Origin of the sequence: Hydrogenophaga defluvii, from assembly GCF_042665235.1 — a bacterium.
GTDB classification, from domain to species: domain Bacteria; phylum Pseudomonadota; class Gammaproteobacteria; order Burkholderiales; family Burkholderiaceae_C; genus Hydrogenophaga; species Hydrogenophaga defluvii_A.
On the sequence record NZ_JBHTBZ010000020.1, the window covers coordinates 55838 to 112495 of the forward strand.

The window sequence follows — 56658 nt, forward strand, 5'->3', positions numbered from 1 at the left end:
CTGGCGGGCGTCCCAGGGCTGCGCACGGCCCGCGTTCTCGTCCATCAGCTGGGCGAGCAAATCCTGGTCGAGGCTGCCCCAGTTGACGCCAATGCGCACCGGTTTGTTGTGCGCCAGCGCCACGTCGATCATCTGGCCAAACTGGCGGTCGCGTTTGTCGCCACGGCCCACGTTGCCGGGGTTGATGCGGTATTTGGAGAGCGCCTGGGCACAGTCCGGGTGGTCGGTGAGCAACTTGTGGCCGTTGTAGTGGAAGTCGCCAATCAAGGGCACGTGGATGCCCATGCGGTCAAGCTGTTCGCGGATGTAAGGCACCGCACGGGCCGCTTCGTCGTTGTTGACGGTGATGCGGACCAACTCGGAGCCCGCCAGCGCCAGCTCTTTGACCTGGATGGCTGTGCCCACGGCATCGGCGGTGTCGGTGTTTGTCATCGACTGGACGCGCACGGGCGCATCCCCACCGACCGTGACGACATGATCACCCCAGACCACGCGGCCCTGGCGCGAGCGCCGCGCGGCGGCCAGGCCCAGCGGAATGGGTTGGGTCACGGTGTCCATGCTCATTTCACCTCGAAACGGGCCACGTTGTTGCGCGCCACAGCCGCCAGATCGAACGGTTTGCCATGCACCAGCACCTCCGTCGCATCGGCGCGCCCAATCACCACCGACAACGGGGTGGGATCGGCCAGCGCGACCGAATCCCCTGCTTTGATGAGGCGCTGCACCAGAACCTTGCCGCCGCTGGACACCTCGATCCAACTGTCGGCCTGCGCCCGGATGACCAGCACCTCGCTCGCGGGCACGATCGGGGCCGCCGGGGCCGGGGCGGGCTGGGCTGTTGTGGGCGCAGCAGCAGGCACGCCCTCCGCTCCCGTCGGCGTTGGGGCGGCAGGGGTGTTGGCTGACACAGCGGCCGCCGGCGCATCAGAAGGCGGCGCAGCCGTTTCCTCCGCCACGTTGGCACCAGCGCCCATGGACGTGGCACCTTCGGTCGGCGCAACCGGCAACAACGGCTCGGCCGGCAGCGCCAGCGGGGTGTCGTCCGACACGGGCGGCACCCACCACCACACGGCCGCCGCCGACAGCAGAATGACCAGGGCGATCCAAACCGCCTTGGGCACACCCTGTGGCGCCCGTGTGGACCCGGCGGGATCGCGCGGGGTGCGGAAGGGGGTGTTGAGCACCGGGTCTTCGCCCAGCCGGCTGCCGCCCGCCTGGGGCAACTGCGCCAACACATCGGTCGGATCGATTTTCAACTGCCGGCACACGCTGGCCGCGAGGGCGCGGGCAAAGGTCGCGTCAGGCAGGTCACCGGTGCGCCCGGCCTCCAGCGCCTCCAGCTTTTTCACCGGCACCTTGAGCGCAGCAGCCAGCGCCACCACATGCAAACCCGCGGCTTCGCGCGCCTGCTTGAGGCGTTGGCCGGCAGCCACCGCATCACGCGGCAGCACGGTGTCGGTTGCGTCGCCACCCTGAGGCGCCTGCACGTCACTCATCAAAAGCCCCTCGCAAATACCTGGCCCATTCGGGCGAATTGGGAAAACGCTGGCGCAGTTGGTCGGCCAGTTGCCGCACGCCGTCCGGGTTGCCCAAGCGGCGCTCCACGCGCAGCCCCAGCCAGAGCGATTCGGCGTTGACCAGATCCGGCGACGCATTGAGGCGCCGTGCGTAGAACTGGGCCCGCAAAGCCTCGCCCCGCTGCAACAGCAGCCGGGCCAGGTTGTACATGGTGATGGGGTTGCTCGCGTCGAGTTCGAACGCGCGCGTCAGGCTTTTTTCGGCCTCGGTGTTCAAACCAGCGCGCACCTGGCAGACCCCCTGCGCCATCCAGGTGCGGGCCGTGTTTGCATAGCCGGTCACTGCCAGCGCACGACCAAACTGCTCCAGCGAGGGCGCCAGGCGCCCTTGCTGGCACCACATCCAGCCCAGGTTGTGCATGGCATCCGCGTCGCGCGGGTTGAGCTGGATGGCGCGGTTGAAACTGGCTTCGGCCAGGGCCGGCTCGCTCATCTGCATGTAGACAAGGCCGCGCAGGTTGTAGGCCGGCGCGTAGTTGGGGTCGGCTGCCAGCGCCTGCTTGATCTCATCCAGGGCCACCGTGGTCTGGCCCTGCTCAAAATAGCCAGAAGCCAGCTCGATGCGAATGCGGGCGCGCTTGCGGTTTTCCGGCTCGTCGAACTCCGTCACCGGTTCGGCTGGGGTGCCTGCCCCGCCCGGCTGCCCGGCGCCACCGGCGCATGCGCCCAGCAACGTGGCCAACAACACCAAACAAAGCGTGGATAAAAAACGTGTCATGCCTGTGGACCCGTGGTTGCGTCAGCCATTGCGGCGCACCACGTGCACCGGCCGGGTGTCGGTGGTTCGCCGCTGCGCCATGCGTTGCGCGGCGTTGGTGCGATCCAGCACATCCCCCGCCAGTTGACCACAAGCGGCGTCGATGTCATCACCCCGGGTCTTGCGCACCGTGGTCACGATGCCGGCGGCATTGAGCGTTTCGGCAAAAGCAAGCACCGTCGGACGGGCCGAGCAGCGCAGGCCCGAATCGGGGAAAGGATTGAACGGAATCAGGTTGATCTTGCAGGGCACGGCCGGGCCACTGTAGTAGGGACTTTGCCCGCGGATCAACGCCAGCAGTTGTTGCGCGTGCTCGGGCTGGTCGTTCACGCCATCGAGCATGCAGTACTCGAAGGTGATGAAGTCGCGCGGCGCGGCCGGCAGGTAACGTCCACACGCGGCCATCAGCTCGGCCAGCGGGTACTTGCGGTTCAGTGGCACCAGGTTGTCGCGCAAGGCATCGTTGGGGGCGTGCAGCGACACCGCCAGTGCCACCGGCACGTCTTGCGCCAGACGGTCCATCATGGGTACCACACCCGAGGTGGACACCGTCACGCGGCGGCGCGACAGGCCGTAGCCGTGATCGTCCAGCATGACCTTGAGGGCGGGCACCAGCGCGCTGTAGTTCTGCAGAGGCTCGCCCATGCCCATCATCACCACGTTGGAGATGACACGTTCGCTGGTCTTGAGGTGCTTGCGCAGAAAGTGTTCGGCAAACCAGAGCTGGGCCACAATTTCGCCCGTGCTCAGGTTGCGCGAAAAACCCTGGTGGCCGGTGGAGCAAAAGCGGCAACCCACGGCGCAGCCGGCCTGGGACGACACACACAGGGTGCCTCTGTCGTCTTCGGGAATGAACACCGCTTCGACCGCATTGCCATCGCCCACATCAAACAGCCATTTGATGGTGCCGTCGGTGGACTCCTGCTGGGCCATCACCTTGAGCGGGCGAATTTCGCAGACGGCGGGGAGTTTTTCCCGCAGGCTGCGCGCCAGATCCGTCATGTCGTCAAAGCGCGAAGCGCCTTTCTGGTGGATCCAGCGGAAAAGCTGAACGGCCCGGAAACGCTTTTCTCCGAGCCGCTCACAAAAGGCGGCCAAGCCCGCGAGATCGAAATCGAGAAGGTTGGCCGTTGTCATCAAATGGAATTACGCGCCGCGCTTCAGCGGCCGTAAACGTTCATGCCGGCGAAGAAGAAGCCCACTTCAACGGCGGCGGTTTCAGGTGCGTCGGAGCCGTGCACGGCGTTGGCGTCGATGCTGTCGGCGAAGTCGGCGCGGATGGTGCCGGGAGCGGCCTTCTTGGGGTCGGTGGCACCCATCAGGTCGCGGTTCTTGGCGATGGCGCCTTCGCCTTCCAGCACCTGGATCATCACGGGGCCGGAGATCATGAAGTCCACCAGGTCCTTGAAGAAAGGACGCTCTTTGTGCACGGCGTAAAACGCTTCGGCTTCGCCACGCGACAGGTGGGCCATGCGGGCAGCGATGACCTTCAGGCCAGCGGCTTCAAAGCGGGCGTAGATCTGGCCGATGACGTTCTTGGCGACGGCGTCGGGCTTGATGATGGACAGGGTGCGTTCGATGGCCATGGTGGTCCTTGAAAGAGTGTTTTTAAGACAAAAGGGCTCTGGAATCCAGAAAACCCAGCATTTTAGCCTGAGCGTGTGGCAAACATGGGGCGCTGTGGTCAGCGGCCACCGCCACGGCGCGGTCCGCCGTTGCCACCCCGGCCTCGGGGTGCGCCACTTGCTCGGCCGCCGCTTCCGCCGCCACCGCCCACGCCACCCTGGCCACCGCGGCGTGGTCCGCCAGCGCTGTTGTCGCGCTTGCGCTGCAGGGAGTCGGCACCGATGTAGCCAAAGCTCGTTTTCATCGGATCGGGCTGCCCACCCGCAGCGGGGCCACCACCGCCACCGGGACCCCGCTCAGGCCGGCCCTGACCCCGACCACGGCCGCCGTAGCTGGGCGCCTCGTGCGAGACGTTGGCCGGCACGGTGTCGTTGCGGTCGGCCCGTTCATCGCGGTCATCGCGGTTGCGGGGCCCGGCATCGGGACGCGAAGGCCGGGGGCCACCACCCTTTTTGTTGCGCCGCGATGCGGGGTGTCGGTTGGTGCGCGCCGGGCCATCGGCATTCGGGCCACGCCGCGCCGGCGCACCCTCCGAACGTTCGGTTCGCACCATGCCGGCGGCGGCACCCAGGCGGTCGATGTCGCGCTGGTCCAGTTCAAGCCAAAAGCCGCGCTTCAAGCCACGCGGCAGCAACATGGCGCCGTAGCGGATGCGGATCAGGCGGCTGACAGCGTGCCCCACCGACTCCATCATGCGGCGCACCTCGCGGTTGCGGCCTTCACCGATGGTGACGCGGTACCAGCAGTTGGCGCCCTCGCCGCCGCCGTCTTCGATGCTGCTGAACTGGGCCACGCCATCGTCCAGCTGCACGCCATCCAGCAGTTTTTTCTTCTCTTCGTTGGACAAGGCGCCCAGCACCCGCACCGCGTATTCGCGCTCCAGGCCAAAACGCGGGTGCATCAGCTTGTTGGCCAGCTCACCCGAGTTGGTGAACAGCAGCAGGCCTTCGGTGTTGAGGTCCAAGCGGCCCACCGACTGCCATTTGCCCTGAAGCAGTTTGGGCAGGCGACGGAACACGGTCGGGCGGTTTTGCGGATCGTCATGGGTGACCACCTCACCGGCGGGCTTGTGATAAGCCAGCACACGCGGGGGCTGCGGCGTCATGCGCACACGGATGGGTTTGCCGTTGACCTTGATGACGTCGCCAAACTGGATACGCTGGCCGATGTGGGCCGGCTCGCCGTTGACAGAAATGCGCCCTTCCAGGATCAGTTGCTCCATCTCCAGACGCGAACCCAGGCCGGCCTGGGCCAGCACCTTGTGCAGTTTGGGCGACTCGACCTGCGGTGCGAGCACGCGCTTGCCAGGCACTTCGGGCACCTCCTGCTCGGCATCGAACTCACCGCTCACCACATCTTCGAAACGCAATGCGTCCGGTGCGGGCGCGCGGGCCTCCCGCCCGCCTTGTCCGGCGGGACGGGTTGCACCACCGGGCGCCCCCGTGTCCGTGACCAGCGCGGGATCAGCAGACGGGATCGGCTGGGTCGGCTCGGTGTTGGCTTCAGACATGGTCGGGTTCCTCGGGGTGGGGCTGCGTGGGATGTTGGGCAGCGGGCGCTTGGGGTTCATCCAGCGGCAATTCGGGCTCGGCGGGGTCACTGTCAAATGGCAGTGCATCCAGGCCCTGAGCGATGGCCGACGGGTGTTCGATGGGGGGCAACTGGTCCAGCGAGGCCAGGCCCAGATCGTCCAGAAACTGGCGGGTGGTGGCGAACAAGGCGGGGCGTCCCACCGTCTCGCGGTGACCGATCACTTCGATCCAGCCCCGGTCCTCCAACTGTTTGATGGTCAGGGAATTGACGGTGACACCCCGGATGTCTTCGATGTCGCCCCGCGTGACGGGCTGACGGTAGGCGATGATGGCCAGCGTCTCCATGGTGGCGCGGGTGTACTTGGGCGGTTTTTCGGGGTGCAATTTGTCCAGGAACGGGCGCAGCTCGGGCCGGCTCTGGAAACGCCAGCCTGAGGCCACCTGCACCAGCTCGACGCCACGCTGCGACCACTCCTGCTGGAGGTCGCCCAGCATGAGCTTGAGGCTGTCGGGAGAAACCGCGCCGTCGAACAGCACAGCCAGCTCGCGCAAGGGCAAGGGCTGCTGCGCACAGATCAATGCGGTTTCAAGGACGCGTCGGGCATCCGCCGTATTCATGGGTGTCTACCTGAAAAGCGAGGGGGTGGCGGCTGGGTGCCACCCGGGGCAACGCGCTGCGGCGCTGCCAAGAAGACTGGGAAGGGTCAGGACGCCAGGGCCTGCCACCAAGTGGCGCCATTGTATTGCAGGTCGGCCGCAGCGATGGCCGCGAGCAGATCGGCCGGTGGTGGGCAGTCGAAACACAGTGTGTCACCCGTGACGGGATGGGCCAGCGACAGGCGGTGCGCATGCAGCGCCTGCCGCGACAAACCCAGGTCCGGGCGGCCGCCATACAGCACATCGGCCACCAGCGGCTGCCCCAGCCAGGCGGCATGCACGCGGATCTGGTGGGTGCGCCCGGTGTGCAGCTTGCACGCCAGCAACACGTGGCGGGCTGTCTCGTCGAGCACCAGAAAGCGGGTTTGCGCAGGCTTGCCCGCACCCTCTCCACGCACCACCGCCATGCGCAGTCGGTTGCGGCTGTCACGCGCCATGGGCTGGTCCACCAACAGGCCGCCGCCGTGGCGCCAGGGGCCGTGGGCCAGCGCGAGGTACAGGCGCTGCACTTCACGCGCCGCGATCATGCGGCCCAGCGCATCCACCGCGCGCTGGCTTTTGCCCACCAGCATCAGGCCCGAGGTGTCTTTGTCCAGCCGGTGCACGATGCCTGCGCGCGGCAGGCGCGCGGCCCCCGCATGGTGGGCGAGCAGGCCGTTGAGCAAGGTGCCGCTCCAATTCCCTGCCGCCGGGTGCACCACCAGCCCAGCGGGTTTGTTGACAACCATCAGATCGGCGTCCTCGAAGACCACGTCCAGCGCCATGGCCTCGGGCACAAAGGCCTGCGCTTGTGCGGTGGGGCGCAACTCGATGTCAATGACATCACCCGCGCGCAGCTTGGTGGCGGGCTTGAGGACCACACGCTGGTTGAGCTGAACGTTGCCATCGGAGACATGCTGCTGCAGGTAGGCGCGAGAAAACTCGGGCAACAACAGCGCCAGCACCCGGTCCAAACGCTCGCCGTGGTGGACGGCGTCGGCCCGCAGCGTGCGGCGTTCCGATGCCTGCTCGATGTCGTCCACGGCGCACAAGGACCCGGTCGATATAATTTCTTCGGCCACGTCCTGTACGTCCTCTTGTTCCTGTCTGAAGGGTCTGCTCACCATGTCCAAGTCTCCATTATCCCTGCTGTCCCTGTTCGGGGCCGTGGTGTTGGCGACGCTGCTGGGCGCTTGTTCGTCCACCCCGCCCAAGGACGAGACCGTGGGCTGGAGTCCTAACAAGCTGTTCTCCGAAGCCATCGACGAGCGCAATGCGCGCAACTACGACAAGGCGGTGAGCCACTTCGAAAAGCTTGAAGGCCGTGCTGCGGGCACGCTGCTGTCGCAGCAGGCACAGCTTGAAAAGGCCTACACCCACCACCTGGCCGAAGAAAAAGCCCAGGCCATCGTGACCCTGGACCGCTTCGTCAAGCTGCACCCCACCAGCCCAGCGCTGGACTACGCGCTCTACCTCAAAGGTGTGGTCAATTTCAACGACAACCTGGGTCTGTTCGGCTCGGTCGCCAAACAGGACTTGTCAGAACGGGACCAAAAAGCCGCCCGCACCGCCTTTGAAGCGTTTGGTGAACTGGTCAGCCGCTTTCCCGACTCGCGCTACACCACCGACGCGCGCCAGCGCATGGTCTACATCGTCAATGCGTTGGCCCAGCACGAGGTCCACGTGGCCCGCTATTACTACTCCCGTGGCGCCTACGTGGCGGCGGTGAACCGCGCCCAGGCCGCACTGACGGATTTCCGCGATGCGCCCGCGCTGGAAGAGGCGCTCTACATCATGGTCAAGTCCTACGATGCCCTGGGCATGACCCAGCTGCGCGACGATGCGGCGCGGGTCATGGAAAAGAACTACCCACAAAGCGACTACCTCAGCCGCGGCTTCAAACAGGTGGATGAGCCGTGGTGGAAGTTGTGGTGACCAAGGCGTCCAACTCGCCCCACATCGCTTCGTCGCTCTCCACCGAGCGCATGGCCGGCAGGCCGGCCAGCAGCTTGCGGCCATAACCCATGCGGCGCAGCCGCACATCACACACCACCAGCACGCCCCGGTCGTGTTCGCTGCGGATCAGGCGCCCCGCGCCTTGCTTGAGCGCCACCGCCGCTTCGGGCAAAAAGTAGCGGGTGAAGGCGCTCCCGCCCTCGTGTTCGATCTGGCGCGTGCGCGCCTCCACCAACGGGTCATCGGGCGGCGGAAACGGCAGCTTGTCGATCACCACGAGCTGCAGCACATCGCCGGGCAAGTCAACCCCCTCCCAGAACGAGGCCGAGGCCACCAACACCGCACCGCGCGCCCCCGGCAGGCCCGCGCGTTCGAACTGACGCAGCAGCTCACGTTTGGGCGCCTGCCCCTGCACCAGCACCTCCAGCACCGACGTGCCTGGCACCTGTGCCTCGGCCCAACCCGTCATGGCATCGGCAATGCGCTTGACCGCACGCAAGGTGGTCGTCAACACCAGCGTGCGCCCCCCGATGCGCCCGGCCCAGCCCCAGGCCGCGTGTGCCACCGCATCGGTGTGGCCGGGGTCAGAAGGCGCGGGCATGTGGGGTGGCACATACAAAGCCGCTTGGGCCGCGTAGTCAAAAGGGCTGGCCACCCGCAGGGTGCGCGCGTCCTTCAGGCCCACGAGCTCGGTGAACCAGGACAACGCGTCGTCGTGGCCCAGCGTGGCCGAGGTGAACACCCAGGTGGTGGATGGCGCACCGTCGCGCGCCAGCACCTTGGTTTGAAACGCCTCGGCGATGTCCAGCGGGGTGAGGACCAGCCGCAACCCCGCACCCAGCTCGACCCAACGGGCCACCCGGGCATCCACCTCCGGCTCGCGTATGGCCTGCAGGCGCTGGGCGAGTTCGTGGGCTCGTTGCGCCACGCGGGCCAGATCGGGAGAGTGCTCCTCAACACCATGCAGGCCATCACACAGGTGATCCAATGCATCCGCCAGAGCGTCGAGGGCGGCGGCCCATTCGGCCGCATCAACGCCCTCAGGCGCCGCGTTGTGCCACCGCCGTTTGCCCGTGCTGCGCCGGTCGGCGCCGATGGCCAGGCGCAAATCCTGCGCCGCACGCTCCAGCCCTGCGGCCAGCGCGCTCCAATCACGCAAACCGCGCGCTGCCTGCAGGCCGTGCGCGAGTGTGTCGCGCGCCAGATCGAGCAGGTGGCCACTGGACACCTGCACCCCCAGGAACTGCACGCCAATTTCGTTGAGCTGGTGGGCCTCGTCAAAGACCACCAGTTCCACCGCCGGCAACAATTCGGCCACTCCCGACTCACGCACGGCCACATCGGCAAAAAACAAGTGGTGGTTGACCACCACGATGTCTGCGGCCATGGCCTCGCGTCGCGCCTGGTTGACGTGGCACGCGCGAAACTGGGGGCACTGGCTGCCCAGGCAATTTTCGCGCGTGGACGTGACCAGCGGCAGGATGGCCGCGCGCTCGTCCAAGCCGGGCACTTCGGCCATGTCACCGCTTTGCGTTTGCCGCGACCAGGCCTCAATGCGGTCCAGCCACTGGTGCAGGTAGCGCTCGTGGGGTTCCAGCAGGTAGCGCGCCTGCTCCATGCGATGCAAGCAGAGGTAGCTGGAACGGCCCTTGAGCAACGCGGTGCGCGCAGGCAGCCCCAGGGCACGGCACACGGCGGGCAGATCGCGCCCGAACAGCTGGTCTTGCAAGGCTTTGGTGGCGGTGGAAATCAAGGTGCGTCCACCGCTGAGCAATGCGGGCGCCAGGTAAGCGTAGGTCTTGCCCACACCGGTGCCGGCCTCCACCACCAGGGCCTCGCGGCGGTCTATGGCCTGGGCCACCGCCAAGGCCATGTCCAGCTGACCTTGCCGCTGGGCAAAGCGCTGGGTGCCGCGCGCCAGTGGGCCGGCGGCATCAAAAAACGCCGCGACATCGTTTTCAAGTGGGCTCAAAGAAGGGTTCCTTTGCTCCGATAATACGGGCGAACAAAATTGGTCAGACGCGCAGCGTCGGCCCGGGGAGTCCGTCCGCGAAACTGGAAACCCATGTCCAACGGCTATCGAATCTCTGCATCCACCGGTCTTGATCGCGGCGACCGGGAGCACCAACAAGACCAACTTTGCCTGTTGACACACCCTCGGGTGCCAGGCTGCCTGCTGGGCGTGGTGGCCGACGGCATGGGCGGGCGCAGTGGCGGGCGCAAAGCCTCGGACCAGGTGATGCTGTCGGCACACCAGCTGTTTGAACGCTACAGCCCCGACAGCGACCCACCCGCCGAACTGCTGCAACAGCTGCTGAACGAAGCGCACCTGGTCATCAAACTCACCGCCGCCGCATCAGAAGAAGAACCCCACAGCACCCTGGCCGCTTTTTTGCTGAGTCCCGACGGTGCCTGCGATTGGCTTCACTCTGGCGACTCCCGCATCTACCATTTCAGGCGCGGCAAGCCGGTCTTTCGCACACTCGACCATTCGCTGGTGCAACAAATGGTGGACCGGCATGAGATCACGGCAGAACAAGCCCAGAGCCACCCGAATGCGAACGTGTTGCTGGGTTGCCTCGGCACAGAGCGCGACCCGCCCTCCAGCACCCACCACATCGACAGGCTGGATGTGGGTGATGCCCTACTCGCCTGCTCGGATGGCCTGTGGCACTACTTCAGCAGCGAGGAAATGGCCCGTGCGGTGGACATGCTGTCGGCCCGCGAGGCCTGCGAGTTCCTGGTGCAAAAAGCCCGCACCCGGGCCAAAGGCACGGGCGACAACCTGTCGCTGATCATCGTCAAGCTGGAGCCGCTCAGCACCACCTGAAACGGCAGGGTCGCCTCAGGTCAACGAGGTGTCTACCAGGCGGCGTTCCAGCGCGAGAAACTCCACAGACTGCATCTCATGCAGGCGCGAGACGGTGCGCGGGAATTCGTGGGCCAGCGGGCCCTCGGTGTAGAGCTGCTCGGCCGGCACGGCAGCCGAAAGAATGAGCTTGACGCGGCGGTCGTAAAGCACGTCCACCAGCCAGGTGAAACGCCGCGCCTGCGAGGCCATGTTGACCGGCATGTGGGGCACGTTGCTCAACATCACGGTGTGGAACTGGCTGGCCAGTTCCAGGTAGTCGTTCTGCGAACGCGGGCCGCCACACAGGGTGCGGAAGTCGAACCACACCACACCACCGGCCTTGCGGATGGCGCGGATCTCGCGCGACTCGATGTGCAGCACCGGATCCTCGTCGTGCGCTTCGGCCAGGCGGTTGAAGGTGTCCTCCATCTGCGCTTCGGCGTCGGCGCCCAGCGGCGTGTGGTAGAGCTTGACCTGCTCCAGCGTGCGGCGCCGGTAGTCGGTGCCGTTGTCGACGTTGATGACCTCCATGGTCCGCTTGAGCAACTCGATGGCGGGCAGGATGCGGTCGCGGTGCAGGCCGTCGGGGTAAAGCCCGTCGGGCACGAAGTTGCTGGTGGTCACCATGCCCACGCCGTTGCGCTCCATCGCATCCAGCAAGCGGTGCAGGATCATGGCGTCGGTCACATCGGCCACGTGAAACTCGTCGAAGCAGACCAGCTTGTAGCGCTTGGCCAGGCGTGCGCCCAGCTCGTCCAGCGGGTTGACCGTGCCCTGCAGGTCGGCCAGTTCGCGGTGCACCTCACGCATGAACTCGTGGAAGTGCAACCGCGTTTTGCGTTTGAGCGGGACGGCGTTGTAGAAGCAGTCCATCAGGAAGCTCTTGCCCCGCCCCACCCCGCCGTACATGTAAACCCCTTTGGGGATGTCCGGCCGGTTGATGAGCTTCTTGAGCGCGTTGGAGCGCTTGGCCTTGTAGTGCGACCACTCGGCCGCGCAACGCTCCAGCGCGGCCACCGCCCGCAGTTGGGCGGGGTCGCTCTGGTAGCCGCGCGCCTTGAGTTCGGCCTCGTAGGCCGCACGCACCGGGCCCGTCATCAGAAGTTCAGCGTGCGCTTGTCCACCGCCAAAGCGGCTTCTTTCGTGGCTTCCGACAGCGATGGGTGTGCGTGGCAGATGCGGGCGATGTCTTCCGCGCTGGCGCGGAACTCCATGGCCACCACGGCTTCGCTGATCAGCTCGGAGGCCATGGGGCCCACGATGTGCACGCCCAGGATCTCGTCGGTCTTGGCATCGGCCAGGAACTTGACCATGCCGGTTGTGTCGCCCAGCGCGCGCGCGCGGCCGTTGGCCAGGAAGGGGAAGGTGCCGGCTTTGTACGCCACGCCATCGGCCTTGAGCTGCTGCTCGGTGCGGCCCACCCACGCGATCTCGGGGCTGGTGTAGATGACCCAGGGAATGGTGTTGAAGTTGACGTGCCCGTGCTGGCCGGCAATGCGCTCGGCCACGGCGACACCTTCTTCTTCCGCCTTGTGCGCCAGCATGGGGCCACGCACCACGTCGCCCACCGCCCAGACGTTGGGCAGGTTGGTCTTGCAGTCGCCGTCCACCACGATGGCGCCGCGCTCGTCCAGCGCCAGGCCCACGGCTTCTGCATTCAGGCCGATGGTGTTCGGCACGCGGCCGATGGAGACGATCAGCTTGTCGGCGTCCAGCGTCTGGGCTTCACCCTTGGCGTTGGTGTAAGCGATGCTCACGCCCTTCTTGGACGTCTTGACCTCGCCGACCTTCACGCCCAGCTCGATCTTCAGGCCCTGCTTGTCGAAGGCCTTCTTGGCTTCTTTGGCAATCTGCTCGTCCACCGCGCCCAGGAAAGTCGGCAGACCTTCGAGGATGGTGACGTCGGCGCCCAGGCGGCGCCAGACCGAACCCATTTCCAGGCCGATCACGCCCGAGCCGATCAGGGCCAGCTTCTTGGGCGTGGCGCCGATGCGCAGGGCACCGTCGTTGGAGAGGATGGTCTCTTCGTCGAAGGCCACGCCGGGCAGCGCGCGAGCGTTGGAGCCGGTCGCCAGGATGACGTGTTTACCTACCAGCGTCTCTTCAGCGGCACCGGCCACCTTGATTTCGTAGCCGCCATCAGCCGCCTTCACAAAGGAACCCCGACCGTGGAAGAAGCTTACCTTGTTCTTCTTGAACAGGTAGAGGATGCCGTCGTTGTTCTGCTTCACGACCGCGTCCTTGCGCCCCACCATCTTGGCCACGTCGATCTTCACATCGCTGGCGGTGATGCCGTGCTCGGCGAAGTGCTTGTTGGCGTGCTCGAAGTGTTCCGACGACTGCAGCAGTGCCTTGGACGGGATACAACCGACGTTGGTGCAGGTGCCGCCCGGGGCCGGGCCGCCCTTGTCGTTTTTCCACTCGTCCACGCAGGCCACGTTAAAGCCCAACTGGGCCGCGCGGATGGCGGCGATGTAGCCACCGGGGCCGCCCCCAATGACAACGAGGTCAAATGATTTAGACATTAACAGCTCCAAATTTAAAGTATCTGATACATATCACGACCTAATATTCGCAACAATGCATTTTTCACAAAATCAACATCCTTAGGGGTCAACTGCATCTCCCAACCAGGATGAAAAGTACTCAACCCTAATTCAACCTGCTGAGATGGACGACCCAACTGATGAACAATTGCATTTCTGAGTACAAAAGCAGACCGACATACTGACCACTCCGGCGACGTTGAATGCAATATATTTATGTTCGAATCAGGATGGGAGCAGGATTGGATAAAAGACTCAAAAAATACCTCTGCACGGCTCTTCTCATCATCAGGACGCGCATCATTCCACGCATCTTTTAGCTCTCGTACCACCCGCGAGAATTGCGGCCCTGGCACAAAGACTTGATCATCCAAGCCACCCCGCTTAGAACTTGCAAGTTTACAAACTAAAGCAACGTTTTTTAAGCAGGCTTCGAAAGCCGAGCAGTAGCTGACCAGCATTTCCTGCAAAATCGGTTGACCGTTTTGTAAACGAGCCCACTCTACGTACTCGGCGGCCTCTATTGAAGATCTTTGAACAACATTTTTCAGAACGAGTTCATCGTCAGTCAAGCTTAACTCGTTCCGTCGCTTGTCGACCAGATGCAACTTTCCCTTCGTCGAAAAATAATGTTGCTGCAGGTCATCTGCATCTCGAAAAGAAGCCCACAAAACGAACCTTGCATTTGCCGAATGAAGCGATTGAGAAAACTGCTCATAGGCATTCTCAAGCAGGCGCCGCAAAGGCACCTGCTCCATCGCTGACTGACTCACACCCACCCGATATCAATCAGATGTTGAAGAGAAGGCGTGCCGGATCTTCCAGCGCTTCCTTCATGGCCACCAGGCCCAGCACGGCTTCGCGGCCGTCGATGATGCGGTGGTCGTAGGACATGGCGAAGTAGTTCATCGGACGCACCACGACCTGGCCGTTCTCGACCACGGCGCGGTCCTTGGTGGCGTGCACGCCCAGGATGGCCGACTGCGGCGGGTTGATGATGGGCGTGGACAGCATGGAGCCGAAGGTGCCGCCGTTGGAGATGGAGAAGGTGCCACCGGTCATCTCTTCGATGCCCAGCTTGCCGTCACGGGCCTTCTGGCCGAATTCGGCGATCTTCTTCTCGATGTCGGCAAAGCTCATCTGGTCGGCGTTGCGCAGGATGGGCACCACCAGGCCACGGGGCGAGCCCACGGCGATGCCGATGTCGAAGTAGCCGTGGTAGACGATGTCGTTGCCATCGACCGAGGCGTTGAGCACCGGGAACTTCTTGAGGGCGTGCACGGCCGCCTTGACGAAGAAGCTCATGAAGCCCAGCTTCACGCCATGTTCCTTCTCGAAACGCTCTTGCATGCGCTTGCGCATGTCCATGACCGGGGCCATGTTGATTTCGTTGAAGGTGGTCAGGATGGCGTTGGTGGACTGCGATTGCAGCAGGCGCTCGGCCACACGGGCACGCAGGCGGCTCATGGGCACGCGCTGCTCGGGGCGGTCGCCCAGGTTGGGCTGGGCCACAGGGGCGGCCACCTGCGGCAACACCTTGGTGGGCGCGCCGGTGGGAATGGCCACCGGTGCGGCGGCGGCAGGCTTGGCACCACCGGCCACGGCACCCAGCACGTCACCCTTGGTCACGCGGCCATCCTTGCCGGTGCCGGCCACGGAGCCGGCGGCCAGGCCGTTGTCGGCCATCAGCTTGGCGGCAGCGGGCATGGCCACGCCGGCCATGGAAGCGCCGGCCGGCGCAGCGGCAGCGGCCACGGGGGCAGCGGCAGGCGCGGCAGCAGCGGCCGGGGCGGCGGCAGCGGCAGCGCCGGCCTTGCCTTCGGTGTCGATCTGGGCGATGAGCTGGTCAGACACCACAGTGCCACCGTCGGCCACCACGTGGGCGGCCAGCACACCGGCGGCCGGGGCGGGCACTTCCAGCACGACCTTGTCGGTCTCGATTTCGATCAGGATCTCATCCATGGCCACGGCTTCGCCGGGCTTCTTCTTCCACTGCAGCAGGGTGGCCTCGGCCACGGATTCGGAGAGCTGCGGAACTTTGACTTCTACGATTGCCATTTTGTTTTCTGCCTAATGTTTCGGTGTTCGCAAGGTGCCGCTGCGCGGCACGACCCGGCCGCATGGCGGCCAGGTCATCGCGTCATTCACTTGGTGAGGATGAAACCCTTGAGCTTGGCGAAGGCCGCTTCGATCAGCGCCTTCTGCTGGTCCTGGTGCAAGTGGGCGTAACCCACCGCAGGCGAGGCGGAGGCGGCACGCCCTGCGTAGCCCAGCTTCTGACCATCGAGCATGTTCTCGTGGATGTAGTGCTGCACGAAGAACCAGGCGCCCTGGTTTTGCGGCTCGTCCTGGCACCACACGATGTCGGTGGCGTTGGGGAAGCGCTTGAGCTCGGCACCAAAAGCCTTGTGCGGGAAGGGGTAGAGCTGCTCGACGCGGATGATGGCCACGTCGTCGGCGCCCTTGGCTTCGCGTTGCTTGACCAGATCGTAGTAGACCTTGCCCGAGCAGGCGATCACGCGCTTGACCTTGTCGGCCTTCTTCACCACCTCGGCGTTTTGCTCGGGGATGACGGTCTGGAAACTGCCCTTGGTGAACTCGGACAGCGGCGAGGTCGCGTCCTTGTTGCGCAGCAGGCTCTTGGGGGTCATGATGACCAGCGGCTTGCGCAGGTTGCGCACCATCTGGCGACGCAGCACGTGGAAGATCTGGCTGGCCGTGGTGGGCTGCACGATCTGCATGTTGGTGTCGGCAGCCAGCTGCATGAAGCGCTCCAGGCGGGCCGAGCTGTGCTCGGGACCCTGGCCTTCGTAGCCATGCGGCAGCATCAGGGTGATGCCGTTGACACGGCCCCACTTCACCTCACCGGAGGCGATGAACTGGTCGATCACGACCTGGGCGCCGTTGGCGAAATCGCCGAACTGGGCTTCCCAGATGACCAGCGTGTTGGGGTCGTTGGAGGCGTAGCCGTACTCGTAGGCCAGCACGGCCTCTTCGGACAGGATGGAGTCGATGACCACAAACGGTGCCTGGTTCTCGGCCACGTTCTGCAGGGGGATGTAGGTGCCCTCGTCGAACTTTTCGCGCTTCTGGTCGTGGATGACGGCGTGGCGGTGGGTGAAGGTGCCACGGCCGCAGTCTTCGCCCGACAGGCGCACGGGATAACCCGACGCGACCAGCGAGGCGAATGCCATGTGTTCGCCCATACCCCAGTCCACGTTGACGTCGCCCCGGCCCATGGCAGCGCGGTCGTCGTAGACCTTCTTGACCAGCTGGTGCGGGGTGACGGTGGCGGGGATGGTGGTGATCTTCTCGGCCAGACGCTTCCACTCGGTCAGCGGGATGGCGGTGTCGCCCGCATCGGTCCACTTCTTGCCCAGGTAGGGCGACCAGTCCACCGCGTACTTGCTCTTGAAGTTGGTCAGCACCGGGTCCACCGTGTGCTTGCCGGCGTCCAGTGCGGCGCGGTAGGCCTTGGCCATCTCGTCGCCCAGAGTCTCGCCCAGGCCTTGCACGGCCAGCTTGTCGGCGTAGAGCTTGCGGGTGCCGGGGTGGGCCGCGATCTTCTTGTACATCAGCGGCTGGGTCAGGCTGGGTGTGTCCTGCTCGTTGTGGCCCAGCTTGCGGAAGCAGGTGATGTCCACCACCACGTCCTGGCGGAATTCCATGCGGTATTCCAGCGCCAGCTGGGTGGCCAGCACCACGGCTTCGGGGTCATCGCCGTTGACGTGCAACACCGGCGCCTCGACCATCTTGACGATGTCGGTGCAGAAGGCCGACGAGCGCATGTCGCGCGGGTCGGAGGTGGTGAAACCGATCTGGTTGTTGATGATGATGTGCACCGTGCCACCCGTGGTGTAGCCACGGGTCTGGGCCAGCGCCAGGGTTTCCTGGTTCACGCCCTGGCCACCAAAAGCGGCGTCACCGTGCACCAGCACCGGCAGCACCTGGCTGCCCGTGGGGTCATTGCGGCGGTCCATGCGGGCGCGCACCGAACCCTCCACCACGGGGTTCACAATTTCCAGGTGCGAGGGGTTGAAGGCCAGCGAGAGGTGGACCGGACCGCCAGGCGTGGACACGTCGGAGCTGAAGCCCTGGTGGTACTTCACGTCACCGGCGGGCAGCTCTTCGGGGGCGGTGTGGTCGAACTCGGCAAAGAGGTCGGCCGGCATCTTGCCCAGCGCGTTGACCAGCACGTTCAGGCGCCCACGGTGGGCCATGCCGATCACAATTTCCTGCACGCCCTTGGCGCCGGCTTGCTGGATCAGTTCGTCCATGGCGGCGATGAAGCTCTCACCACCTTCGAGCGAGAAGCGCTTCTGGCCGACGTATTTGGTGTGCAGGTAGCGCTCCAGGCCTTCGGCAGCGGTCAGGCGGTCGAGGATGTGCTTTTTCTTCTCGGCGGTGAAGCTGGCCTTGCTGCGGATGCTCTCCAGCTTTTGTTGCCACCAGCGCTTTTCAGCCTGGTCGCTGGTGTGCATGAACTCCACACCCAAGGTGCCGCAGTAGGTTTCGCGCAGCGCATTGAGCAGCTCGCGCAGCGACATGCTCTCTTTGCCGAAGAAGGTGTTGCTGATGTTGAACACCGTTTCCAGGTCGGCATCGGTGAAGCCGTAGAAAGCGGGGTCGAGTTCAGGGATGTGCGGGCGCTCGGTGCGCTTGAGCGGATCGAGATCGGCCCAACGTTGACCGACGTTGCGGTAGGCAGCAATGAGCTGCTGGGTGGACACACGCTTGCGGCCCATTTCCGAATCGGCACCGGTGGCGATGACCACCTGGGTGACGCCCGCCTTGGCGCGCTCGGCAAAGGCGTTGATGACCGGCATGTGCGGCACATCGCGCGAATCGCTGCCATCGGCGGCAGGCACGTTTTGCAGCGCGTCAAAGTAGGCACGCCACGTGTCGGGAACGCTGGTGGGATCGGCCAGGTAGTTTTCGTACATCTCTTCGACATAAGGCGCGTTGCCGCCGAAAAGATACGAGTTGCCCTGGTAGGCAACGTAGACGTTGTTTGTCTCGCTCATGAATCCGCTGACCTCCGTTTCCCTTGGGGAAACATTAGCTGGTTTAAGAAACCTCCCGCGACACGGCTTAACCGGTTGGCGGATGCGACAGTGACTGGAAGGACCTGACTGCAACCCGGAATTGTGCCACCGAAGCCGGAAGCACGGGCCACAGATTGGGCTACCGGTGGTCGGAAGCCTTTGGGGTGTGGTGAAAATGCCCTTGACGGCAGGGCCGTCAGGAGGACACCCAGATCAAGACGCGATACGTGGCGACAGGCGTTCGGTCGCCGGCACGCTGCCCGGCTCGTCCATCTCGATGGCAATTTGGGTACACACGGTGCGGCACAACATGACCGCCTTTTCGCTTTGCACCCGGTAAATCACCTGCGTGCCATCCTTGCGCTTGGCCAGCACGCCGGCGCGGTACAGCAGGTTGAGGTGTTGCGACAGGTTGGGTTGGGTCGTGTCAATTTCCTGCAGCAACTGCGAAACCGACTTTTCCTTGTCGCACAAGGCGCTCAGGATGCGCAAGCGCATGGGCGTGGACAAGACACCGAACAACTCGGCAGCAAGCTCGAATACCCGTCCTTTTTCGACGCCCGATTCGGATTCGATCATCTGCTTCATGCTTGCCCTGCTTTATCAATAGATAAATATAAGCAATCATGATAGCGCCATGCCAAGGCCGTGAACAGGCCTGGCAGGCCTGGCAGGCCTGGCAGGCTTGGCAGGCTTGGCAGGCTTGGCAGGCTTGGCAGGCTTGGCAGGCCTGGCACATGGTCTGCAAATGGCAGGACAGTCGAGCGCCGACGCTCAGGCGCTGACCGCGTCACGCACCTGCTGGAGTGCGGTCGGGTCTTCCATGGTGGTCAAGTCGCCCGGATCGCGGCCTTCGCACACCGCCTGTATGGCGCGGCGCAACAGTTTGCCACTGCGCGTCTTGGGCAACACGCTCACAAACCGCACCCGCGCCGGGCGGGCGACGGCGCCCAGCTGGTCGTCCACCACCTTCATGATGGCGCCTTCGAGCTTGAGCGCATCGGCATCGCTGGCCGCCAGCGACGGATCTTTGAGAACGGCAAACGCCACCGCCACCTGCCCCTTGAGCTGATCGGCCACGCCCACCACCGCCACCTCGGCCACATTGGGATGGCTGCTGATGCTTTCCTCGATCTCGCGCGTGCCGAGGCGATGACCAGCCACGTTGATCACGTCGTCGGTGCGGCCCAGGATGTAGAAATAACCGTCGGCGTCGCGAACGCCCCAGTCGAAGGTGCTGTACATGGTGCGGCCGTGGATGCTGGACCAATAGGTCTTCACGTACCGCTCGTCGTCGCCCCACACCGTTTGCAGGCAGCCCGGTGGCAGCGGGCCTTCCACCGCAATCACACCCTTCTTGTTGGGCTCGGTGATTTCTTCGCCGCTGGACTCGTCGATCAGGCGCACGTCAAAACCGTACACCGCCTTGCCCGGCGATCCGTACTTGGTGGGCGCCGGCTCAATGCCGTTGCAGATGGCCATGATGGGCCAGCCGGTTTCGGTCTGCCAGTAGTTGTCGATGACGGGTTTCTTGATCGCGTCCGACATCCAGGTGGCGGTAGGCTCGTCGAGGGGCTCGCCGGCCAGGAACAGCGCCTTGAGGCTGCTGAGGTCGTATTTCGTGAGGTAGGCCGGGTCCTGCTTCTTGAGCACGCGGGCGGCGGTGGGCGCGCTGAACATCACGCTCACCTTGTATTTTTCGACGAGTTGCCACCAGATGCCGGCATCGGGCCGGGTGGGGAGGCCTTCGTACATGATGGTGGCCATGCCGTTGATCAGCGGGCCGTAGATGATGTAGCTGTGGCCAACGACCCAGCCGATGTCGCTGGTGCTGAAGTAGGTTTCGCCCGGCTGGGCCATGTAGATGTGGCGCATGCTGGCCGCCAGGGCGACGGCGTAGCCGGCGGTGTCGCGCTGCACACCCTTGGGTTTGCCTGTGGTACCGCTGGTGTACAGGATGTAGCTGGGGTGGGCGCTGTCCACCCATTCACAAGGCACCTCGGTGTTGAGGTGTTGTTGACGCAAAGCCGCATAGTCCTCATCACGGCCGGCCACCACCTCCAGCGGCGCCAAGCCCCGGTTGACCATGAGCACTTTGGCAGGCTTGTGGGCGGACAGCGCAATGGCCTCGTCCAACAAGTGCTTGTAGGGCACCACTTTACCGCCGCGCATACCAGCGTCGGCACTGATGATGGCCACCGGCTGCGCGTCGTCGATGCGGCTGGCCAGGCTGTGGCTGGCAAAACCACCAAACACCACCGAATGGATGGCGCCAATGCGCGCGCAGGCCAACATGGCAAACGCGGCCTCGGCAACCATGGGCATGTAAATCAGCACACGATCGCCTTTTTTGACCCCCAGTTGCAGCAAGATGGCCGCCATGCGCTGCACCTCGGCGTGCAACTCACGAAAGCTGTAGGCCTTTTCCGTGTCGGTTTCGGTGGACACAAAAACCAGGGCGTTCTGGTCGGCGCGGTCTTTGAGATGGCGATCGACCGCGTTGTGGCACAGGTTGGTCAAGCCACCCGCAAACCAGGTGGCAAAAGGTGGGCGGCTGTAGTCGCACACCTGATCAAAGGGTTTGCGCCAGTCGATCAGCGCCGCCTGTTCCCGCCAGAAGCCGTCGCGGTCGGTGATGGAACGGCGGTGAAACTCGGCGTAGCGGGACGGCGTGGACATGGAAAGTCTCCTCTGGTTGGCAATGGGCCTGCACGCCTCGAACTGAAAACGAGGCACTGGCATTCATAATTATTCATTAGGAGTCTTGCGCGCCGCTGACGCATGGGGCCATCACCCGCCGGCCCACGGTTTCACTTGATCAGTGCCAGCGCTTCCTTGAACTTGGGGTGCTCGGCGCTGCCCAGCCACTCAAACGCCACCATCTCTGCGCTCACCAGTTCCGCACCGTTGCCCGCCAGTCGGTCGAATGCCGCATCACGGTCGCGCTGGTTGCGCGAGCCACAGGCGTCAGTGACCACCCACACGTCCATTTCCTGCTCGATCAAGCCCAGCGCCGTCTGCAGCAGACACACATGGGACTCCACCCCGGCAATGACCACGGTGTTGCGCGGCGTGGGTGCCGGTTTTTGCAGGTGCTTGGGCAGACTGCGTGCGTTGCCTGCCCCTGCGACCGGGGCCCGCAGCACATCCACCAAACCGTCCGCGCAGGCGTCAAACGCCATTTTTGGCAACACTTTGGCGCACAAACTGCGCAAACCGGGGGCCAGTGCGCCCAGGCGGGCCGGGTTTTGTTCGGTGCCAAAGGTGGGCACTTTCATCAGTTGGGCCATGTGTGCCAACAGCTGAGCGCGGGCAAGCACTTGTTCGCCTTCGGCAATGACCGGCATCAGGCGGGTTTGGTAATCCACCAGCACAAGCTGGCAATCGCTGGCATCAAGAAGCATGGTGAGCACAAGTCGGTTGAGATTCGGGCCAGTGTACCGCCCACCCGCACCGGCGCCACCGCGCTTGACTTGTGGTGCATATGCCATTAGCCTCGCGCGCAATGCGAAAAACCGCCATCGCCTTTCTATTGAGCCTATCGGTCGCCGCGCACGCCCAAACAGCCGTTTCGGGTGAAGCGCCCACCGACGTGCCGCACGACGCCATGGCGGAGTTGCTGGCCAGCAAGGGGCTTGTGCAGCGGCTGGACGGCATGCGCCAGCAGATGAGCTTGGCCGCCAGCGACCTGGTGGTCACAGCCATGGGTTTTCTGGGCGTGCCCTACCGCCGCGGTGGCAACTCCGTCGAAACCGGTTTTGATTGCAGCGGTTTTGTGCGCGCCATGTACGAACAAACGGTGGGGCTGGTGCTGCCCCGCCGTGCCGCTGAGCAGGCGCAAGCCACACAGATGATCGCGCGGGAGGACCTCAAGCCGGGCGATCTGGTGTTCTTCAACACCATGCGCCGGGCTTTCAGCCATGTGGGCATTTATGTGGGTGACGGCAAGTTCATCCACTCGCCCCGCAGCGGCGCCCAGGTGCGTGTGGAAGACATGCGCACCGCGTACTGGCACACCCGCTTCAATGGGGCCCGCCGTGTGGCGATCGACCCCGGCGTGACCGCGACAGCAGCCCAGCCGCTGTCGCGCTGAGCCCGCCTACAGCAATTCAGGGTTGCGGTTTGGGCAAGCCCAGCTTGTCCAGGGTTTCGAACGTGACCAGGCCAATGGCCAGACCTTCCCGGCGCTGGTAGTCCATCAAAGCCGCCATCGTGCGCCGTCCCAGCTTGCCATCTGCTGAGCCGACATCCAAGCCTTGCTTGCGCAGCGCTTGCTGGACTGCGACGACCACAGCCGACATGGCCCCTCTGTCGTCACACAGCGCACGCCGCCAGACGAACTGAGGCCTGCCGTCTTGCGGGAGGACTCGCTCAGAGACAGGCTCGATGGCCAGCTGCGCCCAACATTGCCCGGCACGAATGCCTGCCCACATCTCCGCATCAGAAACATCCGGCACCACCGATGTATCAGTTGGTGCGTTGCGCGCTTGTGCCACCTCGCCACGTTGACCAGCAGCCACTGGCGATCCTGGAGCGGCCACCGCAAGTGACGGCGCAACAGCCACGCCAACAGTTCCGCCCATAGCAGACCTTGGCGACGGCGGTGGCCCGATCTGGTGCAGCACCGTCGCATGGCTGTGCAAACCCATAACCGGTGTTGTGGGCTCACGCGGGGCTTCCACGGGGATTGTGGCGTCAGCGCGGACGGGCGGCGCCAAAACTGCCGGCATTGCCAACGCCAAACCACGGGGAGAGAGCGCGGTCGTGGGCCCACTGGTCGGCACCGTGACCAGACAACCCGAAAGCGACACGCCGACCAAGGCCAACACGAGGCCACGTGCAGACACCAGTGTCCAAACTCGCGACATGGGCACTCCACTCGTTTTGCCGCTTTGTGAAGCCGGAAATTGCGACGTTCCGCAAGTGTATGGGTGCCACCCCAAGACCACAACATGGACCAACATCACGCAGACTGACCGCAAAAAAGCCCAGACGGAGACCCGTCCGGGCTGTTGTGGTGAGACAGGCTGAAAGGGCTTACTTCTTGGCTGGCGGCACGTCGGTGCAACTGCCGTGCGCCACCTCCGCCGCCATGCCGATGCTTTCGCCCAGCGTCGGGTGCGGGTGGATGGTCTTGCCGATGTCCACCGCGTCGGCGCCCATCTCGATGGCCAGCGCGATCTCGCCGATCATGTCGCCCGCGTGGGTGCCTACCATGCCGCCGCCCAGGATCTTGCCGTGGCCGTGCGCCTCAGGGCTGTCGTCGAACAGCAACTTGGTCACGCCCTCGTCGCGACCGTTGGCAATGGCCCGGCCCGATGCTGTCCAGGGGAACAGGCCCTTCTTGACCTTGATGCCCTGCGCCTTGGCCTGGTCTTCGGTGAGGCCCACCCAGGCCACTTCGGGGTCGGTGTAGGCCACGCTGGGGATCACGCGGGCGTTGAAGGCGGCGCTGGCCAGCTCCTTGTTGCCTTGCAGTTCGCCCGCGATGACCTCCGCCGCCACATGCGCCTCGTGCACCGCCTTGTGCGCCAGCATGGGCTGGCCCACGATGTCGCCGATGGCGAAGATGTGCGGCACATTGGTGCGCATCTGGATGTCGACGTTGATGAAGCCCCGGTCGGTCACCGCCACGCCGGCCTTCTCGGCGGCGATCTTCTTGCCGTTGGGCGTGCGGCCCACGGCCTGCAGCACCAGGTCGTAGACCTGGGGCGCGGGCGCGGTGCCGCCCTCTTCCGCTGGCGCAAACGTCACCTCGATGCCTTCGGGTGTGGCCTTGGCCCCCACCGTCTTGGTCTTGAGCATGATGTTGTCGAAGCGCTTGGCGTTCATCTTCTGCCAGATCTTGACCAGGTCGCGGTCGGCGCCCTGCATCAGGCCGTCCATCATTTCCACCACATCCAGGCGCGCGCCCAGGGTGCTGTAGACCGTGCCCATTTCCAGGCCGATGATGCCGCCGCCGAGGATCAGCATGCGCTTGGGGACATCCTTGAGCGCCAGCGCGCCGGTGGAATCGACCACACGCGGATCGTCGGGCATGAAGGGCAGGCGCACGGCCTGCGAACCGGCCGCGATGATGGCCTTCTTGAAGGCCACCACCTTTTTGCTGCCGGTTTTTTCCTGCCCGTTGCCGGTGGTCTCTTCCACTTCCAGGTGGTTGGGCCCCACAAAAGCGCCGTAGCCACGCACGGTGGTCACCTTGCGCATCTTGGCCATGGCGGCCAGGCCACCGGTCAGCTTGCCGATGACCTTTTCCTTGTGGCCACGTAGCTTGTCGATGTTGACCACCGGGCGGCCGAACTCGACACCCAGATCGGCCATGTGGCTGACTTCGTCCATGACGGCGGCCACGTGCAGCAGCGCCTTGGAGGGGATGCAGCCCACGTTGAGGCAGACGCCACCCAGGGTGGCGTAGCGCTCGACGATGACGACCTTGAGTCCGAGATCGGCGGCGCGGAACGCCGCCGAGTAGCCGCCGGGGCCACCGCCCAGCACCAGCACGTCGCACTCGATATCGGCGCTGCCGCCGAAACTGGCGGCGGTGGGCGCGACCAAGGGCGCGGAAGCAGGCGCCGGGGCAGCAGCAGCGGGGGCCGCTGCAGGCGCAGATGCCGGAGCGGCAGCGCCACCCTCGGCCTCCAGCGTCAGCACCACCGTGCCCTGCTTGACCTTGTCGCTCAGCTTGACCTTGAGTTCTTTCACAACGCCGGCGTGAGACGAGGGAATTTCCATCGAGGCCTTGTCGGACTCGACGGTGATCAGCGATTGCTCCGCCTTGACCGTGTCGCCGGGTTTGACCAGCAGCTCGATGACCGCGACTTCGTCGAAGTCGCCAATGTCTGGAACCTGGATATCAATGATTGCCATGGTCCGGTTCCTTTACAGCAGCACACGGCGGAAATCGCCGAGGATCTGGCCCAGGTAGGCATTGAAGCGGGCCGCGGCGGCGCCGTCGATCACGCGGTGGTCCCACGTCAGCGACAGCGGCAGCATCAGGCGCGGCTGGAAGGCCTTGCCGTCCCACACCGGCTCGGTCTGGCTCTTGCACACACCCAGGATGGCCACCTCGGGCGCGTTGATGATGGGCGTGAAATAGCGCCCACCGATACCGCCCAGGCTGGAGATGGTGAAGCTCGCACCGCTCATGTCGGCCGGGCCGAGTTTGCCGTCGCGCGCCTTGGCGGCCAGTTCGCTCATTTCCTTGCTGATCTGCAGCACGCCCTTCTTGTCGGCGTCCTTGATGACGGGCACGACCAGGCCGTTGGGCGTATCGGCCGCAAAGCCGATGTGGAAATACTGCTTGTAGATCAACGCATCGCCGTCGAGGCTGCTGTTGAACTCGGGGAATTTCTTGAGCGCGGCCACGCAGGCCTTGATCAGGAAAGCCAGCATGGTCACCTTGACGCCGCTCTTCTCGTTCTCCTTGTTCGTGGAGACGCGGAAGGCTTCGAGTTCGGTGATGTCGGCGTCGTCGAAGTTGGTGACGGCCGGGATCATGACCGCATTGCGCAGCAGGTTGGCACCGCTGATCTTCTTGATGCGGCCCATCTCCTTGCGCTCAATGGGGCCAAACTTGGCGAAATCGACCTTGGGCCAGGGGATCAGGCCCAGCTCGGAGCCACCACCACCGGTGGACGCCGGTGCCTTGGCCTTTTGCGCTGCGGTCTGCACCGCACCTGCCATGACGGATTTGGTGAAGTTCTGGATGTCGTCGGCCGTGATGCGGCCCTTGACGCCGGAACCCTTGACCTCGTCCAGCGGCACACCCAGCTCGCGGGCAAACTTGCGCACCGAGGGCGAGGCGTGCGGCAGGCCCACCGGGGCGGTGGTGGGGTTGTGAGCCGGTGCGGCCGGGGCCGACACGCTGGCGGACACCGAGGCTGCAACGGCTGCAGCAGCCGGAGCGGCGGCAGGCGCGGACACCGGTGTGGCAGCCGCCGGGGCTGCGGCAACGCTGCCTTCCAGAATGGCCAGCAGGTCACCGATGTTGACGGTGTCGCCCACCTTGACCTTGAGTTCCTTGAGCACACCTGCGTGCGACGAAGGGATCTCCATCGAGGCTTTGTCGCTCTCGACCGTGATCAGGCTTTGTTCGACCTTGATGCTGTCGCCGGGTTTGACGAACACTTCAATGACGGCCACATCCTTGAAGTCGCCAATGTCGGGCACGCGCACCTCGACCGGGCCGCTGGCAGCGGCGGGTGCCGCCACGGGTGGTGCGGCCACCGGCACGGGGGCCGGGGCAGCGGCCGCTGGAGCGGGTGCCGGCGCAACGGCTGCGGCGCCTTCTGCTTCCACCACCAGCACCACCGAGCCCTCTTTCACCTTGTCGCCCAGGGCAACACGCAGCTCTTTCACCACCCCAGCGGTGCTGGAGGGGATTTCCATCGAGGCCTTGTCGGACTCGACCGTGATCAGGCTTTGTTCGGCCTTGACCGTGTCACCGGGTTTGACCAGCAGTTCGATGACCGCTACTTCGTCGAAATCCCCAATGTCGGGGACCTTCACTTCAATCAGTGCCATGTTCTTGTCTCCGTGTGACTCAGGCGTACAGCGGGTTGATCTTCTCGGCGTTGATGCCGTACTTGGCGATGGCCTCGGCCACCTTGGTGGCCGGCACGGTGCCGTCTTCGCTCAGCGCCTTGAGGGCCGCGACCACGATGTAGTGGCGGTTGATCTCGAAGTGCTCGCGCAGTTTGCTGCGGAAGTCGCTGCGGCCATACCCGTCGGTGCCCAGCACCTTGTAGTTGCGGCCCTTGGGGATGAAAGAGCGGATCTGTTCGGCGTAGCTCTTCATGTAGTCGGTAGACGCAACCACCGGGCCGGCGTGACCGGCCAGTTGCTGGCCCACGAAGGACACGCGGGGCGTCTCCAGCGGATGCAGCAGGTTCCAGCGCTCGCAGTCCTGGCCTTCGCGCGCCAGTTCGTTGAAGCTGGGGCAGCTCCACACGTCGGCCGACACGCCCCAGTCCTTTTCCAACAGCTCCTGCGCGGCAATGCTTTCGCGCAGGATGGTGCCGGAGCCCAGCAATTGCACGCGTGGCGTCTGTTTGGCGCCCGGCTTGCACAGGTACATGCCCTTGATGATCTGCTCTTCGGTGCCGGCGGTCAGGCCAGGCATGGCGTAGTTTTCGTTGAGCAGGGTGATGTAGTAGTAGACGTTTTCCTGGCGTTCGACCATGCGCTTCAAGCCATGGTGCAGGATCACACCCACTTCGTGCGCGAAAGTCGGGTCGTAGCTGATGCAGTTGGGGATGGTGCCGGCCAGGATGTGGCTGTGGCCGTCCTCGTGCTGCAGGCCTTCGCCGTTGAGCGTGGTGCGCCCCGACGTGCCGCCCAGCAGGAAACCACGCGCCTGCATGTCGCCGGCCGCCCAGGCCAGGTCGCCGATGCGCTGGAAACCGAACATCGAGTAGTACACGTAGAACGGCACCATGATGCGGTTGTTGGTGCTGTAGCTGGTGGCAGCGGCAATCCAGCTGGCCATGCCGCCGGCTTCGTTGATGCCTTCTTGCAGGATCTGACCGGCCTTGTCTTCTTTGTAATACATCACCTGGTCGCGGTCGACCGGGGTGTACAGCTGGCCTTTGGGGTTGTAGATGCCGATCTGGCGGAACAGGCCTTCCATGCCGAAGGTGCGGGCCTCGTCCACCAGGATGGGCACCACACGCGAGCCCAGGGCCTGGTCACGCAGCAGCTGGGTGATGAAGCGCACATACGCCTGGGTGGTGCTGATCTCGCGGCCTTCGGCCGTGGGCTCCAGCACCGCCTTGAAAGTTTCCAGCGACGGCACGGTGAAGCTCTCGTCGGCCTTGGCGCGGCGGTGCGGCAGGTAGCCGCCCAGCGCCTGGCGGCGTTCGTGCAGGTACTTCATCTCCGGCGTGTCGTCGGCCGGTTTGTAGTACGGGATGTTGGGCAGCTCGCTGTCGGGGATGGGGATGTTGAAGCGGTCGCGGATGTACTTGATGTCCTCGTCGCTCAGCTTCTTGGTCTGGTGCACGGTGTTCTTGCCTTCACCGGCCTTGCCCATGCCATAACCCTTGACGGTCTTGATGAGCAGCACCGTGGGCTGGCCCTTGTGCTCGTTGGCGGCGTGGAAGGCCGCGTAGACCTTGGACGGCTCGTGGCCACCACGGCGCAGGTCGAACACCTCCTCGTCGCTCATGTGCTCCACCAGCTTGAGCGTCTCGGGGTAGCGGCCGAAGAAGTTCTTGCGCACGAAGGCGCCGTCGTTGGCCTTCATGGCCTGGTAGTCGCCGTCCAGCGTCTCCATCATCAGTTGCTTGAGCTTGCCGCTCTTGTCCCGCGCCAGCAGTTCGTCCCAGCCGTAGCCCCACAGCAGCTTGATCACGTTCCAGCCGCTGCCACGGAATTCGCCTTCGAGTTCCTGCACGATCTTGCCGTTGCCACGCACCGGGCCGTCCAGGCGCTGCAGGTTGCAGTTGACGACGAAGATGAGGTTGTCCAGGTTCTCGCGGGCTGCCAAACCGATGGCGCCCAGCGATTCCGGTTCGTCCATCTCACCGTCGCCCATGAAGGCCCAGACCTTGCGGTTGGCGGTATCGGCAATGCCACGGGCGTGCAGGTACTTGAGGAAACGCGCCTGGTAGATGGCCATCAGCGGGCCCAGGCCCATGGACACCGTGGGGAACTGCCAGAAATCAGGCATCAGCTTGGGGTGGGGGTAGCTGGACAGGCCCTTGCCATCCACTTCCTGGCGGAAGCTGTCGAGCTGCTGCTCGTTCAGACGGCCTTCGAGGTAGGCCCGTGCGTAGATGCCGGGCGCGCTGTGGCCCTGGATGTACAGCAAGTCGCCACCGTGGTTCTCGCTCTCGGCGTGCCAGAAATGGTTGAAGCCGGCGCCGAACATGCTGGCCACCGACGCGAAGGAGCCGATGTGGCCACCCAGGTCGCCACCGTCGGCAGGGTTGATGCGGTTGGCACGCACCACCATGGCCATGGCGTTCCAGCGCATGTAGGCGCGCAGGCGTTTTTCGATGGCGATGTTGCCGGGGCAGCGCGCTTCCTGGTCGGGTTCGATGGTATTGACGTAACCGGTGTTGGCAGAGAACGGCATGTCGATGCTGTTCTGACGCGCCTCTTCGAGCAGTTGCTCCAGCAGGTAGTGGGCGCGCGCAGGGCCCTCACGTTCGATGACGGCGGACAGCGCGTCCAGCCATTCACGGGTTTCCTGTGCGTCGGTGTCGGTGCCGACGCCCAGGTTCTGTTGGGGTTTGTCTGACATGGTGTCTCCTCGGTGGTGAAAAGAAGCTTAAGCCGGCGCCCAAGGCTTGTCATGCGTGTTGCACCGGATGGAGCAGAGTTTCCCATTTCTCCTTTATTTTTTCAAGATGTAGTTATTGTTTTTGCAATGTGAAAACATTTGCGTGTTTTTTGGCACACACCCCCACACCGGCACATCGGCGGATGGTGTCCTTTAGACTTCAACCAATGCCCGAATCCGCCCGCTCGGCCACACCCTCTGCCCCCACCGCCTCACCCGCGACCGCGCCACCCACTCACACCTCGTGGTGGAAGCGCTGGTGGCGGCGCCTGCCGCCTGCGCGCCAGGACAGGTTTGCCACCTTGGGCCCTCTGTTGGCGGTGCTGCTGTTCATGGGGGCCATCGTGGTGGCCATGAGCTATTTGCGGCTGGAGGAACTGGACCGCGAACAAGAGGCCGTGACCCGCGATGTGGAATACGCACAACAACGGTTGCGCCTGCGCTTGCTGGAGCGCCAGGAACAGCTCATGCGGCTGGCGCGCGAAATTTCCAACCGGGAAATCGACGAAGCGGAGTTCGTCTTTCAGGCCGAAAGCCTGATCAGCCAGTACCCCGAGCTGCTGGCGGTGTCCTGGATCGACAGCCGGCGCAAGGTGGTCGCCGCCTACGCATCGCCCAGCGCGCCCAATGCCCAGACCCGCAGCCCCAACCAGGTGCTGCTGCCGGGTGAAACCGACGGCTCCTTCGAGCTGGCGCGTGACCTGCGCCAACCCATCTACTCCCGACCGTTGCCCGCCGAGCCCGAACAGAGCGTGTTGCTCCTGCAAGTGCCGCTCAGCGAACAGGGGCGCTTCAGCGGCGTGGTCATGGGCGAATACCTGGTGGATGGCCTGCTGCGTTTTGGCATCCCGCCCGAGGTGATGGCCCGCTACGCCGTGGCGCTGCTGGACGACCGCCAGCAGGTGCTGGCCGGCAGCTTGCAGCAAGCCGGCAGCGGCCGCGTGCTGAAATGGCTGCCCTGGTCCAGCGAGGCCATGCACCACGAGGTGCCGGTGTCACCGGTGGGCAACGGTTTGATCCTCAAGGCGCAGGGCTACCGCACCTCACAAGACGTGGTGGGCAGCGGTTTTGTGCTCATCATCGGCGCGCTCAGCACACTCACCGTGTGGATGCTGATCGCCTCCTGGCGCCACACGCGCCGACGTGTGCAGGCCCAGCAGGCGCTGGTGGCCGAGACCCATTTCCGCCGCGCCATGGAAAACTCCATGCTCACCGGCATGCGGGCGCTGGACATCCAAGGCCGCATCACCTACGTCAACCCCGCCTTCTGCATGATGACGGGCTGGTCTGAAGGCGAGCTGGTGGGGCGGACCGCGCCTTTTCCCTACTGGTCTGAGGACGATCAGGACATGCTCAGGCAGCGGCTGGAAGACGAGTTGCGCGGACGCTCGACGCCAGGTGGGTTTGAAGTGCGCGTGAAACGCAAAGACGGCAGCATTTTCGACGGGCGGATGTATGTCTCGCCGCTGATCGACCCCAACGGCCAACAAACCGGCTGGATGACCTCGATGACCGACATCACCGAGCCCAAGCGCATCCGCGAGGAACTGTCGGCGTCCTACGAACGCTTCACCACCGTGCTGGAAAGCCTGGACGCCACGGTGTCGGTGGCACCGCTGGGCAGCGACGAGCTGCTGTTCGCCAACAAGATGTACCGCCACTGGTTTGGCATCAGCGGCGAGGGCCACCGCAGCCTGGTGGACTTGGCGGGCATCGCACCCTCCGCACCGAGCGACGAACACGACGCGGTGGACGCCTTCGCCGGCATGCCAACCGACTCCCTCACCGATGCGGGCGCGGAAAGCGCCGAAATCTACATGGAGGCACTGGGCAAGTGGCTGGAGGTGCGCACGCGCTACCTCACCTGGGTGGACGGCCGCTTGGCACAGCTGGTGATTGCCAGCGACATCACCACGCGGCGCCACGCCGAGGAGCAGGCCGCGCGCCAGAACGAACGCGCGCAGACCGCCAGCCGGCTGATCACCATGGGCGAAATGGCTTCCAGCGTGGCGCACGAGCTGAACCAGCCACTGACCGCCATCAGCAACTACTGCAACGGCATGATCACGCGGGTGAAGAAGCAGCAGATCACGGAAGAGGACCTGCTGGGCGCGCTGGAGAAAACTGCGCGCCAGGCCCAGCGCGCCGGTCAGATCATCCAGCGCATCAAGGCCTTCGTGAAACGCAGCGAACCCAATCCGAGTGTCTCGGATGTGGCCACGATGGTCAGCAACGCGCTGGAGTTGGCCGAGATCGAACTGCGCCGCCATCAGATCCGCGTCACCACCTACGTGGCGGCCCGCCTGCCCCCCTTGCTGGTGGACCCCATCCTGATCGAACAGGTGCTCATCAACCTGCTCAAGAACGGCGGCGAGTCCATCCAGCAAGCCCAGCGCGCCCCCGGCCAACGCTTCATCGAGTTGCGCGTAGGTCCCACCCGCCAGGACGGCATCGACTGCATCGAGTTCGCCATCACCGACTCCGGCAGCGGCGTGCTGGCCGACATGCTGGAACGCATCTACGAAGCCTTCTACAGCACCAAGGCCGAAGGCATGGGCATCGGCCTCAAGCTGTGCCGCAGCATCGTGGAATCCCACCATGGGAGGATGAAAGTCGAGAACATCTACAATGGCGCCGAGGTCAGCGGTTGCTGCTTCAGCTTCTGGATTCCAGTGGCTCCCACACCACAGCCGCACCCCGGCGCGTGAGCGCAAGCCCCCCAGAAGGGGGCGGGACACAAGAAAGAGCGAGATGAGTCTGATACCCAAAAAAGGCACTGTGTACGTGGTGGACGACGACGAGGCCGTGCGCGATTCGCTGCAATGGCTGCTCGAAGGCAAGGACTACCGGGTTCGCTGTTTCGAATCGGCCGAAGCTTTCCTGAGCCGCTACGACTCGCGCGAAGTCGCCTGCCTGATCGCCGACATCCGCATGGGCGGCATGACTGGCATGGAACTGCAGGACCGCCTGGTGGAACGCCAATCGCCCCTGCCCATCGTTTTCATCACCGGCCATGGTGACGTGCCCATGGCGGTCGATTCGATGAAAAAAGGCGCGCTGGACTTCATCCAGAAACCCTTCAACGAAGACCAGCTCGTCAACCTGGTGGAGCGCATGCTTGACCGCGCCAAAGACAGCTTCGCCACCCACCAGCAAGCCGCCAGCCGCGACGCGTTGTTGTCCAAGCTGACCTCGCGTGAAGGCCAGGTGCTGGAGCGCATCGTCGCCGGCCGCCTGAACAAGCAGATCGCGGACGACCTGGGCATCAGCATCAAGACGGTGGAGGCGCACCGCGCCAACATCATGGAAAAACTCAATGCCAACACGGTGGCCGACCTGCTCAAGATTGCCTTGGGCCAGACGCCTGCCAAAGTCTGACCCACCACACCAAATCCCCACGCCCGCTGCCAGCGGGCGTTTTGTTTTGAAGAAAGACCGCCCCATGAGCGCCCAACTGATCGACGGCAACGCCCTGTCCCGCCAACTCCGCCACGAAGTCACCGAGCGTGTCATCGCACTCAAAGCCCGTGGTGTGACGCCGGGCCTGGCGGTGGTGCTGGTGGGCGACAACCCGGCCAGCCAGGTCTACGTGCGCAACAAGGTCAAGGCCTGCGAGGACACGGGCATGCACTCCATACTGGAGCGCTACACCGCCGACCTCAGCGAAGCCGAGTTGCTGAAGCGCGTCGAAGCCCTGAACAACGACCCCGCCATCCACGGCATCCTGGTGCAGCTGCCGCTGCCCGCGCACATCGATGCCCAAAAGGTGATCGAGGCCATCGCCCCGTCCAAGGACGTGGACGGATTCCACATCGCCAGCGCCGGTGCGCTGATGACCGGCATGCCCGGCTTCTGGCCCTGCACACCCTATGGCTGCATGAAGATGCTTGAGTCCATCGGCTATTCGCTCAAGGGCAAACACGCGGTGGTCATTGGGCGCAGCAACATCGTGGGCAAACCCATGGCGCTGATGCTGCTGCAGCAGAACGCCACCGTCACGATCTGCCACAGCGGCACAAAGGACTTGAAGGCCATGACGCTGCAAGCCGACGTGATCGTGGCCGCCGTGGGCAAACGCAACGTGCTGACGGCCGACATGGTCAAACCCGGTGCCGTGGTGATCGACGTGGGCATGAACCGCAACGACGAGGGCAAGCTCTGCGGCGACGTGGATTTCGAGGGCGTGAAAGCCGTGGCCAGCCACATCACCCCGGTGCCCGGTGGCGTGGGCCCCATGACCATCACCATGCTGATGGTCAACACGCTGGAATCGGCCGAGCGTTCGGCATAACGCCCCCACACTCGCCCACTTCGTGTGGCTCGTTGCCCCCCGAGGGGGCGCGAGTCGCCTTGGGGCGGCCCGGCGGCGACTCAGCGATCTGAGCGGCTACCAAGCAACCACAACACCCGCGTGGCGCACAGCCACTGGGCGACGATCAGCGCACTGCCCACACCGTGCCACAGCGCCAGGCTGGCGCCGGTGCTGCGAGCGGTGAGAATTTTGTAAGACACGCCGTACTCCTGCACCAGCATGCACAGCATGGCCAGGCGAATGAAGGGCAGGCCACGGCCCACCGGGCCTTGTTTGTCATGGCGGCCCAGCAACAACAAAGCCATACCACAGGCCACCACCAGCCAGGCAATGGCCGTGAACAGCTTGGCCGCCGCCGGTCCCGCCACCGCCGGGTTGCCAAAGTGGGCAAACAAGGTGGGTACGGCAATGAAGGCGAGCGCGGCCGTACCGCCCCACCAGAGTGCGGCCACCAAGCTGAGCAAACGGTGGCGCAGCAGCGCGTTCATTCGTAGCGCACGCCGATGATTTCGTAGCTCTTGAGGCCACCCGGGGCCTGCACGTCGGCCACGTCGCCCTCTTCTTTGCCAATCAGCGCCCGCGCGATGGGGCTGCTGATGTTGATCAGGCCCAGCTTGAGGTCGGCCTCGTCTTCGCCCACGATCTGGTAAGTGACCTGCTCGCCGGAGTTCTGTTCCTCCAGCTCGACCGTGGCGCCAAACACCACGCGGCCACCCGCGTCCAGCGCAGACGGATCGATGATCTGGGCAATCGACAGCTTGCCTTCGATCTCCGCAATACGACCCTCGATGAAGCCTTGGCGCTCCTTGGCTGCGTCGTAGTCGGCGTTTTCGCTCAAATCGCCCTGGGCACGCGCTTCCGCGATCGCGTTGATCACAGCGGGGCGTTCTTTGGTCTTGAGCTCATGCAGCTCCTTTTTGAGCTTGTCTGCCCCACGCTTGGTCACAGGAATGCTGGCCATGGATCTGATCTCCGTTGTGTCAAAAGAGAAACCGCCGCCAGTCGCCTGGCGGCGGTTTCGGTTTTTCTTGTTCGGCGAGAGTTTAATGCAACTGGGCGTGCAACTCCTGCACCGAATACACCTCCAGTTGGCCCAGGTGTTTCATCCCCTCCACGGCCGCTTCGGCGCCAAAAATGGTGGTGATGGTAGTGACACGGGCCAGCAACGAAGACGTGCGGATGGCACGCGAGTCGGCGATGGCGTTGCGGCGCTCTTCCACCGTGTTGATGACCAGAACGATGTCACCGTTCTTGATCATGTCCACGATGTGCGGGCGCCCTTCGGTCACCTTGTTGACCGTGCCACAGGCCACACCGGCCGCATTGATGGCCGCCGCCGTGCCCTTGGTGGCCACCAACTCGAAGCCCATGCCCACGAGATCGCGGGCGATGGCCACGGCGCGCGGCTTGTCGCCGTTCTTGACGGTCAGGAACACCTTGCCGGTGGGCGTGCCATCGGCCTTGAATGGGCGCGGCAGGTGGGTACCGGCACCGAGCTGGCTCTTGACGAAGGCTTCGCCAAAGGTCTTGCCCACGCCCATCACCTCGCCGGTGGACTTCATCTCGGGGCCCAGGATGGTGTCCACGCCCGGGAACTTGACGAAGGGGAACACGGCTTCCTTGACGCTGAAGTAGGGCGGAGTCACCTCTTCGGTGATGCCTTGCGAGGCCAGCGTCTGGCCGGCCATGCAACGCGCCGCCACCTTCGCCAGCTGAATGCCCGTGGCCTTGGAGACGAAGGGCACGGTGCGCGAGGCACGCGGATTCACTTCAAGCACGTAGATCACGTCCTTGCCATCAACCTGCTGGATGGCGAACTGCACGTTCATCAGGCCCACCACGTTGAGCGATGCCGCCATGGCCGCGCTCTGGCGCTTGATCTCGTTGACCGTTTCGGCGCTCAGGCTGTAGGGCGGCAGCGAGCAGGCGGAGTCGCCGCTGTGCACGCCGGCCTGTTCGATGTGCTCCATCACGCCACCGATGAAGGTCTTGCCCTCTGGGTCACGCAAGCAGTCCACGTCACACTCGATGGCGTCGTTCAGGAAGCGGTCCAGCAGCACCGGCGAATCGTTGCTCACCTTCACGGCCTCGCGCATGTAGCGCTCCAGGTCGCGCTGCTCGTGCACGATTTCCATGGCGCGGCCACCCAGCACGTAGCTCGGGCGCACCACCAGCGGGTAGCCCAGGGAACTGGCCTTTTCCAGTGCCTCGGCTTCGGTGCGAGCAGTGGCGTTGGGCGGCTGCTTGAGGTTCAGTTCGCGCAGCAGGGCCGAGAAACGTTCGCGGTCTTCGGCGGCGTCGATCATGTCGGGGCTGGTGCCGATGATGGGCACACCATTGGCCTCCAGACCCAGGGCCAGCTTCAAGGGCGTCTGGCCGCCGTATTGCACGATCACGCCGGCCGGCTTTTCCTTGTCCACGATCTCCAGCACGTCTTCCAGCGTCAGCGGCTCGAAGTACAGGCGGTCGGAGGTGTCGTAGTCGGTCGACACGGTCTCGGGGTTGCAGTTGACCATGATGGTCTCATAGCCGTCTTCGCGCATGGCGAGTGCGGCGTGCACGCAGCAGTAGTCGAACTCGATGCCTTGCCCGATGCGGTTGGGGCCACCGCCCAGCACCATGATCTTTTTGTTGGTGGTCGGCTCGGCCTCGCACTCGCTGAACTCGGCTTCGTAGCTGGAGTACAGGTAGGCGGTGTTGGTGGCAAATTCGGCCGCGCAGGTGTCCACGCGCTTGTAGACCGGACGCACGTTCAAGGCCTTGCGGGCGTTGCGCACGGCGGTGTCGGTGGTCTTGAGCAGCTTGGCCAACCGGCGGTCGGAGAAACCTTTTTGTTTCAGCGTGCGCAGCGTGCCAGCGTCCAGCGAGGCCAGAGCGCCCTCGCCTTTTTCAGCGGTCAGCTTGTCCAGCGCGAGTTCGATCTTCACGATCTCTTCGATCTGCACCAGGAACCACTTGTCGATCTTGGTGATGTCGTGCACTTCGTCGAGCGACCAGCCGGCGGCAAAGGCGTCGCCCACGTACCAGATGCGGTCGGGGCCGGGCTCGCCGAGTTCGCGTTCCAGGATCTCGCGGTCCTGGGTCTTTTCATTCATGCCGTCCACGCCGACTTCCAGGCCACGCAGGGCTTTCTGGAAGCTTTCCTGGAAGGTGCGGCCCATGGCCATGACCTCACCCACCGACTTCATCTGCGTCGTCAGGCGGCTGTCGGCAGCGGGGAATTTTTCGAAGGCAAAACGCGGGATCTTGGTCACCACGTAGTCGATGCTGGGCTCGAAGGACGCGGGGGTCGCACCCCCCGTGATCTCGTTGCGCAGTTCATCGAGCGTGTAGCCCACGGCCAGCTTGGCCGCCACCTTGGCGATGGGAAAACCCGTGGCCTTGGAGGCCAGTGCGCTGGAGCGCGACACACGCGGGTTCATCTCGATGACGATCATGCGACCGTCCTTGGGATTGACCGAGAACTGCACGTTGGAGCCACCGGTGTCCACACCAATTTCACGCAGCACCGCCAGCGAGGCGTTGCGCATGATCTGGTATTCCTTGTCGGTCAGCGTCTGTGCCGGTGCCACGGTGATCGAATCGCCCGTGTGCACGCCCATGGGGTCGAGGTTTTCGATGGAGCAGACGATGATGCAGTTGTCCGCCTTGTCGCGCACCACTTCCATCTCGTACTCTTTCCAGCCCAGCAACGATTCCTCGATCAGCAGCTCGGTGGTGGGCGAAGCTTCCAGGCCACGCTTGCAGATGATTTCGAATTCCTCTGGGTTATAGGCGATGCCACCACCCGTCCCGCCCAACGTGAAGCTGGGGCGGATGACGGTGGGGAAACCCACACTCTTCTGCACAGCCCAAGCCTCTTCCATGCTGTGGGCAATGCCCGAGCGTGCCGAGCCCAGACCAATCTTGGTCATCGCGTCCTTGAACTTCAGGCGGTCCTCGGCCTTGTCGATGGCCTCGGGGGTGGCGCCGATCAGCTCGACCTTGTACTTGTCGAGCACGCCGTTGTGCCACAGGTCGAGCGCGCAGTTCAGCGCGGTCTGGCCGCCCATGGTGGGCAGGATGGCATCAGGGCGCTCTTTGGCAATGATCTTCTCGACCGTCTGCCAGGTGATGGGCTCGATGTAGGTGACGTCGGCCGTGGCCGGGTCGGTCATGATCGTGGCAGGGTTGCTGTTGATCAGGATGACCTTGTAACCCTCTTCGCGCAGCGCCTTGCAAGCCTGCACGCCTGAATAGTCGAACTCGCAGGCCTGACCGATGATGATGGGGCCGGCGCCGATGATGAGGATGCTTTTGAGATCGGAACGCTTAGGCATTTTTGTGCTGCTCCATCAGTGCCGTGAAGCGGTCAAACAGGTACGAGATGTCGTGCGGGCCAGGCGAGGCTTCCGGGTGACCCTGGAAACCAAACGCGGGCTTGTCGGTGCGGGTCATGCCCTGCAGCGTGTTGTCAAACAGGCTGATGTGGGTGGCGCGCAGGTTGGCTGGCAAAGCGGCCATGTCCACCGCAAAACCGTGGTTCTGGCTGGTGATGCTCACGCGGCCGGTGTCGAGGTCCTTCACCGGGTGGTTGGCTCCGTGGTGACCCACCCGCATCTTGAAGGTCTTGGCGCCCGAGGCGAGGGCCATGATCTGGTGCCCCAGGCAAATGCCGAAGGTGGGGATGCCGGTGTCGATCAAGGTCTTGGCGGCTTCGATGGCGTAGTCGCACGGCTCTGGGTCGCCAGGGCCGTTGGACAGGAAAATGCCATCCGGCTTCAAGGCCAGCACCTCGGCCGCAGGCGTTTGCGCCGGCACCACGGTGACCTTGCAGCCGCGCTCGGCCAGCATGCGCAGGATGTTCTTCTTCACACCGAAGTCGTAAGCCACCACATGGAAACGCGGTGCGGTCAATTCGCCGTAGCCCGAACCGAGTTTCCACTCGTTCTGAGTCCAGCTGTAGGTCTTGTCGGAAGACACCACCTTGGCCAGGTCCAACCCGGCCATGCTGGGCGCACCCTGGGCGGCAGCGACCGCTTTGTCGATGACGGCCTGCGTGACGGCCTCGCCAGCGGCCAGCGCCAGAATGCAGCCGTTTTGTGCACCCTTGGTGCGCAGCAGGCGCGTCAGCTTGCGCGTGTCGATGTCGGCAATCGCCACCGTGTTTTCACGCACCAGGTAGTCCGACAGCGTCATGGACGAGCGGAAGTTGGACGCCAGCAGCGGCAGGTTTTTGATGATCAGGCCAGCGGCGTGGACCTTGTCGGCTTCGATGTCTTCCAGGTTGACGCCGTAGTTGCCGATGTGCGGGTACGTGAGCGTCACGATCTGCCGGCAGTAACTGGGGTCGGTGAGGATTTCCTGGTAGCCGGTGAGCGCGGTGTTGAACACCACCTCGCCGACCGTGGAGCCGGTGGCTCCGATCGAGTGACCAACAAAGACCGTGCCGTCTGCAAGCGCGAGGATAGCGGGGGGCAGTACGGGAAACACGGGTAACTCCTTGGGAGGCGCACCCGGTTTTTAAGCCGCTCACAGCCAGACGCGGACCGGCTGAACAGCCAGCGGCAATGGTGGAGTGAGGACGTTGCGAAGGGGACTCGCTGCGGGCGCGCGCAGGTTGCGGGTAAACCTTCGAATTATACGCCGGCAAAGGGTTTCCCCTCTGACATCCCCTGATTCGTGCGCCAAAAAAGTGCGGCCATCCACCCCATTGCGCATTGATCCAGATCAGCACGGGCGCCCAGCCGCAGGCCTACAGTGAATTGTCAAAAGGCGGTTAGCCACTGGATTTCAATCCCTTCCCACCACCCAGGAGTGACCATGACACAAACCACCAGCGCCGGATCCATCGGCACCCCAGGACTTGGCCGCCGCGCACTCCTTTGTCTGACCCTCGGCACCGGCCTGCTGGCCGCATGCAGCACCACCCCTCCGGTGGCCAACGGCATGGGGTCCAACCCTGACGGGACCGTGACCACCTTTCATCGGAAAAGCTCGGGCAGCCTGGGCGTGTTTGATGGCCCCGTGGTGTGGAGCCAGAAAACCATGCAATGGAATGGCAAAACCGTGGTGGCCGTCTCGGCGCCACAGGCGGGCACCACCCTGCACGACCCAGAAACACATGCCGTGTTGGCCGTGCTGGGCGGCGACGGCAAACCCGCCCAAACCTTTGAGCCAGCCGTGGCATTGCCTTGGCCGCTTGAAGTGGGCAAAACGGCAAGCACCCGGCACAAGGTCACGGTGCACGCCAACAACCGCACGATGGACCTGACCGTCCAGTGGAAGGTCGAATCCTGGGGCGATGTAACCGTGCCCGCCGGCACCTTCAAGGCCTACCAGGTCGTGAGCACCAACCAACTGGGTGAAACAGAAATCCGCTGGGTCAGCCCAAGCAACAACCTGAGCTTGGTCAAACGCCACGTGGAGCGGACCGCTGCTCACCCTCAGGGCGCCGGCGTGCTGGATGCCGAGCTGCTCTCGGTGAAGCTGCCGGGCCGCTGAGTCCTGTTCAGAAGGCAGGGCGCACGAGGCGAAGGGGCAAGGTGGAGCGTTTGCTCACATCGCCCTTGGCCTCGCCGGTGACCAGGTTCACCGCCCAGCCGTGCAGGTAGGCCATGCGGTCGGCGTTGTCGTTGTTGCGACCTTTTTGGATGTTGTCGTAGCTGTACTGGTTCACCTGGCCGCCCGCGCGGATGTTGGCGGTGCCTGACCAATGCCATTCACGCGGTGCCGCAGGAAACAGCACGGGGTCCAGCCCCTGCTGCGCTGGACGGGGATCGACCAGGCGCTTGAGTTCGGTCGTGTGGGGCAGCCGCCAGCGTATGCCCTCGGCCTTCCAGCGCGCCAGTGCGTGGGCCGAGGCCTGCGCGTGGTCGAACAACTGCGGCTGACCAGTGCAGGTTTTGCCGTCCCACACCATGCCCTCCACACAGCGAGGCCAGGCCAGCTTGGCCTTGAGGTCAATCACGTAGTCACCGTCTTCCGACAGCACAAAACGCGGCGCCTCCGCCTGCGCCCCCAAACCGATAGGGAGCACGGCGGCGAGCACCGCAAATGCAGCGGTGGCAAGGTGGGTGGTCATGGCTGGGCAATGCTCGCGTAAAGGCAAATGGCGGCCGCAGCGGCCACGTTGAGCGATTCTTCGCCCCCGGGCTGCGGTATGCGCACCGCCATGGCCGCGCGTGCCGCCAGTGCTGGGGAGACGCCCTGCCCTTCGTGCCCCATCACCCAGGCACAGGGCATGGGCACCGCGCTGCGGTGGATGTCTTCACCCAGGTGCGAGCTGGTCACCACCAACGGCACGGCCAGTTGGTTCAGCAGGGCTTCGTCGGCCGACTCGATGAGACGCAAACCAAAATGTGCGCCCATCCCTGCACGCAACACCTTGGGCGACCACAAAGCGGCCGACCCCTTGATGGCAATGAGCTGCTTGAAACCAAAAGCGCCGGCGCTGCGCAAAATGGAACCCACGTTGCCCGCGTCCTGCACGCGGTCCAGCACCACGGTGGGCACGTGCGGCAACAGCGCCGGAGCGGCGGGCAGGTCCAGCACAAAACCCATGGCGGCCGGCGATTCGAGCGCGCTGATGTCGGTGAACAAGGCGTCGGCCAGCACCACATTGCGTGTGGCGGCGGTACGCCATTCGGCCGCGGCTGCGGGCCACAGGCTTTCGCTGAACACCGCCAAGGCCGGCTTGACGCCACGGGCGAGCGCCGCACGGCACAGGTGGTCACCCTCCAGCCACACACGCCCGAGCCGGCGGTAGGCGGCGTTGTCCCCGGCCAGGCGTTTGAGTTCCTTGACCAGGGCGTTGTCGCGCGACGAAATGTGGACGGCTTCAGTCATGCATGCATCTTCAGGGATTCGGCCACCGGTGCAAAGCTGCGGCGATGTTGGGGACATGGCCCATACAAACGCAAAGCGGACAGGTGCTCGGCCGTGCCGTAACCTTTGTGGCCATCGAAGCCATACGCCGGAAACTCAGCGTGGTACTGCGCGCACCAGCGGTCGCGCGTGACCTTGGCCAGAATGGACGCCGCCGAGATGGCCGCCACTTTGCTGTCGCCTTTGACGATGGCCTCGGCCAGCATGGGCAGCGGCGGCAGGCGGTTGCCATCGACCAGCACCTTGGCAGGTTTGAGGCGCAGGCCTTCCACGGCACGCCGCATGGCCAGCAGGGTGGCCTGCAGGATGTTGAGGCGGTCGATCTCTTCGACCGAGGCCTCGGCCACCGAGCAGCACAAGGCCTTGGCGCGGATTTCGTCGTACAGGCGTTCGCGCTTGGTCGGGCTCAGCTTCTTGGAATCGGCCAGGCCAGCGATGGGGTGCAGGTCGTCCAAGATGACGGCCGCCGCCACCACCGGGCCGGCCAAAGGGCCGCGCCCGGCCTCGTCCACCCCGGCGATCAGCCCGGGCACGTCCCACAGCAAGGGGGCCTGTTCAGCTTTCAAGAAGGTGCGCGATCGCATCGGTGGCCAGTTGGGCGGTGTCGCGCCGCAGCTCGTGGTGCAGCGCGGTGAAACGTTGTTGGAGAACGCCGATTTTCTCAGGGGCATCCAACCAGTCCAGCACGTCGCGCGCCAGTCGGTCGGGCCGGGCGTCGTCCTGCAGGCGCTCGGGCACCACAAATTCGCCACTGAGGATGTTGGGCAGGCCCACCCAGGGCTGCAGGCGTTTGCGCTGTGTGATTTGCCACGACAACCAGGGCATGTGGTAGGCGATGACCATGGGGCGCTTGAACAGCGCAGCCTCCAGCGTGGCGGTGCCGCTGGCGATCAGGGTGGCGTCGCAAGCCGCCATCACATCGTGCGACTGGCCCTTCACCACCAACACCGCATCACGCATGCCGCAGCGGCTGACCACCTCGTCGATCTGGGCCCGCAGCGCCGGCACCGCCGGCAAAACCAACTTGAGGCCAGGCTTTTCCCGCTGCAGCAGCGCACCGGCTTTCAGGAAACGCTCACACAAATGGGTGACCTCAGCGCGGCGGCTGCCCGGCAGCAAGGCAACCACCGTGTCATCGTCGCGCAAGCCAAGGCGCGCACGCGCGGCAGCCTTGTCGGGCACCAGCGGAATCACGTTGGCGAGCGGGTGTCCGACATAGGTGGAGGCGATGCCGTGCTGCGCCAGCAAGGCTGGCTCCATGGGAAAGATGCACAGGACATGGTCCACGCTGGCGCGGATCTTGTGCACCCGCTCGGCGCGCCAGGCCCAGATGGCCGGGCAGACGAAATGCAATGTCTTGATGCCACGGGCTTTGAGCGTGGCTTCGAGGTCGAGGTTGAAATCCGGCGCGTCCACGCCCACAAACAGATCGGGCGGCGTCTTGAGCAAGCGCTGCTTGAGCTGCTCGCGTATGCCCACGATCTCGCGGTAGTGGCGCAGCACTTCCACGTAGCCGCGCACCGCCAGCTTTTCGCTGGGCCACCAGGCATCGAAGCCCTGGGCCGCCATGGCGGGGCCGCCAATGCCGGCGGAGCGCAGCTCAGGCCAGCGCGCACGGCAGCCTTGCAGCAGCAGGCCTGCCAGCAGGTCACCCGACGTCTCGCCAGCGACCAAGGCCAGACTGTAGGCCCCCGCGCTCGGCACTGGCGTGTCCTCGCTGCCCCCCAGGGGGGAGCGCTCCGCCTTGGGGCGGCCCGGCGGCGGAACGGGCGGATTCACTGTCAGCGCACGATGCCGCGCTGCGGCGTCGTGGCGGCCAGAAAATCCAGCATCAGGTTCACGTCGGCCTCAGCTTCTGGGTGGCTGGCTGTGATGTCTGCGATGCGGGCCTTGGCCTGCTCCAGCGTCAGGCCGTCGCGGTACAAGGCCTTGTGCATGGCCTTGACGGCGGCGATGCGGTCGGGCGAGAAGCCCCGGCGACGCAATCCCTCAAAGTTCATCGACCGCGCGCCTGCAGGGTGGCCCTCGCTCATCACAAAAGGCGGTTGGTCGGCCAGAAGCACCGAGCCCATACCGGTCATGCCATGCGCGCCAATGCGCACAAACTGGTGCACGCAGGTGTAGGCGCCCAGGATCACCCAGTCGCTCACCACCACGTGACCGGCGATCTGCGCGTTGTTGGCAAAGATGGTGTGGTTGCCCACCACGCAGTCGTGCGCCAGGTGGGTGTAAGCCATCATCCAGTTGTCGTGCCCCAAGCGCGTGACACCCCCGCCCTGCACCGTGCCGATGTGGTAGGTGCTGAACTCGCGGATGGTGTTGCGGTCACCGATGATGAGTTCGCAGGGCTCGCCCTTGTACTTCTTGTCCTGGTTCACCGCGCCGAGCGAGGTGAACTGGAAAATCTGGTTGCCCTGCCCAATGGTGGTGTGGCCCTCGATCACCGCATGAGGGCCAACAACCGTGCCGGCACCAATCTTCACGTGCGGGCCGATCACGCTGTAGGCGCCCACCTGCACGCTCGAATCAAGTTCGGCGGCCGGATCGACGAGGGCCGTGGGGTGGATCAGCGGCGTGGCGTCTGCCATGGCGCCCACCTCAGGCGATGGTGCGCATGGTGCACATCAGCTCGGCTTCACAAGCGATGTCGCTCCCCACGCGGGTGACGCCCTTGAACTTGAAGATGCCGGCCTTCATGCGCTCCAAGGTCACGTCCATGACGAGCTGGTCACCCGGCTCGACCGGGCGCTTGAAACGCGCGCCATCGATGCCCGCGAAGTAGTACACCGTCTTGTCGTCCGGCGTCACACCCAGCGTGTCAAAGGCCAGCAGCGCCGCCGCCTGGGCCATGGCTTCGAGCATCAGCACGCCCGGCATCACCGGGCGGTGCGGGAAGTGGCCGGTGAAAAACGGCTCGTTGATGGTGACGTTTTTCAGCGCCTGGATGCTTTTGCCCTTTTCGACGGACAACACGCGGTCGACCAGCAGGATGGGGTAACGGTGGGGCAACTGCTTGAGAATCTGGTGGATGTCCATCATGGTCGTTCGTTCTTTTCCAATGTCTTGATGCGTTCGCGCAGGCGGTGCAATTGCCTGAGCGTGGCGGCGTTCTTTTCCCAGGACACATTGTCGTCGAGCGGGAACACGCCGCTGTACTGTCCGGGCTGGTGGATGGAGCGCATGACCACCGACGCGGCAGAGATGTGCACGCCATCGGCCAGCGAGAGGTGACCCAGCACCACCGCGCCGCCGCCCACGGTGCAGCCGCGCCCAATGCGCGCGCTGCCGGCCACACCCGCACAACCGGCCATGGCCGTGTGGGCGCCGATGTGGACGTTGTGACCGATCTGCACCAGGTTGTCGAGCTTGACGCCGTCTTCAATCACGGTGTCGTCCAAGGCGCCACGGTCCACGCAGCTGTTGGCGCCGATCTCGACATCGTCGCCAATGCGCACAGCGCCCAGCTGCTCGATCTTGATCCACTGGCCATCATGGGGCGCAAAACCAAAACCATCGGCACCGATGACCACCCCAGGGTGCAAGATGCAACGCTGCCCAATGACACAGCCGCGCCCGACCGTCACATGGGCGCCGATGCGGGAGCCGAACCCGATGCGGGCGCCGGCTTCAACCACCGCAAACGGGCCGATGGACACACCAGGCGCCAACTCGGCGGACGGGTCCACCCAGGCGCTGGGGTGAACGGTCGCTGGCGGCAGGGGATCGTGGTGCACACGCCACCACTGGGTGAGGCGGGCGAAATAAAGGTAGGGGTTGTCGCTGACGATGCACGGGCCACGTGCGGCGGCCCGCTCACGCAAGGCAGGCGACACAATCAGCGCCGCAGCGTGTGTGGTTTCGATCTGAGCGGCGTAACGCACATGCGCCACAAACGCAAGCGCGTTGTGATCTGCCGATTCGAGGGGAGCGAGCCGCGCAATCAGCGTCTCGCCAGAGCCTGTGAGTTCACCTCCGAGCGCCGCGACGATGGCGTCGAGTCGGGCGCCTGGGGTCATGCTGGCGTCACTTGGCGTTGTTCAACCCGGTGATCACTTTTTCAGTGATGTCGTGTTTGGGGTTGATGTAGACGGCTTCCTGTATCACCAGATCGTACTTCTCAGCTTCCGCCACTTGCTTGATCACACGGTTGGCACGTTCGAGCACGGCTTGCAACTCTTCGTTTTTGCGCACGTTGAGATCCTCTTGGAACTCACGGCGCTTGCGCTGGAACTCGCGATCTTGCTCGACCAACTGGCGCTGACGTGTACCACGCTGCGTTTCCGACAACGTGGGCGCGTCGCGCTCAAAACGCTCGGAGGCGGTTTTGAGCTGGTTGCCGATGGCGTCAATCTCTTTTTCACGCTTGGAGAACTCTGCCTCCAGCTTGCTTTGGGCCGCCTTGGCAATCGATGCTTCGCGGAAGATCCGATCGGTGTTCACAAAACCGATGCGGAAATCCTGTGCCATGGCGGACAAGGCCAACACGCCGGCACAAACACCCACCAGGGTGCGACGAACAAAATGACGGGAGATGTGTTTCATCAAAACGCGGTACCGATCTGGAACTGAATAGACTGCATTTTATCGCCGGGTTTTTTGCGGACAGGTTTGGCGAACGCCAGGCGCAGCGGGCCAATGGGTGAAATCCAGCTCAGGCCCACGCCCACCGAGGCGCGCAGTTCACCCGCGTCGAATTTCTGCTCATCGGTGTAGACGTTGCCGATGTCAAAAAAGCCAAACAAGCGCAGAGTGCGGTCGTTGCCTGCACCGGGGAACGGCGCGAGGATTTCGGTGTTCAGCACCGCCATCTTGGAGCCGCCGATGTAGACCGTGCGGGAGGCGTCATCCACCAACGTGGAGCGCCCGCCCAGGGTGCCCTGGTCAAAACCACGCACCGAGCCCAGACCACCTCCAAAGAAGTTCTTGAACAGCGGGAAGGGACGGCCGCTCATGCCTTTGCCCCAACCCAACTCGGTGTTGAAAGCGAGCGTGTACTGCTTGTTCAGCGGGATGTACTGCTGGAACTGGTAGTTGGCTTTGACGTAGCGGGTGTCACCGCCGACGCCCACCTCGGCGTTGAAACGTTGGTAGCGGCCTTCGTTGGGCACCAGCGCGCTGTCGCGGCGGTCACGCGTCCAACCCACCGTCAAAGGGAGCGAGGAGGAACTGTCGCCAAACACCGCAGCGTACTGCTGGTAGGCCAAGGGCAGCTGGTTGCCTTCCTCAATGCGGGTGGATTCCACCCCGATGCCGAAATAGACCGTGTCGGTTTCCGTGAACGGGACCCCAAAACGCACGCTGGCGCCGGGTGTGACTAGGCTGTAGTCGCCGCCCTGCGCGTCCAGCGGGCGGGTGGTTTTGTAGTAGATGTCCAGGCTGCGCGAAATGCCGTCGGCGGTGAAGTAGGGGTCCACCGTGGTCAACACCACCTGGCGGTTGTAGCTGCTGGTGTTGACGTTCAGGCCCAGATAGTTGCCCGAGCCAAACGCGTTCTCTTGCTGAATGCCGGCCAACAGCGACAGTTTTTCCGACTGCGAGTACCCGAAGCCCAGCGAAATGTTGCCGGTGGGTTTTTCGACCAGGGTCACATTGAGGTCCACCTGGTCGGGGGCGTTGGGCACCTCCTGGGTGTCCACCCGCACCTCGGTGAAGAAGCCCAGGCGATCGATGCGATCACGCGACAGCTTGATGCGCTCGCCGTCGTACCAGGCCGACTCGAACTGCCGAAACTCGCGTCGAACAACTTCGTCACGGGTGCGCAAGTTGCCTTCGACGTTGATGCGGCGCACATAGGCGCGGCGTGAGGGGTCGGCTTGCAGCACAAAAGCCACGCGGCCGTTGTCGCGGTCAATTTGTGGCACCGCATCGACGCGGGCAAACGCGTAGCCGAATTCGCCGAAACGGTCCGTGAAAGCCTTGACCGTGTCGGCCATCAAGACGGAGTTGAATGCTTCACCAGCATCGAAGCGGATGAGTTTTTTGAACTCGTCTTCGCGCCCGAGGTAGTCGCCCTCCAACCGCACCGAGGACACCACAAAACGTTTGCCTTCGGTGATGTTGATGGTGATGGTGATGTCGTCCTTCTCGGGCGAGATGGCCACCTGGGTGGAGTCGATCCGGAACTCCAGGTAGCCGCGCGACAGGTAGTAGGAGCGCAGGGCTTCGATGTCGGCGTTGAGCTTGGCCCGCGTGTAGCGGTCGGACTTGGTGTACCAGCTGAGCCAGCCCCCGGTGTCCAGATCGAACAGGTCGCGCAGCGTGCCTTCGCTGAAGGCCTGGTTGCCGACGATGCGGATGTCTTTGATCTTGGCGACGTCGCCTTCGACCACGCTGAAATTGATGTTGACCCGGTTGCGCTCCATCGGCGTCACCGTGGCCACCACCTGCACGGCATACAGGCTCTTGTTGATGTACTGGCGCTTGAGTTCTTGCTCGGCGCGGTCGGCCAAGCTGCGGTCAAAGGGGCGGCCTTCGGCCAAACCCACATCGCGCATGGCCTTGCGCAAGGTGTCGTTGTCGAACTCGCGGATGCCACTGAACGACACATCGGCCACGGTGGGCCGTTCTTCAACAATCACCACCAGTTCGTTGCCGTTGACCTGCAGGCGCACGTCGGAGAACAGCCCCAGGCCGAACAAGGCGCGGATGGCGCTCGACCCCTTCTCGTCGTTGTAGGTTTCGCCGATGCGAAAGGGCAGCGAGCCAAACACGGTGCCCGGCTCGACACGCTGCAAGCCTTCGACCCGTATGTCACGCAGGGTGAACGGATCGACGGCCCAGGCCGGCAAGGCGGCCAGCATCGAGGAGACAAGCACGCCATGCACCAGGCCACGCAGGCCCACTTTGAGTTGTTTCATGTATTGGTCAGCATCAGCCCAGCAAGCGGGCCACATCATTGAACAAGGCGAGCACCATCAACAGCATCAGCACCGCCACACCACCGCGCTGCAAACGCTCCATCCAGGCGTCGGACAGGGCACGCCCTGACAGCCCCTCCCAAAGATAATACATCAGGTGCCCACCGTCCAAAACGGGCAGAGGGAGCAGGTTGAGCACACCCAGGCTGACGCTGATCAGCGCCATGAACGTCAGGTACGACGTGAGACCCATGCTGGCCGACTTGCCCGCGTAGTCCGCGATGGTGATGGGGCCGCTGATGTTCTTGAGCGAGGCTTCGCCGATCAACATGCGGCCCATCATCTTGAGCGTGAGCCAAGACACCTCACCCGTGCGAATCACCGCGTTCTGCAAGCCTCCAAACAGCCCCTCGCTGACCTCCACCATGGCGGGCGGTGCGCCGACAAACGCGCCCACGCGCCCCACCCACTGCCCGTTCTGTTGCTCGGGGCGCGGCGTGACCAACACCTCGACGCGCCCCCCATCGCGTTCGATCTGCCAGCGCTGGGCAACACCCTGCCCTTGTGCCGACACGCCCTGTCGGATCAGGACCCGAAGCGTCTGGGCGTCAGACACCGGCTGGTCGTCCACCGCACGCACGCGATCACCCGCACGCAACCCAGCCGCCTGGGCCGCACCATCTGGCAGCAACTCGCCCATCACCGGCGCCGACCAGGGGGACACAATACCCATCTGCTGGAACATGGCGAGGTCGGCCTCCCGGCGAGCGAGGTCGGACAATGGCAACAGCACAGCGCGTGGCGTGCCATGCTCACCCTCGGCCACCCACAGCCGCATGTCCTCACCGTCCAGCGCAGCCTGTGTGAGTTGCCACCGCAGGTCGTCGAAAGAACGGACCACCGATGGTGCTTGCTCACCCACGGCAGCCTGTGTCACCCAGTCGCCAGCACGCAAACCCGCGCGGTCAGCAAGCGAAGCGGGGGTGGGGGTGGACAACACCGGCTGGGGCGCCGACACACCTATCCAAGCAACCGCAGCGTACAAAAGCACCGCGAGGGCCAAATTGGCCAAAGGGCCTGCCGCCACAATGGCGGCCCGCGCTCGCAGGGGTTGCGTGTTGAAGGCCAAGTGGCGTTCATCCGCAGCCACTGGCGCCTCGCGCTCATCGAGCATGCGCACGTAGCCACCCAGCGGTATGGCGCACAACACGAACTCGGTGTCCTGCCCCGGACGCTGGCGCTGCGGCTTCCAGCGCAGCAAGGGCTTGCCGAAGCCGACCGAAAAACGCAGCACCTTGACGCCACAGGCCACGGCCACGCGGTAGTGCCCATATTCGTGGACGGCGATCAACAGCCCGAGGGCTACCACAAAGGACAGCACCGTGAGGATCATGGGTTCTCCGAAAAGACGTCAGGCCAACAAGCGTGTCACCGCCCGTTCAGCGGCAGTGCGGGCCTGGCTGTCCAACGCCAGCAAGTCGGCCAGGGAATGGGGTTCAGAGAAGCTCAGGGCACACAAAGTTTCCAGGTTCACCACATGAATCTGGTCGAACCGCAGCCGCCTGTCCAGAAAAGCGGCCACCGCCACCTCGTTGGCGGCGTTGAGCACGGCCGTGGTGCCGGGCGCGGCGCGCAAGCTGTCCCACGCCAGGGCCAGGCCGGGAAAGCGACGGGCATCAGGGGTTTCGAAGGTCATCGCCGCCAGGCGCCGGAAATCGAGACGTTCGGCCCCGCTTTCCATCCGTTCCGGCCACGACAGGCCGTAGGCAATGGGCACACGCATGTCGGGTGTGCCCAGCTGGGCCACCACCGACGCGTCGCGGTACTGCACCATGGAATGCACCACGCTCTGCGGATGGATCACCACCTCGATCTGCTCGGGCGCCACGTTGAACAGATAACGTGCCTCGATCACTTCGAGCGCCTTGTTCATCATGGTGGCGGAATCGACCGAAATCTTGCGCCCCATGACCCAGTTGGGGTGGGCCACCGCTTCTTCGGGCGTGACGCTGTGCAACGTGGCCGGATCGCGTGTGCGGAACGGGCCACCAGAGGCGGTCAGGATGATGCGGTCGATACGCTGGGCCCAGGTGGCCGGATCGTCCGGCAGTGACTGGAACACGGCCGAGTGTTCGCTGTCGATGGGGAGCAGCCGGGCACCGCCTTCGCGCACGGCGGTCATGAACATCTCACCCCCCACCACCAGGGCCTCCTTGTTGGCCAGCAGCAGGCGCTTGCCAGCACGTGCGGCCGCGATGCAAGGTGCCAGGCCGGCGGCACCGACAATGGCGGCCATCACCGCGTCCACGTCCTCGTGTGCCGCCACCCATTCCAGGTCCGAAGGCGTGGACAACACGCGTGTCGCCGAGCCATGGGATGACAGTCGCTGCGCCAGGTCGGCCGCGCGGGCAGCGTCCACCATCACCGCAAAACGCGGGGCAAAACGCAGGCACTGCTGCAACAGCTCGTCCACCCTTGACGCGGCGGTCAGCGCGAAGACCTCAAAACGCTCGGGATGGCGCGCCACCACATCCAGCGTGCTGGTACCAATAGAACCGGTGGAGCCCAGGATGGCCAGTCTTTGTTTCATCGCGAAAGTAAGGAATACAGCATCAAGGCCAGGGGCAACGTGGGCAGCAAGGCGTCCACCCGGTCGAGCACGCCCCCATGGCCGGGCAGCAGGCCACTGCTGTCCTTGGCGCCCATGCTGCGCTTGATCAGCGACTCCACCAGGTCGCCGACCACGCTCATGGCCGCCAAACCCAGCACCACCAGCAACAACACCGGCCAACCGGCCTGCGCCAGCAAGCTGTAGAGGCTGGGCACCGGTGCGGCGTAACGGGTATCGGCCCAGACCCAGGCTACCGCGAGGGCAACCACCCCCAGCATGCCCCCCATCACGCCTTCCCAGCTCTTGCCGGGGCTGATGGACGGCGCGAGTTTGCGGGCGACCAGCCGGGTGCCAAACGCGCGCCCGGCGAAGTAGGCAAAAATGTCGGCCACCCAGACCAGCACCAACGTGGACAGCAGGAAATTGACGCCGATCACCCGGGCCTGAGCCACCGCCAGCCAGGTGAGCCACAAGGCCAGCAAGCCGCCCACCAGGCGCACCGGCGCCGCAATCTGCGGCCAGCCGGGCACCCCCGCGCGCAGCAAGAGCGCGCCACACAACACCCAGGCCGCGCCGGCAGGTACCCACAGCGCAGCCTGCGGTTGAACATGCAAACCCAACGCCCAGCTCAACACACAGGCCGCAAATGTGACGCCGCCCAATACCAGCGACGCGCCCTGCCCAAGTCCGTTCAGCCGGCCCCACTCCCAGCCACCGGCGGCAATGAACACCAGCATCAGCGCGATGAAGGCGCGGGGATCGCCGTGGAACAACGCCGGCAACAGCACGGCCAACAGCACCAGGGCGGTGATCACGCGTTGTTTGAGCATCTGGCTGAGGTGTGTGGACTGGCCGCTCAGGCCGCCGACGTCTTGTGCACGGCTGGCGCCACCTGGGCCGAGGTCTTGCCAAAGCGACGCTCGCGCCCGGCGAAGGCGCCGATGGCCTCGTCCAGGTGGAGTGCATCAAAGTCGGGCCACAACACGTCGCTGAAATGCAGTTCGGTGTAAGCCAGTTGCCAGAGCAGGAAGTTGCTGATGCGCAACTCACCGCCGGTGCGGATCAGCAAATCGGGGTCGGGCACGTGGGCCAGCGCCAGGGCACCGGCCAAGCGCTCAGGCGTGATCGCTTCGCCACTTTGGGCCACCTGTTGGGCGGCCTGGGCGATGTCCCAGCGGCCACCGTAGTTGAAACAGATGTTCAAAACCAGCCGCCGGTTGTGCGCCGTCGCACCTTGGGCCTGCTCGAAGCCCTGGCACACCTTGTCGGACAGACCACGCCGATCGCCCACAAAATGCAGCTGCACGCCGTTGTCCTTCAGCGAAGGCACTTCCCGCGCCAGGGCACCGGCCAGCAGCTCCATCAGGCCCGAGACCTCGTCGGCCGGACGCGCCCAGTTTTCTGAGGAAAACGCGAACACCGTGAGCACGCCCACGCCCCGGTCCAGGCACAGGCGGATGCAGCGGCGCAAGGCCTCCAGCCCCTGTCGATGCCCGGCCACGCGCGGCATGAAGCGCTTGTTGGCCCAGCGACCGTTGCCATCCATGACGATGGCGATGTGGTGAGGTGTCATATACAACGAAGCCTGATCCGCCGCCGGGCCGCCCCAAGACGGATCAGCCCCCACGGGGGGCAGCGACCCGCGCAGCGGTGGAGCATGCGGGGCGACATGTCAAACCGCCAGAATGTCCTGCTCTTTGCTGGCGACCAAGTGATCGATTTCCACGATGCGCTTGTCGGTGGCCTTCTGGATGTCGGCTTCGGCTCGCTTCTGGTCATCTTCCGAGGCCAGCTTGTCCTTGACCAACTTCTTGACCGATTCGTTGGCGTCGCGGCGCAGGTTGCGCACCGCGATTTTGGCGTTTTCGCCTTCGCCGCGCACCACCTTGGTCAGCTCCTTGCGGCGCTCTTCGCTCATGGGCGGCATGGGCACACGGATCAGGTCGCCCTGGCTGGACGGGTTCAGGCCCAGGTCGGATTCGCGGATCGCTTTTTCGATCTTGGCGCCCATGCCCTTTTCCCAAGGCGCCACACCGATGGTGCGGGCGTCGATCAGGGTCAGGTTGGCCACCTGCGACAGCGGCACCATGGAGCCGTAGTAGTCCACGTGAACGGTGTCCAGCAACTGCGGGTTGGCGCGGCCGGTGCGCACGCGGGTCAAGGCGTTCTTGAACGCCTCGATGGACTGCTGCATCTTGTGGTCGGTGTTTTTCTTGATTTCGTCAATCGTCATGGCTCATCCTCTCACTTTGCTTCACGGACAGCGTGGGCCTCAGACGTGCACCAGGGTGCCCTCGTCTTCGCCCATCACCACACGGCGCAAGGCACCGTGCTTGAAAATGCTGAACACCTTGACCGGCAGCTTCTGGTCGCGGCACAAGGCAAACGCGGTCGCATCCATCACCTGCAGGTTCTTGCCCATGGCCTCATCAAAGCTGATGGAGGTGTAGCGGGTGGCCGATGGGTCTTTGTTGGGGTCGGCCGAGTACACACCGTCCACCTTGGTGGCCTTGAGCACAATTTCCGCCCCAATTTCCGCTCCACGCAGCGCAGCAGCGGTGTCGGTGGTAAAGAAGGGGTTGCCGGTGCCGGCGGCAAAAATCACCACCTTGCCCTCTTCGAGGTACTGCAGCGCCTTGGGACGCACGTAGGGCTCCACCACCTGCTCGATGGAAATGGCGGACATCACACGGGCCACCAGGCCCGCCTTGTCCATGGTGTCGGCCAGGGCCAGCGAGTTCATCACCGTGGCCAACATGCCCATGTAGTCGGCGGTGGCACGGTCCATGCCGACCGAGCCGCCAGCCACGCCACGGAAAATGTTGCCGCCGCCAATCACCACGGCGACCTGCACACCCAAACGCGTCACCTCAGCGATCTCTTCGACCATGCGAACGATGGTGGCCCGGTTGATGCCGAAGGCATCGTCGCCCATGAGGGCTTCACCCGACAATTTCAAGAGAATGCGCTTGTGTGCTGGCATGTACGACCTTTGGGTTTCAAGAAAAATTGGAATCCGGCGGTGCCCGTGGAGTGTATCGCCGCCGCCCGCTGTCGGCAGGCGCACGCCGCCCATGGACACGCGAAAAAAAGGCGGGCCCCGTCAACGACGGTCCCGCCTTCAGGGGGCAAGAATCAGGCGCCCTTGGCAGCAGCCACCTGGGCAGCCACTTCGGCCGCGAAGTCGTCGACCTTCTTCTCGATGCCTTCACCCACCACGTACAGGGTGAAGCCCTTGACGGTGGTGTTGGTGGACTTCAGGTACTGGCCCACGGTCTGCTTGCCGTCGGCGGCTTTCACGAACACCTGGTCCAGCAGCGAGACTTCCTTGAGGTACTTCTGCACTGAACCTTCGACCATCTTGGCCACGATGTCGGCCGGCTTGCCGGATTCGGCGGCTTTGGCTTCGGCCACCGAACGCTCTTTGGCGATCAGGTCGGCGGGCACGTCGGCGCTCGACAAGGCCACAGGCTTCATGGCGGCGATGTGCATGGCGGTGTCCTTGGCGGCTGTCTCATTGCCGTCAAACTCCACCACCACACCAATGCGCGTGCCGTGCAAGTAGCTGGCCAGCTGGGCGCCAGCGCTGTACTGCTTGAAGCGGCGGAAGCTCATGTTCTCACCGATCTTGCCGATCAGGCCCTTGCGCACGTCTTCCAGCGTGGGGCCAAAGCTGTCCTGCTCATAGGCCAGCGCGCCCAGGTCTTCCACGGAAGCCGGGTTGTGCTCGGCCACCAGCTTGGCGGCGGCGTTGGCCAAGGCCAGGAAGCTGTCGTTCTTGGTCACGAAGTCGGTTTCGCAGTTGACTTCGATCAGACCACCGGTGGTGCCATTGATGAAGCTGGCAACCACACCTTCAGCGGTCACGCGGCTGGCGGCCTTGCCGGCCTTGGTGCCCAGCTTGACGCGCAGCAGCTCTTCGGCCTTGGCCATGTCGCCATCGGCTTCAGTCAGGGCTTTTTTGCACTCCATCATCGGCGCGTCGGTCTTGGCGCGCAGTTCAGCAACCATGCTTGCGGTGATAGCCATCTTGGTGTTCTCCATAGGCCCACTCGGGCCAGTACAAATATTGAAAGAGGAATGTGGCGTGCCGGTTACGAAAAAGGGGCCACAAGAGCCCCTTTGAACCAGCCGACGGCCGATTGCAGCCGATCGATCAGGCGGAAGCTTCTTCCTTGACTTCCACGAACTCGTCGCCGCCAGCGGCCACGGCCTTGACCACGTCGTTCACGGCGTTGGCGCGGCCTTCGAGGATGGCGTCAGCGATGCCACGGGCGTACAGCGCCACGGCCTTGGCCGAGTCGTCGTTGCCAGGGATCACGTAGTCAATGCCCACGGGCGAGTGGTTGGTATCGACCACACCCACCAGCGGGATGCCCAGCTTCTGCGCTTCTTGCACGGCAATTTTGTGGAAACCGACGTCGATCACGAAGATGGCGTCAGGCAGGGCGGTCATGTCCTGGATACCGCCGATGTCTTTTTCCAGCTTTTCCATTTCGCGGGCGAACATGAGCTGCTCTTTTTTGCTCATGCTGTCCAGACCGGCTTCTTGCTGGGCCTGCATTTCCTTCAGGCGCTTGATGGAGGTCTTGACGGTCTTGAAGTTGGTCAGCATGCCGCCCAGCCAACGCTGGTCCACAAAAGGCACGCCAGCACGGCGGGCTTCCTGGGCCACCAGGTCACGCGACTGGCGCTTGGTGCCCACCATCAGGATGGTGCCGCGGTTGGCGGAGAGCTGCTTCACGAACTTGGCGGCCTCTTCGAACAGGGGCAGCGTCTTTTCGAGGTTGACGATGTGAATTTTGTTGCGATGACCGAAGATGTACGGGGCCATCTTGGGGTTCCAGAAGCGGGTTTGGTGACCGAAGTGGACACCGGCTTCCAGCATTTCGCGCATGGAGATAGACATGGTTTTCTTTCCAGAGGTTGTGACTGAAACCGGCCCCGATCCCTGTTCATCCTGAACAGAAACACCCGGTTGGGCCGGCTTGCGATTTGTTTGGCCAAAGGCTTGGCGCCGTCAGCAAAACCCAAGGAGTATAGCAGGCCGGGCAGGTTTGCTGCAACGCAACAGTTTGCCCCAGGCAATCGGAAGTGCCCGTCTCCTCGCACACAATGTAAGCATGAGCCCTGCCTCCTTTCCCGCGCCCGACCTGCACGCCTCCCAAAGCGCCCTGCGACGTGGCGCCACCACCGCCACAC

The 56658-nt window shown here is 64.3% G+C and carries 50 protein-coding genes (2 of these 50 only partly in view); 8 read left to right on the forward strand and 42 right to left on the reverse strand.

Annotated elements, in window-relative coordinates:
* From ispG to ACFQU0_RS09650, 8 genes are all read right to left on the reverse strand, one after another.
* Positions 1–558, reverse strand: partial view of a flavodoxin-dependent (E)-4-hydroxy-3-methylbut-2-enyl-diphosphate synthase gene (gene ispG, locus ACFQU0_RS09615; RefSeq protein WP_382200167.1) — the 5' portion only. 699 nt of this gene lie to the left of the window's left edge; 558 of the gene's 1257 nt are visible here — the first part of the coding sequence; its start codon is at positions 556–558; its stop codon lies beyond the left edge, outside the window.
* A gap of 2 nt (positions 559–560) precedes the next feature.
* Positions 561–1496, reverse strand: a complete 936-nt coding sequence (locus ACFQU0_RS09620; protein WP_382200169.1) for a helix-turn-helix domain-containing protein — start codon at positions 1494–1496, stop codon at positions 561–563.
* A complete protein-coding gene (gene pilW / locus ACFQU0_RS09625) occupies positions 1489–2295 on the reverse strand; it encodes a type IV pilus biogenesis/stability protein PilW (protein WP_382200171.1) in 807 nt (268 codons plus the stop codon). Before pilW ends, ACFQU0_RS09620 begins: the two co-directional genes overlap by 8 nt.
* A gap of 21 nt (positions 2296–2316) precedes the next feature.
* The gene (gene rlmN, locus ACFQU0_RS09630; RefSeq protein ID WP_382200173.1) at positions 2317–3471 is read right to left on the reverse strand and encodes a dual-specificity RNA methyltransferase RlmN; all 1155 of its coding nucleotides are present in this window, start codon (positions 3469–3471) and stop codon (positions 2317–2319) included.
* Between the two features lie 23 nt (positions 3472–3494).
* Entirely contained in the window at positions 3495–3920 is a 426-nt protein-coding gene (gene ndk, locus ACFQU0_RS09635) for a nucleoside-diphosphate kinase (protein ID WP_382200175.1), read from the reverse strand.
* Between the two features lie 98 nt (positions 3921–4018).
* The gene (locus ACFQU0_RS09640) at positions 4019–5470 is read right to left on the reverse strand and encodes a pseudouridine synthase (RefSeq protein ID WP_417451848.1); all 1452 of its coding nucleotides are present in this window, start codon (positions 5468–5470) and stop codon (positions 4019–4021) included.
* Complete coding sequence (gene scpB, locus ACFQU0_RS09645) at positions 5463–6110, reverse strand: SMC-Scp complex subunit ScpB (RefSeq protein WP_382200179.1); 648 nt, start codon at positions 6108–6110, stop codon at positions 5463–5465. The genes ACFQU0_RS09640 and scpB overlap by 8 nt, the downstream gene beginning before the upstream one ends.
* Positions 6111–6196: 86 nt before the next feature.
* Positions 6197–7255 (reverse strand): RluA family pseudouridine synthase, encoded by a 1059-nt coding sequence (locus ACFQU0_RS09650; RefSeq protein ID WP_382200181.1) that lies wholly within the window; start codon positions 7253–7255, stop codon positions 6197–6199.
* Between ACFQU0_RS09650 and ACFQU0_RS09655 the strand changes: the two genes are divergently transcribed.
* Positions 7254–8063 carry an outer membrane protein assembly factor BamD gene (locus tag ACFQU0_RS09655; protein ID WP_382200183.1) on the forward strand — a complete coding sequence of 270 codons (810 nt, stop codon included), beginning with the start codon at positions 7254–7256 and terminating at the stop codon, positions 8061–8063. The two genes, ACFQU0_RS09650 and ACFQU0_RS09655, sit on opposite strands and share 2 nt — an antisense overlap.
* On the opposite strand, the gene ACFQU0_RS09660 is transcribed toward ACFQU0_RS09655, so the two are convergent.
* Positions 8026–10056 carry an ATP-dependent DNA helicase gene (locus ACFQU0_RS09660; RefSeq protein WP_465262190.1) on the reverse strand — a complete coding sequence of 677 codons (2031 nt, stop codon included), beginning with the start codon at positions 10054–10056 and terminating at the stop codon, positions 8026–8028. The two genes, ACFQU0_RS09655 and ACFQU0_RS09660, sit on opposite strands and share 38 nt — an antisense overlap.
* 93 nt (positions 10057–10149) lie before the next feature.
* Here ACFQU0_RS09660 and ACFQU0_RS09665 point away from each other — a divergent pair, with 93 nt between their 5' ends.
* Entirely contained in the window at positions 10150–10914 is a 765-nt protein-coding gene (locus tag ACFQU0_RS09665; RefSeq protein WP_382200185.1) for a PP2C family protein-serine/threonine phosphatase, read from the forward strand.
* Positions 10915–10929: 15 nt separating this feature from the next.
* Here ACFQU0_RS09665 and zapE read toward each other — a convergent pair whose 3' ends face one another.
* The 8 genes from zapE to ACFQU0_RS09705 all read right to left on the reverse strand — a co-directional run bounded on the left by zapE (position 10930) and on the right by ACFQU0_RS09705 (position 21930).
* Positions 10930–12033, reverse strand: coding sequence for a cell division protein ZapE (zapE, locus tag ACFQU0_RS09670; RefSeq protein WP_382200187.1), 1104 nt, complete (start codon positions 12031–12033; stop codon positions 10930–10932).
* Positions 12033–13460, reverse strand: coding sequence for a dihydrolipoyl dehydrogenase (gene lpdA, locus ACFQU0_RS09675; RefSeq protein ID WP_382200189.1), 1428 nt, complete (start codon positions 13458–13460; stop codon positions 12033–12035). Before lpdA (ACFQU0_RS09675) ends, zapE begins: the two co-directional genes overlap by 1 nt.
* 14 nt (positions 13461–13474) lie before the next feature.
* A complete protein-coding gene (locus tag ACFQU0_RS09680; protein ID WP_382200191.1) occupies positions 13475–14239 on the reverse strand; it encodes a hypothetical protein in 765 nt (254 codons plus the stop codon).
* A 31-nt stretch (positions 14240–14270) separates the two neighbouring features.
* On the reverse strand, positions 14271–15539 hold the full coding sequence (gene odhB, locus ACFQU0_RS09685) for a 2-oxoglutarate dehydrogenase complex dihydrolipoyllysine-residue succinyltransferase (RefSeq protein WP_382200193.1): 1269 nt from the start codon (positions 15537–15539) through the stop codon (positions 14271–14273).
* An 86-nt stretch (positions 15540–15625) separates the two neighbouring features.
* Positions 15626–18505, reverse strand: coding sequence for a 2-oxoglutarate dehydrogenase E1 component (locus ACFQU0_RS09690; protein ID WP_382200195.1), 2880 nt, complete (start codon positions 18503–18505; stop codon positions 15626–15628).
* 234 nt (positions 18506–18739) lie between these two features.
* Positions 18740–19114: an ArsR/SmtB family transcription factor gene (locus tag ACFQU0_RS09695; RefSeq protein WP_382200197.1), complete on the reverse strand. Its 375-nt coding sequence runs from the start codon at positions 19112–19114 to the stop codon at positions 18740–18742.
* Between the two features lie 186 nt (positions 19115–19300).
* Positions 19301–21205 carry a propionate--CoA ligase gene (locus ACFQU0_RS09700; protein ID WP_382200199.1) on the reverse strand — a complete coding sequence of 635 codons (1905 nt, stop codon included), beginning with the start codon at positions 21203–21205 and terminating at the stop codon, positions 19301–19303.
* Positions 21206–21336: 131 nt separating this feature from the next.
* On the reverse strand, positions 21337–21930 hold the full coding sequence (locus tag ACFQU0_RS09705; protein WP_382200201.1) for an isochorismatase family protein: 594 nt from the start codon (positions 21928–21930) through the stop codon (positions 21337–21339).
* Positions 21931–22031: 101 nt separating this feature from the next.
* Here ACFQU0_RS09705 and ACFQU0_RS09710 point away from each other — a divergent pair, with 101 nt between their 5' ends.
* Positions 22032–22619: a C40 family peptidase gene (locus tag ACFQU0_RS09710; protein ID WP_382200203.1), complete on the forward strand. Its 588-nt coding sequence runs from the start codon at positions 22032–22034 to the stop codon at positions 22617–22619.
* A 16-nt stretch (positions 22620–22635) separates the two neighbouring features.
* On the opposite strand, the gene ACFQU0_RS09715 is transcribed toward ACFQU0_RS09710, so the two are convergent.
* The 4 genes from ACFQU0_RS09715 to aceE form a co-directional block, all read right to left on the reverse strand.
* A complete protein-coding gene (locus ACFQU0_RS09715) occupies positions 22636–22827 on the reverse strand; it encodes a peptidoglycan-binding domain-containing protein (RefSeq protein ID WP_382200205.1) in 192 nt (63 codons plus the stop codon).
* 736 nt (positions 22828–23563) lie between these two features.
* Positions 23564–25393, reverse strand: coding sequence for a dihydrolipoyl dehydrogenase (gene lpdA, locus ACFQU0_RS09720; RefSeq protein ID WP_382200207.1), 1830 nt, complete (start codon positions 25391–25393; stop codon positions 23564–23566).
* Positions 25394–25405: 12 nt separating this feature from the next.
* Positions 25406–27049, reverse strand: coding sequence for a dihydrolipoyllysine-residue acetyltransferase (gene aceF / locus ACFQU0_RS09725; RefSeq protein WP_382200209.1), 1644 nt, complete (start codon positions 27047–27049; stop codon positions 25406–25408).
* Positions 27050–27068: 19 nt separating this feature from the next.
* Entirely contained in the window at positions 27069–29771 is a 2703-nt protein-coding gene (aceE, locus tag ACFQU0_RS09730) for a pyruvate dehydrogenase (acetyl-transferring), homodimeric type (protein WP_382200211.1), read from the reverse strand.
* Between the two features lie 206 nt (positions 29772–29977).
* Between aceE and ACFQU0_RS09735 the strand changes: the two genes are divergently transcribed.
* The 3 genes from ACFQU0_RS09735 (at position 29978) to folD (ending at position 34101) form a co-directional block, all read left to right on the forward strand.
* Positions 29978–32518 (forward strand): PAS domain-containing sensor histidine kinase, encoded by a 2541-nt coding sequence (locus ACFQU0_RS09735; RefSeq protein WP_382200213.1) that lies wholly within the window; start codon positions 29978–29980, stop codon positions 32516–32518.
* Between the two features lie 43 nt (positions 32519–32561).
* Complete coding sequence (locus tag ACFQU0_RS09740) at positions 32562–33188, forward strand: response regulator transcription factor (protein WP_382200215.1); 627 nt, start codon at positions 32562–32564, stop codon at positions 33186–33188.
* A gap of 64 nt (positions 33189–33252) precedes the next feature.
* The gene (gene folD, locus ACFQU0_RS09745) at positions 33253–34101 is read left to right on the forward strand and encodes a bifunctional methylenetetrahydrofolate dehydrogenase/methenyltetrahydrofolate cyclohydrolase FolD (protein ID WP_382200217.1); all 849 of its coding nucleotides are present in this window, start codon (positions 33253–33255) and stop codon (positions 34099–34101) included.
* Between the two features lie 80 nt (positions 34102–34181).
* Here folD and ACFQU0_RS09750 read toward each other — a convergent pair whose 3' ends face one another.
* The 4 genes from ACFQU0_RS09750 to carA all read right to left on the reverse strand — a co-directional run bounded on the left by ACFQU0_RS09750 (position 34182) and on the right by carA (position 39594).
* Positions 34182–34610: a DUF4149 domain-containing protein gene (locus ACFQU0_RS09750; RefSeq protein WP_382200219.1), complete on the reverse strand. Its 429-nt coding sequence runs from the start codon at positions 34608–34610 to the stop codon at positions 34182–34184.
* The gene (gene greA, locus ACFQU0_RS09755) at positions 34607–35083 is read right to left on the reverse strand and encodes a transcription elongation factor GreA (protein ID WP_382200221.1); all 477 of its coding nucleotides are present in this window, start codon (positions 35081–35083) and stop codon (positions 34607–34609) included. The genes ACFQU0_RS09750 and greA overlap by 4 nt, the downstream gene beginning before the upstream one ends.
* Before the next feature lie 82 nt (positions 35084–35165).
* A complete protein-coding gene (gene carB, locus ACFQU0_RS09760) occupies positions 35166–38441 on the reverse strand; it encodes a carbamoyl-phosphate synthase large subunit (protein ID WP_382200223.1) in 3276 nt (1091 codons plus the stop codon).
* Positions 38434–39594 carry a glutamine-hydrolyzing carbamoyl-phosphate synthase small subunit gene (gene carA / locus ACFQU0_RS09765; protein ID WP_382200225.1) on the reverse strand — a complete coding sequence of 387 codons (1161 nt, stop codon included), beginning with the start codon at positions 39592–39594 and terminating at the stop codon, positions 38434–38436. Before carA ends, carB begins: the two co-directional genes overlap by 8 nt.
* 330 nt (positions 39595–39924) lie before the next feature.
* Here carA and ACFQU0_RS09770 point away from each other — a divergent pair, with 330 nt between their 5' ends.
* The gene (locus ACFQU0_RS09770) at positions 39925–40605 is read left to right on the forward strand and encodes a hypothetical protein (protein WP_382200227.1); all 681 of its coding nucleotides are present in this window, start codon (positions 39925–39927) and stop codon (positions 40603–40605) included.
* A gap of 7 nt (positions 40606–40612) precedes the next feature.
* Here the strand turns inward: ACFQU0_RS09770 and ACFQU0_RS09775 are convergent, their stop codons facing one another.
* The 17 genes from ACFQU0_RS09775 to rpsB form a co-directional block, all read right to left on the reverse strand.
* Positions 40613–41185, reverse strand: a complete 573-nt coding sequence (locus tag ACFQU0_RS09775; RefSeq protein ID WP_382200229.1) for an Lcl C-terminal domain-containing protein — start codon at positions 41183–41185, stop codon at positions 40613–40615.
* Positions 41182–41949: a TrmH family RNA methyltransferase gene (locus ACFQU0_RS09780; RefSeq protein WP_382200231.1), complete on the reverse strand. Its 768-nt coding sequence runs from the start codon at positions 41947–41949 to the stop codon at positions 41182–41184. Before ACFQU0_RS09780 ends, ACFQU0_RS09775 begins: the two co-directional genes overlap by 4 nt.
* Positions 41946–42572 carry a ribonuclease HII gene (gene rnhB / locus ACFQU0_RS09785; protein WP_382200233.1) on the reverse strand — a complete coding sequence of 209 codons (627 nt, stop codon included), beginning with the start codon at positions 42570–42572 and terminating at the stop codon, positions 41946–41948. Before rnhB ends, ACFQU0_RS09780 begins: the two co-directional genes overlap by 4 nt.
* Positions 42544–43662, reverse strand: coding sequence for a lipid-A-disaccharide synthase (gene lpxB, locus ACFQU0_RS09790; protein ID WP_382200441.1), 1119 nt, complete (start codon positions 43660–43662; stop codon positions 42544–42546). Before lpxB ends, rnhB begins: the two co-directional genes overlap by 29 nt.
* 107 nt (positions 43663–43769) lie before the next feature.
* Entirely contained in the window at positions 43770–44576 is an 807-nt protein-coding gene (lpxA, locus tag ACFQU0_RS09795) for an acyl-ACP--UDP-N-acetylglucosamine O-acyltransferase (protein WP_382200235.1), read from the reverse strand.
* 10 nt (positions 44577–44586) lie between these two features.
* Positions 44587–45027 (reverse strand): 3-hydroxyacyl-ACP dehydratase FabZ, encoded by a 441-nt coding sequence (gene fabZ / locus ACFQU0_RS09800; protein ID WP_382200237.1) that lies wholly within the window; start codon positions 45025–45027, stop codon positions 44587–44589.
* Positions 45024–46004: a UDP-3-O-(3-hydroxymyristoyl)glucosamine N-acyltransferase gene (locus tag ACFQU0_RS09805; RefSeq protein WP_382200239.1), complete on the reverse strand. Its 981-nt coding sequence runs from the start codon at positions 46002–46004 to the stop codon at positions 45024–45026. The genes fabZ and ACFQU0_RS09805 overlap by 4 nt, the downstream gene beginning before the upstream one ends.
* Before the next feature lie 7 nt (positions 46005–46011).
* Positions 46012–46530: an OmpH/Skp family outer membrane protein gene (locus ACFQU0_RS09810; RefSeq protein WP_382200241.1), complete on the reverse strand. Its 519-nt coding sequence runs from the start codon at positions 46528–46530 to the stop codon at positions 46012–46014.
* Positions 46530–48845 (reverse strand): outer membrane protein assembly factor BamA, encoded by a 2316-nt coding sequence (gene bamA / locus ACFQU0_RS09815; protein WP_382200243.1) that lies wholly within the window; start codon positions 48843–48845, stop codon positions 46530–46532. Before bamA ends, ACFQU0_RS09810 begins: the two co-directional genes overlap by 1 nt.
* A 13-nt stretch (positions 48846–48858) precedes the next feature.
* Entirely contained in the window at positions 48859–50238 is a 1380-nt protein-coding gene (gene rseP, locus ACFQU0_RS09820; RefSeq protein ID WP_382200245.1) for an RIP metalloprotease RseP, read from the reverse strand.
* Between the two features lie 18 nt (positions 50239–50256).
* Positions 50257–51435, reverse strand: a complete 1179-nt coding sequence (ispC, locus tag ACFQU0_RS09825; protein WP_382200247.1) for a 1-deoxy-D-xylulose-5-phosphate reductoisomerase — start codon at positions 51433–51435, stop codon at positions 50257–50259.
* A complete protein-coding gene (locus ACFQU0_RS09830) occupies positions 51432–52286 on the reverse strand; it encodes a phosphatidate cytidylyltransferase (protein ID WP_382200249.1) in 855 nt (284 codons plus the stop codon). Before ACFQU0_RS09830 ends, ispC begins: the two co-directional genes overlap by 4 nt.
* Positions 52287–52312: 26 nt before the next feature.
* A complete protein-coding gene (gene uppS / locus ACFQU0_RS09835) occupies positions 52313–53029 on the reverse strand; it encodes a polyprenyl diphosphate synthase (protein ID WP_382200250.1) in 717 nt (238 codons plus the stop codon).
* A gap of 99 nt (positions 53030–53128) precedes the next feature.
* The gene (gene frr / locus ACFQU0_RS09840; protein ID WP_382200252.1) at positions 53129–53689 is read right to left on the reverse strand and encodes a ribosome recycling factor; all 561 of its coding nucleotides are present in this window, start codon (positions 53687–53689) and stop codon (positions 53129–53131) included.
* A gap of 39 nt (positions 53690–53728) precedes the next feature.
* Positions 53729–54439 (reverse strand): UMP kinase, encoded by a 711-nt coding sequence (gene pyrH / locus ACFQU0_RS09845; protein ID WP_382200254.1) that lies wholly within the window; start codon positions 54437–54439, stop codon positions 53729–53731.
* 152 nt (positions 54440–54591) lie between these two features.
* Positions 54592–55485: a translation elongation factor Ts gene (gene tsf, locus ACFQU0_RS09850; RefSeq protein ID WP_382200256.1), complete on the reverse strand. Its 894-nt coding sequence runs from the start codon at positions 55483–55485 to the stop codon at positions 54592–54594.
* A gap of 127 nt (positions 55486–55612) precedes the next feature.
* Complete coding sequence (rpsB, locus tag ACFQU0_RS09855) at positions 55613–56365, reverse strand: 30S ribosomal protein S2 (RefSeq protein WP_382200258.1); 753 nt, start codon at positions 56363–56365, stop codon at positions 55613–55615.
* Between the two features lie 214 nt (positions 56366–56579).
* On the opposite strand from rpsB, the gene ACFQU0_RS09860 reads away from it, so the two are divergent.
* Positions 56580–56658: the 5' portion of an amidase gene (locus ACFQU0_RS09860; RefSeq protein ID WP_382200260.1), read on the forward strand. 1304 nt of this gene lie beyond the right edge of the window; only the first 79 of its 1383 coding nucleotides appear in the window; it begins with the start codon at positions 56580–56582; its stop codon lies beyond the right edge, outside the window.

What these genes read in the sequence shown, in the direction of transcription:
- ACFQU0_RS09690 (WP_382200195.1), bottom strand. Translation starts at nt 18,505, where the DNA reads ATGAGCGAGACAAACAACGTCTACGTTGCCTACCAGGGCAACTCGTAT.
- lpdA (WP_382200189.1), bottom strand. Translation starts at nt 13,460, where the DNA reads ATGTCTAAATCATTTGACCTCGTTGTCATTGGGGGCGGCCCCGGTGGC.
- ACFQU0_RS09710 (WP_382200203.1), top strand. Translation starts at nt 22,032, where the DNA reads ATGCGAAAAACCGCCATCGCCTTTCTATTGAGCCTATCGGTCGCCGCG.
- ACFQU0_RS09830 (WP_382200249.1), bottom strand. Translation starts at nt 52,286, where the DNA reads ATGCTCAAACAACGCGTGATCACCGCCCTGGTGCTGTTGGCCGTGCTG.
- pilW (WP_382200171.1), bottom strand. Translation starts at nt 2,295, where the DNA reads ATGACACGTTTTTTATCCACGCTTTGTTTGGTGTTGTTGGCCACGTTG.
- ACFQU0_RS09620 (WP_382200169.1), bottom strand. Translation starts at nt 1,496, where the DNA reads ATGAGTGACGTGCAGGCGCCTCAGGGTGGCGACGCAACCGACACCGTG.
- ACFQU0_RS09680 (WP_382200191.1), bottom strand. Translation starts at nt 14,239, where the DNA reads ATGGAGCAGGTGCCTTTGCGGCGCCTGCTTGAGAATGCCTATGAGCAG.
- ACFQU0_RS09735 (WP_382200213.1), top strand. Translation starts at nt 29,978, where the DNA reads ATGCCCGAATCCGCCCGCTCGGCCACACCCTCTGCCCCCACCGCCTCA.
- ACFQU0_RS09715 (WP_382200205.1), bottom strand. Translation starts at nt 22,827, where the DNA reads ATGTCGGCTGTGGTCGTCGCAGTCCAGCAAGCGCTGCGCAAGCAAGGC.
- rseP (WP_382200245.1), bottom strand. Translation starts at nt 50,238, where the DNA reads ATGATCCTCACGGTGCTGTCCTTTGTGGTAGCCCTCGGGCTGTTGATC.
- lpxA (WP_382200235.1), bottom strand. Translation starts at nt 44,576, where the DNA reads ATGGCAGACGCCACGCCGCTGATCCACCCCACGGCCCTCGTCGATCCG.
- ACFQU0_RS09700 (WP_382200199.1), bottom strand. Translation starts at nt 21,205, where the DNA reads ATGTCCACGCCGTCCCGCTACGCCGAGTTTCACCGCCGTTCCATCACC.
- rnhB (WP_382200233.1), bottom strand. Translation starts at nt 42,572, where the DNA reads ATGCGATCGCGCACCTTCTTGAAAGCTGAACAGGCCCCCTTGCTGTGG.
- uppS (WP_382200250.1), bottom strand. Translation starts at nt 53,029, where the DNA reads ATGACACCTCACCACATCGCCATCGTCATGGATGGCAACGGTCGCTGG.
- tsf (WP_382200256.1), bottom strand. Translation starts at nt 55,485, where the DNA reads ATGGCTATCACCGCAAGCATGGTTGCTGAACTGCGCGCCAAGACCGAC.
- ACFQU0_RS09705 (WP_382200201.1), bottom strand. Translation starts at nt 21,930, where the DNA reads ATGCTTCTTGATGCCAGCGATTGCCAGCTTGTGCTGGTGGATTACCAA.
- ACFQU0_RS09650 (WP_382200181.1), bottom strand. Translation starts at nt 7,255, where the DNA reads ATGGTGAGCAGACCCTTCAGACAGGAACAAGAGGACGTACAGGACGTG.
- aceE (WP_382200211.1), bottom strand. Translation starts at nt 29,771, where the DNA reads ATGTCAGACAAACCCCAACAGAACCTGGGCGTCGGCACCGACACCGAC.
- frr (WP_382200252.1), bottom strand. Translation starts at nt 53,689, where the DNA reads ATGACGATTGACGAAATCAAGAAAAACACCGACCACAAGATGCAGCAG.
- bamA (WP_382200243.1), bottom strand. Translation starts at nt 48,845, where the DNA reads ATGAAACAACTCAAAGTGGGCCTGCGTGGCCTGGTGCATGGCGTGCTT.
- folD (WP_382200217.1), top strand. Translation starts at nt 33,253, where the DNA reads ATGAGCGCCCAACTGATCGACGGCAACGCCCTGTCCCGCCAACTCCGC.
- ACFQU0_RS09665 (WP_382200185.1), top strand. Translation starts at nt 10,150, where the DNA reads ATGTCCAACGGCTATCGAATCTCTGCATCCACCGGTCTTGATCGCGGC.
- rpsB (WP_382200258.1), bottom strand. Translation starts at nt 56,365, where the DNA reads ATGTCTATCTCCATGCGCGAAATGCTGGAAGCCGGTGTCCACTTCGGT.
- ACFQU0_RS09810 (WP_382200241.1), bottom strand. Translation starts at nt 46,530, where the DNA reads ATGAAACACATCTCCCGTCATTTTGTTCGTCGCACCCTGGTGGGTGTT.
- greA (WP_382200221.1), bottom strand. Translation starts at nt 35,083, where the DNA reads ATGGCCAGCATTCCTGTGACCAAGCGTGGGGCAGACAAGCTCAAAAAG.
- lpdA (WP_382200207.1), bottom strand. Translation starts at nt 25,393, where the DNA reads ATGGCAATCATTGATATCCAGGTTCCAGACATTGGCGACTTCGACGAA.
- ACFQU0_RS09695 (WP_382200197.1), bottom strand. Translation starts at nt 19,114, where the DNA reads ATGAAGCAGATGATCGAATCCGAATCGGGCGTCGAAAAAGGACGGGTA.
- fabZ (WP_382200237.1), bottom strand. Translation starts at nt 45,027, where the DNA reads ATGATGGACATCCACCAGATTCTCAAGCAGTTGCCCCACCGTTACCCC.
- rlmN (WP_382200173.1), bottom strand. Translation starts at nt 3,471, where the DNA reads ATGACAACGGCCAACCTTCTCGATTTCGATCTCGCGGGCTTGGCCGCC.
- ACFQU0_RS09775 (WP_382200229.1), bottom strand. Translation starts at nt 41,185, where the DNA reads ATGACCACCCACCTTGCCACCGCTGCATTTGCGGTGCTCGCCGCCGTG.
- ispC (WP_382200247.1), bottom strand. Translation starts at nt 51,435, where the DNA reads ATGAAACAAAGACTGGCCATCCTGGGCTCCACCGGTTCTATTGGTACC.
- ACFQU0_RS09655 (WP_382200183.1), top strand. Translation starts at nt 7,254, where the DNA reads ATGTCCAAGTCTCCATTATCCCTGCTGTCCCTGTTCGGGGCCGTGGTG.
- carB (WP_382200223.1), bottom strand. Translation starts at nt 38,441, where the DNA reads ATGCCTAAGCGTTCCGATCTCAAAAGCATCCTCATCATCGGCGCCGGC.
- ndk (WP_382200175.1), bottom strand. Translation starts at nt 3,920, where the DNA reads ATGGCCATCGAACGCACCCTGTCCATCATCAAGCCCGACGCCGTCGCC.
- scpB (WP_382200179.1), bottom strand. Translation starts at nt 6,110, where the DNA reads ATGAATACGGCGGATGCCCGACGCGTCCTTGAAACCGCATTGATCTGT.
- ACFQU0_RS09780 (WP_382200231.1), bottom strand. Translation starts at nt 41,949, where the DNA reads ATGACTGAAGCCGTCCACATTTCGTCGCGCGACAACGCCCTGGTCAAG.
- ACFQU0_RS09805 (WP_382200239.1), bottom strand. Translation starts at nt 46,004, where the DNA reads ATGACCCCAGGCGCCCGACTCGACGCCATCGTCGCGGCGCTCGGAGGT.
- ACFQU0_RS09770 (WP_382200227.1), top strand. Translation starts at nt 39,925, where the DNA reads ATGACACAAACCACCAGCGCCGGATCCATCGGCACCCCAGGACTTGGC.
- odhB (WP_382200193.1), bottom strand. Translation starts at nt 15,539, where the DNA reads ATGGCAATCGTAGAAGTCAAAGTTCCGCAGCTCTCCGAATCCGTGGCC.
- ACFQU0_RS09640 (WP_417451848.1), bottom strand. Translation starts at nt 5,470, where the DNA reads ATGTCTGAAGCCAACACCGAGCCGACCCAGCCGATCCCGTCTGCTGAT.
- aceF (WP_382200209.1), bottom strand. Translation starts at nt 27,049, where the DNA reads ATGGCACTGATTGAAGTGAAGGTCCCCGACATTGGGGATTTCGACGAA.
- ACFQU0_RS09740 (WP_382200215.1), top strand. Translation starts at nt 32,562, where the DNA reads ATGAGTCTGATACCCAAAAAAGGCACTGTGTACGTGGTGGACGACGAC.
- zapE (WP_382200187.1), bottom strand. Translation starts at nt 12,033, where the DNA reads ATGACGGGCCCGGTGCGTGCGGCCTACGAGGCCGAACTCAAGGCGCGC.
- ACFQU0_RS09750 (WP_382200219.1), bottom strand. Translation starts at nt 34,610, where the DNA reads ATGAACGCGCTGCTGCGCCACCGTTTGCTCAGCTTGGTGGCCGCACTC.
- pyrH (WP_382200254.1), bottom strand. Translation starts at nt 54,439, where the DNA reads ATGCCAGCACACAAGCGCATTCTCTTGAAATTGTCGGGTGAAGCCCTC.